At 71.9% G+C, this 52,126-nt stretch carries 48 protein-coding genes; 17 read left to right on the top strand and 31 right to left on the bottom strand.

Features of this window, described 5'->3' with window-relative positions:
- Positions 1–223: 223 nt before the first annotated feature.
- From mqnE to ACFYO5_RS16850, 5 genes are all read right to left on the bottom strand, one after another.
- Positions 224–1,387 carry an aminofutalosine synthase MqnE gene (gene mqnE, locus ACFYO5_RS16870; RefSeq protein WP_356560440.1) on the bottom strand — a complete coding sequence of 388 codons (1,164 nt, stop codon included), beginning with the start codon at positions 1,385–1,387 and terminating at the stop codon, positions 224–226.
- A 104-nt stretch (positions 1,388–1,491) separates the two neighbouring features.
- Positions 1,492–1,947 carry an Lrp/AsnC family transcriptional regulator gene (locus ACFYO5_RS16865; RefSeq protein ID WP_356560441.1) on the bottom strand — a complete coding sequence of 152 codons (456 nt, stop codon included), beginning with the start codon at positions 1,945–1,947 and terminating at the stop codon, positions 1,492–1,494.
- A gap of 96 nt (positions 1,948–2,043) precedes the next feature.
- Complete coding sequence (locus ACFYO5_RS16860) at positions 2,044–2,700, bottom strand: UbiX family flavin prenyltransferase (protein ID WP_356560486.1); 657 nt, start codon at positions 2,698–2,700, stop codon at positions 2,044–2,046.
- Positions 2,701–2,766: 66 nt separating this feature from the next.
- The gene (mqnP, locus tag ACFYO5_RS16855; protein ID WP_388709357.1) at positions 2,767–3,672 is read right to left on the bottom strand and encodes a menaquinone biosynthesis prenyltransferase MqnP; all 906 of its coding nucleotides are present in this window, start codon (positions 3,670–3,672) and stop codon (positions 2,767–2,769) included.
- Positions 3,669–5,120: a menaquinone biosynthesis decarboxylase gene (locus tag ACFYO5_RS16850; RefSeq protein WP_388709355.1), complete on the bottom strand. Its 1,452-nt coding sequence runs from the start codon at positions 5,118–5,120 to the stop codon at positions 3,669–3,671. The genes mqnP and ACFYO5_RS16850 overlap by 4 nt, the downstream gene beginning before the upstream one ends.
- A gap of 87 nt (positions 5,121–5,207) precedes the next feature.
- On the opposite strand from ACFYO5_RS16850, the gene ACFYO5_RS16845 reads away from it, so the two are divergent.
- Positions 5,208–5,531: a PLD nuclease N-terminal domain-containing protein gene (locus tag ACFYO5_RS16845; protein ID WP_356560444.1), complete on the top strand. Its 324-nt coding sequence runs from the start codon at positions 5,208–5,210 to the stop codon at positions 5,529–5,531.
- A 604-nt stretch (positions 5,532–6,135) separates the two neighbouring features.
- Here the strand turns inward: ACFYO5_RS16845 and ACFYO5_RS16840 are convergent.
- Positions 6,136–6,924, bottom strand: coding sequence for a CDP-alcohol phosphatidyltransferase family protein (locus ACFYO5_RS16840; protein ID WP_388709352.1), 789 nt, complete (start codon positions 6,922–6,924; stop codon positions 6,136–6,138).
- Positions 6,925–7,083: 159 nt separating this feature from the next.
- Between ACFYO5_RS16840 and ACFYO5_RS16835 the strand changes: the two genes are divergently transcribed.
- Positions 7,084–7,533: a nucleoside deaminase gene (locus tag ACFYO5_RS16835; protein ID WP_388710370.1), complete on the top strand. Its 450-nt coding sequence runs from the start codon at positions 7,084–7,086 to the stop codon at positions 7,531–7,533.
- A gap of 136 nt (positions 7,534–7,669) precedes the next feature.
- On the opposite strand, the gene ccsB is transcribed toward ACFYO5_RS16835, so the two are convergent.
- The 7 genes from ccsB to hemL all read right to left on the bottom strand — a co-directional run bounded on the left by ccsB (position 7,670) and on the right by hemL (position 15,627).
- Positions 7,670–8,782, bottom strand: coding sequence for a c-type cytochrome biogenesis protein CcsB (gene ccsB, locus ACFYO5_RS16830; protein ID WP_388710368.1), 1,113 nt, complete (start codon positions 8,780–8,782; stop codon positions 7,670–7,672).
- Between the two features lie 32 nt (positions 8,783–8,814).
- Positions 8,815–10,530 carry a cytochrome c biogenesis protein ResB gene (locus ACFYO5_RS16825; RefSeq protein WP_388709350.1) on the bottom strand — a complete coding sequence of 572 codons (1,716 nt, stop codon included), beginning with the start codon at positions 10,528–10,530 and terminating at the stop codon, positions 8,815–8,817.
- A gap of 3 nt (positions 10,531–10,533) precedes the next feature.
- Positions 10,534–11,304 (bottom strand): cytochrome c biogenesis CcdA family protein, encoded by a 771-nt coding sequence (locus ACFYO5_RS16820; protein ID WP_388709348.1) that lies wholly within the window; start codon positions 11,302–11,304, stop codon positions 10,534–10,536.
- Between the two features lies 1 nt (position 11,305).
- Positions 11,306–11,896 carry a TlpA disulfide reductase family protein gene (locus tag ACFYO5_RS16815; protein WP_356560448.1) on the bottom strand — a complete coding sequence of 197 codons (591 nt, stop codon included), beginning with the start codon at positions 11,894–11,896 and terminating at the stop codon, positions 11,306–11,308.
- A gap of 66 nt (positions 11,897–11,962) precedes the next feature.
- Positions 11,963–13,267 (bottom strand): hypothetical protein, encoded by a 1,305-nt coding sequence (locus tag ACFYO5_RS16810; protein ID WP_388709346.1) that lies wholly within the window; start codon positions 13,265–13,267, stop codon positions 11,963–11,965.
- A gap of 321 nt (positions 13,268–13,588) precedes the next feature.
- On the bottom strand, positions 13,589–14,230 hold the full coding sequence (locus ACFYO5_RS16805) for a histidine phosphatase family protein (protein ID WP_388710366.1): 642 nt from the start codon (positions 14,228–14,230) through the stop codon (positions 13,589–13,591).
- Between the two features lie 80 nt (positions 14,231–14,310).
- On the bottom strand, positions 14,311–15,627 hold the full coding sequence (gene hemL / locus ACFYO5_RS16800; RefSeq protein ID WP_388709344.1) for a glutamate-1-semialdehyde 2,1-aminomutase: 1,317 nt from the start codon (positions 15,625–15,627) through the stop codon (positions 14,311–14,313).
- Positions 15,628–15,951: 324 nt separating this feature from the next.
- Here hemL and ACFYO5_RS16795 point away from each other — a divergent pair, with 324 nt between their 5' ends.
- Positions 15,952–16,596 (top strand): hypothetical protein, encoded by a 645-nt coding sequence (locus ACFYO5_RS16795; RefSeq protein WP_356560451.1) that lies wholly within the window; start codon positions 15,952–15,954, stop codon positions 16,594–16,596.
- 59 nt (positions 16,597–16,655) lie between these two features.
- On the opposite strand, the gene ACFYO5_RS16790 is transcribed toward ACFYO5_RS16795, so the two are convergent.
- A complete protein-coding gene (locus tag ACFYO5_RS16790) occupies positions 16,656–17,762 on the bottom strand; it encodes a hypothetical protein (RefSeq protein ID WP_388709342.1) in 1,107 nt (368 codons plus the stop codon).
- A gap of 196 nt (positions 17,763–17,958) precedes the next feature.
- Here ACFYO5_RS16790 and ACFYO5_RS16785 point away from each other — a divergent pair, with 196 nt between their 5' ends.
- The gene (locus tag ACFYO5_RS16785) at positions 17,959–18,678 is read left to right on the top strand and encodes a leucine-rich repeat domain-containing protein (RefSeq protein WP_388709340.1); all 720 of its coding nucleotides are present in this window, start codon (positions 17,959–17,961) and stop codon (positions 18,676–18,678) included.
- 320 nt (positions 18,679–18,998) lie between these two features.
- Entirely contained in the window at positions 18,999–19,460 is a 462-nt protein-coding gene (locus ACFYO5_RS16780) for a hypothetical protein (protein ID WP_388709338.1), read from the top strand.
- 130 nt (positions 19,461–19,590) lie between these two features.
- Here the strand turns inward: ACFYO5_RS16780 and ACFYO5_RS16775 are convergent, their stop codons facing one another.
- From ACFYO5_RS16775 to ACFYO5_RS16745, 7 genes are all read right to left on the bottom strand, one after another.
- Positions 19,591–21,009 carry a HAMP domain-containing sensor histidine kinase gene (locus ACFYO5_RS16775; RefSeq protein ID WP_356560455.1) on the bottom strand — a complete coding sequence of 473 codons (1,419 nt, stop codon included), beginning with the start codon at positions 21,007–21,009 and terminating at the stop codon, positions 19,591–19,593.
- 9 nt (positions 21,010–21,018) lie between these two features.
- Positions 21,019–21,768, bottom strand: coding sequence for a response regulator transcription factor (locus tag ACFYO5_RS16770; protein WP_356560456.1), 750 nt, complete (start codon positions 21,766–21,768; stop codon positions 21,019–21,021).
- An 85-nt stretch (positions 21,769–21,853) separates the two neighbouring features.
- Positions 21,854–22,447, bottom strand: a complete 594-nt coding sequence (locus ACFYO5_RS16765) for a CE1759 family FMN reductase (protein WP_388709336.1) — start codon at positions 22,445–22,447, stop codon at positions 21,854–21,856.
- Positions 22,444–23,589 (bottom strand): LLM class flavin-dependent oxidoreductase, encoded by a 1,146-nt coding sequence (locus ACFYO5_RS16760; protein WP_356560458.1) that lies wholly within the window; start codon positions 23,587–23,589, stop codon positions 22,444–22,446. The genes ACFYO5_RS16765 and ACFYO5_RS16760 overlap by 4 nt, the downstream gene beginning before the upstream one ends.
- 276 nt (positions 23,590–23,865) lie before the next feature.
- On the bottom strand, positions 23,866–24,624 hold the full coding sequence (locus ACFYO5_RS16755; protein ID WP_388709334.1) for a TIGR03943 family putative permease subunit: 759 nt from the start codon (positions 24,622–24,624) through the stop codon (positions 23,866–23,868).
- The gene (locus ACFYO5_RS16750) at positions 24,621–25,700 is read right to left on the bottom strand and encodes a permease (RefSeq protein ID WP_388709332.1); all 1,080 of its coding nucleotides are present in this window, start codon (positions 25,698–25,700) and stop codon (positions 24,621–24,623) included. The genes ACFYO5_RS16755 and ACFYO5_RS16750 overlap by 4 nt, the downstream gene beginning before the upstream one ends.
- 2 nt (positions 25,701–25,702) lie before the next feature.
- Complete coding sequence (locus ACFYO5_RS16745) at positions 25,703–26,176, bottom strand: MarR family winged helix-turn-helix transcriptional regulator (protein ID WP_356570121.1); 474 nt, start codon at positions 26,174–26,176, stop codon at positions 25,703–25,705.
- Between the two features lie 123 nt (positions 26,177–26,299).
- Between ACFYO5_RS16745 and ACFYO5_RS16740 the strand changes: the two genes are divergently transcribed.
- On the top strand, positions 26,300–26,635 hold the full coding sequence (locus ACFYO5_RS16740) for a YnfA family protein (RefSeq protein ID WP_388709330.1): 336 nt from the start codon (positions 26,300–26,302) through the stop codon (positions 26,633–26,635).
- A gap of 109 nt (positions 26,636–26,744) precedes the next feature.
- The gene (locus tag ACFYO5_RS16735) at positions 26,745–27,521 is read left to right on the top strand and encodes an SDR family NAD(P)-dependent oxidoreductase (RefSeq protein ID WP_356570119.1); all 777 of its coding nucleotides are present in this window, start codon (positions 26,745–26,747) and stop codon (positions 27,519–27,521) included.
- A 171-nt stretch (positions 27,522–27,692) separates the two neighbouring features.
- Here the strand turns inward: ACFYO5_RS16735 and ACFYO5_RS16730 are convergent, their stop codons facing one another.
- Positions 27,693–28,886 carry an RtcB family protein gene (locus ACFYO5_RS16730; protein ID WP_388709328.1) on the bottom strand — a complete coding sequence of 398 codons (1,194 nt, stop codon included), beginning with the start codon at positions 28,884–28,886 and terminating at the stop codon, positions 27,693–27,695.
- Between the two features lie 203 nt (positions 28,887–29,089).
- Here ACFYO5_RS16730 and ACFYO5_RS16725 point away from each other — a divergent pair, with 203 nt between their 5' ends.
- From ACFYO5_RS16725 to ACFYO5_RS16715, 3 genes are all read left to right on the top strand, one after another.
- Positions 29,090–29,911, top strand: coding sequence for a DUF3558 domain-containing protein (locus ACFYO5_RS16725; protein ID WP_388709326.1), 822 nt, complete (start codon positions 29,090–29,092; stop codon positions 29,909–29,911).
- Positions 29,912–30,030: 119 nt separating this feature from the next.
- Positions 30,031–30,972 carry a DUF3558 domain-containing protein gene (locus ACFYO5_RS16720; protein ID WP_388709324.1) on the top strand — a complete coding sequence of 314 codons (942 nt, stop codon included), beginning with the start codon at positions 30,031–30,033 and terminating at the stop codon, positions 30,970–30,972.
- Between the two features lie 76 nt (positions 30,973–31,048).
- Positions 31,049–32,386 (top strand): DUF2637 domain-containing protein, encoded by a 1,338-nt coding sequence (locus tag ACFYO5_RS16715; protein WP_388709322.1) that lies wholly within the window; start codon positions 31,049–31,051, stop codon positions 32,384–32,386.
- Positions 32,387–32,471: 85 nt separating this feature from the next.
- Here the strand turns inward: ACFYO5_RS16715 and lysS are convergent, their stop codons facing one another.
- A complete protein-coding gene (gene lysS, locus ACFYO5_RS16710) occupies positions 32,472–34,256 on the bottom strand; it encodes a lysine--tRNA ligase (RefSeq protein ID WP_388709320.1) in 1,785 nt (594 codons plus the stop codon).
- 141 nt (positions 34,257–34,397) lie between these two features.
- On the opposite strand from lysS, the gene argS reads away from it, so the two are divergent.
- A complete protein-coding gene (gene argS, locus ACFYO5_RS16705) occupies positions 34,398–36,167 on the top strand; it encodes an arginine--tRNA ligase (protein WP_388709318.1) in 1,770 nt (589 codons plus the stop codon).
- Positions 36,168–36,479: 312 nt separating this feature from the next.
- Positions 36,480–37,265, top strand: a complete 786-nt coding sequence (locus ACFYO5_RS16700; protein WP_388709316.1) for a DUF4253 domain-containing protein — start codon at positions 36,480–36,482, stop codon at positions 37,263–37,265.
- A 13-nt stretch (positions 37,266–37,278) separates the two neighbouring features.
- Here the strand turns inward: ACFYO5_RS16700 and ACFYO5_RS16695 are convergent, their stop codons facing one another.
- Entirely contained in the window at positions 37,279–38,499 is a 1,221-nt protein-coding gene (locus ACFYO5_RS16695; protein WP_388709314.1) for a PLP-dependent aminotransferase family protein, read from the bottom strand.
- Positions 38,500–38,743: 244 nt separating this feature from the next.
- The gene (locus ACFYO5_RS16690) at positions 38,744–40,108 is read right to left on the bottom strand and encodes a helix-turn-helix domain-containing protein (RefSeq protein WP_388709312.1); all 1,365 of its coding nucleotides are present in this window, start codon (positions 40,106–40,108) and stop codon (positions 38,744–38,746) included.
- Between the two features lie 213 nt (positions 40,109–40,321).
- Between ACFYO5_RS16690 and ACFYO5_RS16685 the strand changes: the two genes are divergently transcribed.
- Complete coding sequence (locus ACFYO5_RS16685) at positions 40,322–41,038, top strand: DUF4232 domain-containing protein (protein WP_388709310.1); 717 nt, start codon at positions 40,322–40,324, stop codon at positions 41,036–41,038.
- Positions 41,039–41,047: 9 nt separating this feature from the next.
- Here the strand turns inward: ACFYO5_RS16685 and hemB are convergent, their stop codons facing one another.
- Positions 41,048–42,040 carry a porphobilinogen synthase gene (gene hemB, locus ACFYO5_RS16680; RefSeq protein ID WP_388709308.1) on the bottom strand — a complete coding sequence of 331 codons (993 nt, stop codon included), beginning with the start codon at positions 42,038–42,040 and terminating at the stop codon, positions 41,048–41,050.
- Between the two features lie 141 nt (positions 42,041–42,181).
- On the opposite strand from hemB, the gene ACFYO5_RS16675 reads away from it, so the two are divergent.
- Positions 42,182–42,388, top strand: coding sequence for a hypothetical protein (locus tag ACFYO5_RS16675; RefSeq protein WP_388709306.1), 207 nt, complete (start codon positions 42,182–42,184; stop codon positions 42,386–42,388).
- A gap of 135 nt (positions 42,389–42,523) precedes the next feature.
- Here ACFYO5_RS16675 and ACFYO5_RS16670 read toward each other — a convergent pair whose 3' ends face one another.
- The 5 genes from ACFYO5_RS16670 to ACFYO5_RS16650 form a co-directional block, all read right to left on the bottom strand.
- A complete protein-coding gene (locus tag ACFYO5_RS16670) occupies positions 42,524–44,227 on the bottom strand; it encodes a uroporphyrinogen-III synthase (protein WP_388709304.1) in 1,704 nt (567 codons plus the stop codon).
- Positions 44,224–45,222, bottom strand: coding sequence for a hydroxymethylbilane synthase (gene hemC, locus ACFYO5_RS16665; protein WP_356570073.1), 999 nt, complete (start codon positions 45,220–45,222; stop codon positions 44,224–44,226). The genes ACFYO5_RS16670 and hemC overlap by 4 nt, the downstream gene beginning before the upstream one ends.
- Before the next feature lie 5 nt (positions 45,223–45,227).
- Complete coding sequence (locus tag ACFYO5_RS16660) at positions 45,228–46,928, bottom strand: glutamyl-tRNA reductase (protein ID WP_356570072.1); 1,701 nt, start codon at positions 46,926–46,928, stop codon at positions 45,228–45,230.
- Positions 46,925–47,692, bottom strand: coding sequence for a redox-sensing transcriptional repressor Rex (locus ACFYO5_RS16655; protein ID WP_356570071.1), 768 nt, complete (start codon positions 47,690–47,692; stop codon positions 46,925–46,927). The genes ACFYO5_RS16660 and ACFYO5_RS16655 overlap by 4 nt, the downstream gene beginning before the upstream one ends.
- Before the next feature lie 288 nt (positions 47,693–47,980).
- Positions 47,981–48,259: a glutaredoxin family protein gene (locus ACFYO5_RS16650; RefSeq protein ID WP_356570070.1), complete on the bottom strand. Its 279-nt coding sequence runs from the start codon at positions 48,257–48,259 to the stop codon at positions 47,981–47,983.
- Between the two features lie 142 nt (positions 48,260–48,401).
- Between ACFYO5_RS16650 and ACFYO5_RS16645 the strand changes: the two genes are divergently transcribed.
- From ACFYO5_RS16645 to ACFYO5_RS16635, 3 genes are all read left to right on the top strand, one after another.
- Positions 48,402–49,304 carry an HAD family hydrolase gene (locus tag ACFYO5_RS16645; protein WP_388709300.1) on the top strand — a complete coding sequence of 301 codons (903 nt, stop codon included), beginning with the start codon at positions 48,402–48,404 and terminating at the stop codon, positions 49,302–49,304.
- A gap of 385 nt (positions 49,305–49,689) precedes the next feature.
- Positions 49,690–50,523, top strand: coding sequence for an ECF subfamily RNA polymerase sigma factor, BldN family (locus ACFYO5_RS16640; protein ID WP_356570068.1), 834 nt, complete (start codon positions 49,690–49,692; stop codon positions 50,521–50,523).
- A 256-nt stretch (positions 50,524–50,779) separates the two neighbouring features.
- The gene (locus ACFYO5_RS16635) at positions 50,780–52,006 is read left to right on the top strand and encodes a DUF5667 domain-containing protein (RefSeq protein ID WP_388709298.1); all 1,227 of its coding nucleotides are present in this window, start codon (positions 50,780–50,782) and stop codon (positions 52,004–52,006) included.
- Positions 52,007–52,126 lie beyond the last annotated feature (120 nt).

Below are 52,126 nucleotides of genomic sequence, written 5' to 3'. Positions count from 1 at the left end.
GTGCAGTCCCCGTGCTTGCCGGCAGGGGCCCCATCCGGGGAGGGGTGACGTCGGGTGCGGGCCGGTGGGGGCTGGGCGCGCAGTTCCCCGCGCCCCTTGGGTGGGAGCAGTCCCCGTGCTTGCCGGCAGGGCCCCCGGCCCCTTAGGTGGGAGCAGGTGCCCGTGCTTGCCGGCTGGGCCCCCACCCGGGGAGGTGTGGGTCGGTTTCCGGGCGGTGGGTGGGTCAGAGGCGCATGGGCTGGGGGGAGTCGCGGCGGGTGGGGTCCGGGGCGTCGTACTCGCGGATGATCTCGTAGCGGGTGTTGCGCTCCACCGGGCGGAAGCCCGCGTCCCGGATGAGGTCGAGGAGGTCCTCACGGGTCAGCTTGTTCGGGGTGCCGTAGTTGTCGGCATCGTGGGTGATCTTGTACTCGACGACCGAGCCGTCCATGTCGTCCGCGCCGTGCTGGAGGGCCAGTTGGGCGGTCTGGACGCCGTGCATGACCCAGAAGACCTTGACGTGCGGGACGTTGTCGAAGAGGAGGCGGGAGACCGCGAAGGTCTTGAGGGCCTCCGCGCCGGTCGCCATCTGGGTGCGGGCCTGGAGGCGGTTGCGGACCTTGCCGTCCTTCATGTCCACGAAGTCGTGCTGGTAGCGGAGCGGGATGAAGACCTGGAAGCCGCCGGTCTCGTCCTGGAGTTCACGCAGCCGCAGCACGTGGTCCACGCGGTGGCGGGGCTCCTCGATGTGGCCGTACAGCATGGTGCTCGGGGTCTTCAGCCCCTTCTCGTGGGCCAGGCGGTGGATCCGGGACCAGTCCTCCCAGTGGGTCCGGTGGTCCACGATGTGCTGGCGGACCTCCCAGTCGAAGATCTCCGCGCCGCCGCCGGTCAGCGACTCCAGGCCCGCGTCGATCAGCTCGTCCAGGATCTCCGACGCCGACAGACCCGAGATCGTCTCGAAGTGGTGGATCTCCGTCGCCGTGAAGGCCTTCAGGGAGACGTTCGGCAGGGCGGCCTTCAGCTCGCGCAGGGAGCGCGGGTAGTAGCGCCACGGCAGGTTCGGGTGCAGGCCGTTGACGATGTGCAGCTCGGTGAGGTTCTCGCCCTCCATCGCCTTGGCGAGCTTCACGGCCTCCTCGATGCGCATCGTGTACGCGTCCTTCTCCCCCGGCTTGCGCTGGAAGGAGCAGTACGCGCAGGAGGCGGTGCACACGTTGGTCATGTTGAGGTGGCGGTTGACGTTGAAGTGGACGACGTCGCCGTTCTTCCGCGTCCGCACCTCGTGGGCGAGTCCGCCCAGCCAGGCCAGGTCGTCCGACTCGTACAGCGCGATGCCGTCCTCACGGGTCAGCCGCTCACCGGCCCCGACCTTCTGCTCCAGCTCGCGCTTGAGCCCGACGTCCATTCCCCTACCTCTTCCCGTTCGCCCTGAGACAGACTTCGCCAACCGTACGCCCCCGCCCTTCGGACGGGAGACGCCCCCGAACGGCGCTGACCGCGCCTCCCCCGTCAGACCTCCTCCGGAAGCTCCCCGACCCGGTTCTCCCACTTCGTGGAGAGCACGATGGTCGTACGGGTGCGGGACACGCCCTTCGTCCCGGACAGCCGCCGGATGATCCTCTCCAGGCCGTCGACGTCGTTCGCCCGGACCTTGAGCATGAACGAGTCGTCGCCGGCGATGAACCAGCAGTCCTCGATCTCGCTGAGGTCCTTCATCCGCGCGGCCACGTCCTCGTGGTCGGCGGCGTCGGAGAGGGAGATGCCGATGAGGGCGGTGACCCCCAGGCCGAGCGAGGCGGCGTTCACCGTGGCCCGGTAGCCCGTGATGACGCCGGCCGCCTCCAGCCGGTTGATGCGGTCGGTGACGCTGGGTCCCGACAGGCCGACGAGACGCCCGAGCTCCGCGTACGAGGCCCGGCCGTTCTCCCTCAGGGCCTGGATGAGCTGCCTGTCCACCGCGTCCATGCGATCGAGCCTTCCGATGAAGAGGTCTGAGAGTGTGAGGGGTCCGAGAGTGACTGAGATCCTGAAGGTGATGCCGGTGCCGCCGTCCGGCGCCGCTCAGGCGGGACGGGCGCCGCCCCCCAGTTCGCCCTTCCACCGCCGGTACAGGCCGTGCGTCACACCCGCCGCGTCGAGGACGCGGCCGGCGACGAAGTCGACCAGGTCCTGGATGTGGGTGGCACCCGCGTAGAAGGCCGGTGAGGCGGGTACGACGCTCGCGCCCGCGTCGTCCAGGGCGACGAGGTGCCGCAGGGTCTGCCCGTTCAGCGGGGTCTCCCGGACGGCGACGACGAGCGTGCGGCGTTCCTTGAGCGTCACGCTCGCCGCCCGCTGGAGGAGATCCTTGGACAGCCCGAGCGCGACGCCCGCGACACAGGCCGTCGAAGCGGGCACGATCAGCATCCCCTTCGCCGGATACGACCCCGACGACGGCCCCGCCGCCAGGTCACCGGCGGGCCAGTACCGCACGGCGTCCGTGTCCACGTCGACGTCGAAGGTGTCCGGCTTTCCGTCGGCGCCCCGCGCGAGCCAGTCCCGCAGGTCGTCCCGCCAGTGGGCGTCCCGGAAGGAGATGCCCGTCTCGTCGAGCAGCGTGAGCCGCGAGGCCCGGCTGACGACCAGGTCCACGCTCTCGCCCCCGGCGAGCAGCGCGCGCAGCACGGCGGCGGCATAGGGCGTACCGGACGCCCCGGACACCCCCACGATCCAAGGCACGCGCTGCGTTTCTCCTGCGTTCACACCTTGAGCGTACCGGCGAACGGGAAGGTGCTTCGGACCGGACTACACCGTGAGGCCGCGCAGCAGCAGGTCGACGAGCGCGCACCCGAAGAGACTGATGCCGATGAAGCCGTTCGTGGAGAAGAACGCCCTGTTCAGGCGGGACAGGTCGTGCGGCCGGACGATGGTGTGCTCGTAGCCGAACGCGGCCGCGACGATCAGCAGACCCAGCCAGAAGAAGGCACCCGCGTCGGTGGCGAGGGCGTACCAGACGAACAGGGCCGTGGTGACGGCGTGGCAGGCGCGGGCGGCCCGGATCGCGGCCGGGACGCCGAAGCGGGCCGGGACCGACATGACGCCGGTCTCGCGGTCGGCGTCGACGTCCTGGCAGGCGTAGATCAGGTCGAAGCCGCCGATCCAGATGCCGACGGCCAGGCCCAGGATCACCGCGTCCCAGGACCACTCGCCGGTGATGGCGAGCCAGCCGCCGATCGGGCCCATGGCCTGGGCGAGTCCGAGGATGGCCTGCGGGAAGTTGGTGAAGCGTTTCCCGTAGGGGTAGACCACCATCGGGACCACGGCGACCGGGGCCAGGGCGAGGCAGAGCGGGTTGAGCAGGGCCGCCGCGCCGAGGAAGACCGCCAGGGCGATCAGCGCGCCGGTCCAGGCGTGCTTCACCGACATCGCGCCGGTGACGAGTTCGCGGTGGGCGGTGCGCGGGTTGCGCGCGTCGATCTCCCGGTCGATGATCCGGTTGACCGCCATGGCGAAGGTGCGCAGACCCACCATGCAGACGGTGACCAGCAGCAGCCGGCCCCAGTGGATGTTCCCGTCCAGCTCGAACATCGCGGTCAGTGCGGCGATGTAGGCGAACGGCAGGGCGAAGACCGAGTGCTCGATCATCACCAGCCGGAGGAAGGCCTTCGTGCGTCCCGGCTGCTGCGGGAGCGCTGCGGATGCCGAACTCACAGTCCGTACTCCTTCCACCGGCGGTCGACCGTCGCCGCCGTCTCCGGGTCCGGGAGGACCATCTCCGGCCACCCGCCGTCGCGCGTGTAACCCTCCTCGGGCCACTTCCTCGTCGCGTCGATGCCCGCCTTGCCGCCCCAGAACTGCTGGTAGGAGGCGTGGTCGAGGTGGTCGACGGGCCCCTCGACGATCGACAGGTCACGGGCGTAGTCGGTGTTGCCGAGCGCCCGCCAGGCGACCTCGTGCAGGTCGTGTACGTCGCAGTCGGAGTCGACGACCACGATCAGCTTGGTCAGGGACATCATGTGGGCGCCCCAGACCGCGTGCATGACCTTCTGCGCGTGCTTGGGGTACTTCTTGTCGATCGAGACGATCGCGCAGTTGTGGAACCCCCCGGCCTCGGGAAGGTGGTAGTCCACGATGTCCGGGACGATGATCTTGAGGAGCGGGAGGAAGAACCGCTCCGTCGCACGGCCCAGCGGTCCGTCCTCGGTCGGCGGTCGGCCCACCACGATCGACTGGAGCAGCGGACGCTTCCGCATCGTCACGCAGTCGATGGTCAGCGCCGGGAACGGCTCCTGCGGCGTGTAGAAACCGGTGTGGTCGCCGAACGGGCCCTCCGGGAGCATCTCGCCCGGCTCCAGCCAGCCCTCCAGGACGACCTCGGCCTGCGCCGGGACCTGGAGCGGGACCGACTTGCAGTCGACCATCTCGATCCGCTTGCCCGCGAGGAACCCGGCGAACAGGTACTCGTCGATGTCGCCGGGCAGCGGCGCGGTGGAGGCGTACGTGACGGCCGGCGGGCAGCCGAAGGCGATCGCGACCGGCAGCCTCTCGCCCCGGCGCGCCGCGACCTGGTAGTGGTTGCGGCTGTCCTTGTGGATCTGCCAGTGCATGCCGATGGTGCGCCTGTCGTGACGCTGGAGGCGGTAGAGACCGAGGTTGCGGACCCCGTTCTCCGGGTCCCTGGTGTGGGTCAGACCCAGGTTGAAGAACGACCCGCCGTCCTGCGGCCAGGTGAACAGCGCCGGCAGCCGGTCCAGGTCCACGTCGTCACAGTGCAGGACGACCTCCTGCACGGGACCGTCCTTCACCTTCTTCGGCGGGACGTGCGCCATCGCGCCCAGCTTGCCGAACGCCTCGCGGACCCCCACGAAACCGTGCGGCAGCTCCGGCTTCAGCAGCCCGCCGATCCGCTCGGAGATCTCCGCGTACGACTTGAGTCCGAGCGCCTTCAGCAGGCGGCGGTCGGTGCCGAACACGTTCATCGCGAGGGGCATCGCCGAGCCCTTCACGTTCTCGAAGAGGAGCGCGGGGCCGCCGGACTTCTGGACCCGGTCGACGATCTCCCCGACCTCCAGGTACGGGTCGACCTCGGCCTTGATGCGCTTGAGGTCGCCCTCACGCTCCAGGGCCCTGAGCAGGGAGCGAAGATCGTCGTAAGCCATGCGGTCAAGTATCCCCGAGGGGCTACCCTGGCCCCGTACCTGGGGCCGTACTCGTGGCCCCGCCGCCCTCTGCGCTGGAGAGACCCCATGCTGCGGGTACTGATGTTCCTGGTGCCGCTGGCGCTCAGCGTCTACGCGTTCATCGACTGCATCAGCACGAAGGACGACGAGATCCGCCACATGCCCAAGCCGCTGTGGGCGATCCTCGTCCTGCTGTTCCCGCTCGTCGGTTCGATCTCCTGGCTCGTCGCCGGCAAGAAGCGCAGCCCCGCCGCCGAAGGCTGGGCGGGCGTCCGCGAGAACCGCGCGCAGCAGCGGCGGTGGATCGCCCCGGACGACAACCCCGAGTTCCTGAAGTCGCTCGACGAGGACGAGAAGAACGACGAGCAGGGCAAGGGCGACGAGAGGTAGGAGCACCGGCCCGGGAAGCGGGGCGCCGGCCCGGCAAGCGAGGTGCTCGCCCGGGAAGCGGGGCGCCGGCCCGGGAAGCGAGGTGCTCGCCCGGGAAGCGGGGCGCCGGTCCTCTCCGCCGCCGTCCTCCCGGTCCGGGCCCCGCGACGTGCCCGACCCGCCGCCCGTTTCCCGCCCGGCTCCGGCCGGACCGGGACCGTCCCCTCCCCGACCCACCCGACCGGTTCCCGGCGACCGGTCGGAGCCCCGCGCCCCGCGCCCGATGCCGACGGCCCGGCCCCTCGCGCCGTCGATCCGCAGATCCGCGACCACCGGGAAACGGGACACCGGGACACCGGGAGAGCGAACGGGGCCTGCGGTCCCCGGCCGGGCGCACCGGCTCCGGCTGCCGCGCCCTTAGGGGCGTATGCCGGCGGGCCCCGCCGACGCACCGGGCGCGCTCGCCCTCGTGTCCGCCCTCGCGCCCGCCCTCGGGGAACGGCCCGCGGGTGAGGGCGGTGGGCGGCCACGCGAGGGGCGCGGCGCCATACCGGTACGCGGCTCCGTCGTCGCGCGGGGGCACGACCGCAGCCCGCCGCCCCGGACAACGGCGTCCGCGTCCGCGCTACCGCAGTCGCGAGGACGCCAGGATCGACAGCAGGTGCGCCGGCACCATCACCCACGTGATGACGGCGATCGCGCCCAGCGCCCAACGCGTCGGCCCCACCCCGCCGCTCACCGCGTCCGCGACCGCCACGACCAGCAGGACCAGCGAGGCCTCGATGCCGTTGGTGACCCGGTGGATCTTGAAGGCCGCCGCGAGCCGCCGTACCGAGGCGACCCCCCGCGACCGGGGCCGGGTCGCCTCGTCGTCGGCCACGGGCAGCCCGCGCCGCGCGCGGGCGACGTCCACCAGGTCGGTGGACGCCTTCAGCAGTACGACCCCGAGCGCGGTCGCGAGGCCGAGCGAGACCCAGCCGTTGAAGCCCGCCCAGCCGCCCACGACGCCGGACTCGGCGGCCCGGAAACCGAAGCCGATCATCAGCGCCGCGTCGGCCAGGTAGGCGCCGAGCCGGTCGACGTAGATGCCGGTCGCGCTGTTCTGCCCCTTCCAGCGGGCGACTTCGCCGTCGACGCAGTCGAAGAGGAGGAACAGCTGCATGAGGAGCGCGGCGAGGACGGCGCCGGTCAGCCCGGGGACGAGCAGCGCGGCACCGGACAGCACCCCGCACACCACCATCGTCCAGGTGAGCTGGTCGGGGGTGACCGGCGTCCGCACGAGCTGCCGGGTGAACCGCAGCGACACGCTCCGCATGTAGAGGCGGCCGGCCCAGTGCTCCCCGTTGCGGCTCGCCAGCTTGGCCTGCGGCTGACAGACCTCCCGCAGCTCCTCCAGAACCGGCGCAGCGCCCATGACCGTTCCTCTCACCCACCCGCGGACCCACAATGACCGGGCCAGGTTACAGAGTTGACGGAACGTCGGGCTCCGCGCGGCCGGGAGGGTACCTTGCGACCAGGTGACCCCCACGGACCAGGAGCCCTCGTGCGTCAGCCGATCCCCGAGCCGATCCCCGTGGACGCGGCGACCGCGCGGGCCTGGCTCGCCACCGCGGTGGCGGAGGCCCGTGCCGGGCTCGCCGAGGGCGGCATTCCGATCGGCGCCGCGCTGTACGGCGCCGACGGGACCCTTCTCGGCCGCGGGCGCAACCGGCGCGTCCAGGACGACGACCCCTCGACGCACGCGGAGACGGCGGCGTTCCGGGCGGCGGGGCGGCAGCGGACGTATCGCGGGACGACGATGGTGACGACGCTCTCGCCGTGCTGGTACTGCTCCGGGCTGGTCCGCCAGTTCGGCATCTCCCGTGTCGTGATCGGCGAGGCGGTCACCTTTCACGGTGGCCACGACTGGCTCGCCGGACACGGCGTGCGGATCGTGCTCCTGGACGACCCCGGGTGCGTCGCGATGATGCGCGACTTCGTCGAGAAGAACCCGGCGTTGTGGAACGAGGACATCGGCGAGTGAGTGACCCCCGCCGCGCTCCCGGTGCGCTGCGGCGAACGCGTTCGAGGGCACCGGTCATGACACCGGCGTGACCCTCGCGCACCGCTTCCGGACGGTCACGGCGACCGGCGGGCCCGTCCCGCCGGTCGCGAGGGGCTCAGAACCCGGCCGACCGGAGCACACCCAGGCCGACGTCGGCGTAGGAGTGCTTGCCGGAGACGAAGATGTTGACGCCGTAGTAGTTGAACAGCCAGCAGCCGAAGGCGGCCAGCGCCAGGTAGGCGGCCTTGCGGCCCTTCCAGCCGGCGGTGGCGCGGGCGTGCAGGTAGCAGGCGTAGGCGACCCAGGTGATGAAGGACCAGGTCTCCTTGGGGTCCCAGCCCCAGTAGCGGCCCCAGGCGTCGCCCGCCCAGATCGCGCCCGCGATGATCGTGAACGTCCACAGCGGGAAGACGGCCGCGTTGACGCGGTAGGCGAACTTGTCGAGGGTCGCCGCGGCGGGCAGCCGGTCGAGGACCGAGTTGGCGAAGGAGCCGGGCCTGCCGCCACTCGCCAGCTTGTTCTCGTAGGAGTCCTTGAACAGGTACAGGATCGTGGAGACCGCGCCGACGTAGAACACCGCGCCGCAGAAGATCGCGGTGGAGACGTGGATGTACAGCCAGTACGAGTGCAGTGCGGGGACCAGCTGGTCGCTCGCCGTGTACAGGACGGTGACCGCGAGGCCCAGGTCGAGCAGGACCGAGGTGATCAGGAACAGTCCGAGCCAGCGCACGTTCTTCCTGAGCGCCAGCAGCGCGAGGTACACGCCGACGGCCACCGTGGAGAAGGTGATGTTGAACTCGTACATGTTGCCCCACGGCGCCCGCTGCACCGAGAGCGCGCGGCTGAGCACCCCGCCGAACTCGATGGCGAAGGCGAGGACCGTGAGGGAGATGGCGATACGGCCGAAGAGGTCACCCTGTTCGTCCCCGCCGTGCGCCCCCGGACCGTCGGGCACGTCGCGGGCGCCGGCGGCGGCGCGTACGACGACCTTCGGCCGCTCCAGGACGGCGGTGCCGCCGGCCCTCTGCACGGTGACCGGCGGGGCCGCCTTCTTGGCCGCGGCCTGGGCGGTGAGCGCGGCGGCGGTCCGGCCGATCCTGCTGCGGCCGCCGAAGGTCCATTCGGCGATGTACGCGAAGAAGGCCAGGGTGTAGACGGCCATCGCGGAGTAGATCAGCGTGTTGCTGACGTTCGCGAGGTTCTCATTGGTCGCGGCGGCGAGATTCACCGCGCCGGCGAGTTCGGTTGCGGCGGCGAGAGTCACTTCTCAGCCCCTTCGGCAGGTACGGCTCGGAAGTCGGGATCGGGGTCGGGTTCGGCGGGGTCGGCGGCCCCGGCGGTGCTGTCGTAGAGGATCTCGGCGAGGTCGCCCAGCTCCTCGGGCACCTTCGCGGACTCGCTGCGGCCGAGGCCGGCCATCTCCACGACCGTCACCCCGTCGGCGCCCCGCACCGCCCGCACCCACACACGGCGGCGCTGGATGAACAGGGAGGCGGCCAGACCGAAGATCGCGGTGAACGCGCCGGCCAGCGCCCAGCCGCTGCCGGGCTGCTGGGTGACCTGGAAGTTCGCCCATTCCCTGGTGCCGTCATAGGTGATCGAGCCGGCGCCGTCGGGGAGCGTCAGGGTCTCGCCGGGCTTCAGGTTGTCCCGGAGCTGAAGGTCCTTGGAGTCCTTGAACGCCTTCATGTTCCGCTTGTCGAGCTGGTACACGCTCTGCGGGATGCCCGAGTCGACACCGAGGTCGCCGTGGTACGGCTCCAGGTTCAGCACCGGGTTCAGCAGGGCGGGGAAGGCGGAGGAGACCTCGTTGCCCTCGACGTAGCTGGGCAGGAAGAAGGCCTGGAAGGCGAGCTGCTCCTTGACGCCCTTGGCGTCGCGGTAGCCGTCGTACACCTTGATCACCCCGGAGGAGGTGACGTTGGAGTCGAGCGGCAGCAGCGGTACGGCGTCGTGGTAGACGACCTTGCCCTTGCCGTCCCTGACGGTGACGAGGGGGGCGTAGCCGTGGGCGGTGAGGTAGACCTTGGAGTCGCCGATCTCCAGCGGGTGGTTCACCTTGACCGTGGTCTTCCGCGCCTTTCCGTAGGCGCCCTCGGAGTAGGTGATGGCGGCCTCGTAGGTGCGCGGAGTGCCCTTGTTGGGGCCGGTGACCTCGTAGGTGCCGGTGAAGTCCTTCAGGGTGAAGCTGAACGGCGCCAGGTCGTCGGCGTCGAAGAGGGTGCCCGACTTGAAGTCGTCGTACTGGGTGAGGGTGTTGGAGAATCCGCCGCCCTCCAGCACCAGCTTGTTGCCCTCCATCTTGAACAGCTGACCCCAGGCGAAGGCCGTCAGCATCACGATCAGGGCGATGTGGAAGGCCAGGTTGCCGACCTCGCGCAGATAGCCCTTCTCGGCGGCGACCGCGTCACCGACGGGGTGCGCGCGGAAGCGACGCCTCTTCAGCAGGGCGAGCGCGGCCTCACGCACCCGCTCCGGCTCGGCCGTCGTCCGCCAGGTCGTGTACGCGGGCAGCCGGGTCAGCCGCTTGGGCGCGCCCGGCGGGCGACCTCGCAGCTGGCCCACGAACTGCCAGGTGCGGGGCACGATGCAGCCGATGAGGGAGACGAACAGCAGCAGGTAGATCGCCGAGAACCACACCGAGCTGTAGACGTGGAAGAGACCGAGCCGGTCGTAGACCGGCGCGAGCGTGGGGTGGTTCTTCTCGAACTCGGCGACCTTCGTGACGTCGGTGCCGGTCTGCGGGATCAGCGAACCGGGGATCGCGCCGAGCGCCAGCAGCAGGAGCAGCAGCAGGGCGACCCGCATCGAGGTCAGCTGCCGCCAGAACCAGCGGACCCAGCCGATGACGCCCAGGACCGGAACGCCCCCGAGCGACTCCGTGGGCGCGGTGGACAGCTGGGAGCCGGCGACGCCGAGGTCCTGGTCCTCCGGGGCGGCGGCTTGCGTGGGTTCGCCGGCGGTGGTCTTGCTCATCGATCAGATCCCCACAGTGAAGCCGTTGGACCAGGACTGAAGATCCTGCACCAGGTGGTCCCAGGCGCCGGTCAGCAGCAGCAGACCGGTCACGATCATCATCGAGCCGCCGATCCGCATCACCCAGACATAGTGCCGCTTGACCCAGGCGAAGGCGCCGAGCGCCTTGCGGAAGGCGACCGCGGCGAGCACGAAGGGGAGACCGAGGCCGAGGCAGTAGGCCACGGTGAGCAGGGCGCCGCGGCCCGCGCTGCCCTGCTGGGAGGAGAGGGTCAGCACGGACGCCAGCGTCGGGCCGATGCAGGGCGTCCAGCCGATGCCGAACAGCGCGCCGAGCACCGGGGCGCCGACGAGCCCGGCCACCGGCCGCCGGTGGAAGCGGAACTCGCGCTGGGTCAGCCAGGGCATCAGCCCCATGAAGAAGACGCCCATGAGGATCATGAGCACGCCCAGCACCTGGGACAGGACGCCCTTGTTGGCCTGGAGCGTGTCGCCGAAGTAGCCGAACAGGGCCCCGCTGGAGACGAACACGGCCGTGAAGCCGGCCACGAAGAGGGAGGCGCCGGCGACCATCCGGCCACGCCGGGCCTCGGCCAGGTCGGTGCCGGCCACGCCGGTGACGTACGACAGGTAGCCGGGGACGAGCGGCAGGACGCACGGGGAGAAGAAGGAGACGAGTCCGCCGAGCAGCGCGACGGGCAGCGCGACGAGCAGGGCGCCGTTGAGGACCGTGCCGTTGTAGCCGTCCGCGGCGAGCATCGTGACGGTGCTCACGTCACTTCTCCGCGAGGATCGGGTCGATCATCGCGCGCAGCTTCTCCTCGCTGAGCGCGGCCAGCGAGCGGGCCGCGATCTTCCCGTCCCGGTCGAGGACGAGCGTGGAGGGAATCGCCTGCGGGTTGAGGGTGCCCTTCTTGAAGCGGAGCATCAGCCGGCCGGTCGGGTCGTACAGGCTGGGGTAGGTGACGCCCTGCTCCTCCTCGAAGGCGCGGGCGTTGGAGGTGCTGGTGTCGCGGGTGTTGATCCCGACGAACTGCACGCCCCGGCCCTTCAGGTCGGTGGAGACCTTCTGGAAGTTGGGCGCCTCGGCACGGCAGGGCGCGCACCAGGAGCCCCACACGTTCACGACGACGATCTTGCCCTGGTACGAGGCGACGTCGAGCCGCTTGCCGTCGACGGTCTCGCCGGACAGGTCGGGAGCGGCGGTGCGCTCGCCCTTCTCGACGGTCGAGATGCCGTTCTCGCCCATCACGAAGTTGGTGTCACCGCCCCCGCCGGAGGTGCCTCCGGAGGTGCACGCGGACAACAGCAACGCCGTGGCGGCGGCGACGGCGACAGACAGAGGGGTGCGGCTGACGGCACTCATGTGAAAAGTTTCGCATGCCCGTTCCGGGGATCTTGCGCGCCCCCCTCGCGGGGAGAAATCCGCATTTCAGGTGGCGGATCCGGAACCCGTCGGGGTGCCCGCGCCGGCTGTCGGCGCCGCCGCGAGGAACTGCTTCCAGCCGCCGGCCGGCTCCTGCCCGACGTCCAGCGTGCGCAGCTTGGCGAGCACCTCCGGCTTCTGCACGTCGATCCAGTCGACGAACTGCCGGAAGGAGACCAGGCGTACGTCCGCGCCCTTCTCCTTCTCCCGCGCGATGTGCTTGAACGCCTCTTCCACGGCGTCCATGTAGATGCCGCCGTTCCACTGCTCGAAGTGGTTGCCGACGAAGAAGGGTGCCCGGTTCGTCTCGAATGCCCGCTTGAATCCCTGTATGTACGCCTGGGCCGACTGCCGTCGCCAGCCCGGGTAGTTGTGGCTGGGGGCCTTGGTCGAGTTGATCGACTGGTTGGCGAGCATGTTGTAGTCCATCGACAGGACCTCGAAGCCGCGTCCGGGGAACGGTATCTGCTGCAACGGCAGGTCCCATATGCCCTGCTTCCTGTCGGGCCAGACCTGGCGGCCGCCGGGCGAGGAGGCGTCGTAGCGCCAGCCGAGCGAGCGGGCGGTGGGCAGCAGGTTGTCCTGGCCGAGGAGGCAGGGCGTACGGCCGCCGACGAGTTCCTTGTCGTAGTCGAAGGGGAGCGTGGGCAGGTCGGTCCACCCGGTGTTCGTGCGCCACTCCTTCACGAACGACTTCGCCTGGTCGATCTCGTCGCGCCACTGGCGGGTGGTCCAGTTGCCGACGGACCCGGAGCCGGCACAGAAGTGCCCGTTGAAGTGGGTGCCGATCTCGTGCCCCTCCAGCCAGGCGCGGCGCACGTTGGCCAGGGTCGCCTTGACGTGGTCGTCGGTGAGGTAACCGATGTCGGAGGCCCCGCGGGGGTTGTTGGGCGGGTCGTACAGCCGCTTCTTCGATTCGGGCAGGAGGTAGACCCCGGAGAGGAAGAAGGTCATGGCCGCGCCGTGCTCCTTGGCGAGGTCCAGGAAACGCGGGAAGAGACCGTTTCCGACCTCGCCCGCCCCGTCCCAGGAGAAGACGACGAACTGCGGCGGCTCCTGCCCCGGCTCCAGCGGCTCGGGCTTGTCCGGCTGGTGCGGCTGCTTCCCGGTGAAGGAGGTGGAGCCGTCACCGATCGGCCGGACGGTGGCCGTCGGCTTCGGGGAGGCCGAACCGCCCTTGCCCGCCCCGCCGGAACCGCCGCCGGGGCTCGGGTCGTCCGACCCCGTGAAGGTGCCGCAGCCCGCGAGTCCGGCGGCGGCCGCGGCTCCCGCGCCCAGTCCGAGTGCTCCCCTGCGGGTGAGAGTGCGCATGGCATCCCCGTTCGTCGCGTGCTCTGGTGGTCACCCAGCAAGAGTCCGCATCGAACAGGGAGGTTCCGCTCATTTGTGCGTATTCAGTAACAGTGGGGAGGAACGGGGTCCGTGGGCCGGAGCGGCGTGGGCCCGCGGGCCCGCGCCCCGGAGGGAAGCGGGCCCGCGCCGCAGAGCGGCGTGGGCCCGCGCCCAGCGGGGTCCGCGCCCACGCGCCGGAGCGACGAGGGCTCAGGCCTCGCGGGGACGCGGGCTCAGTCCCCGGAGCGATGGAGGCTCGACCGGGAGGGACGCGGGCCCGCCCTCCGCCGGAACCCGGGCTCAGGCCCCGAAGGCCTTGCCCTTCACCGGCTTGGCACCGGCCAGCAGGTGCGGCGGCACCAGGTCGCGGGCGGGCTCGGAGTATCCGACGGACACGATCGTGTCGCCCTGGTACGTGAACGACGTCAGCGAGGCGAGCGTGCACTGCCGCTTGCGCGGATCGTGCCAGAGCCGCCGCCGCTCGACGTAGGACCGGACGATCCAGATCGGCAGCTGGTGGCTGACGAGCACGGCCTCGTGCCCGCGGGCCCTGTCCTTCGCCGCGTCCAGCGCGCCCATCATGCGCACCACCTGGTCGACGTACGGCTCGCCCCAGGACGGCTTGAACGGGTTGTGGACGTGCCGCCAGTTCTCGACCCGGCGCAACGCCCCGTCGCCGACGCCGAAGGTCTTGCCCTGGAAGACGTTGCCGGCCTCGATGAGCCGCGCGTCCGTGCCGACGTCGAGCCCGTGCGCCTTGGCGATCGGGGTGGCCGTCTCCTGCGCCCGCTCCAGCGGGGAGGCGCAGACGTACGTCACATCGCGGGAGGCGAGGTGCTCGGCGACCCGGTCGGCCATCCGCCGGCCCAGGTCGGAGAGGTGGTAGCCGGCGAGACGGCCGTAGAGGATGCCGTCCGGGTTGTGAACCTCGCCGTGCCGCATCAGGTGGACGACGGTGAGGTCCTTGCCGGTGCCGTCGGTGCCGTCGGTGCTGTGGGTGCTGTGGGTGCTGTTTCCGGTGCTCACGCGCGGGCCTCCGCAGCCGCTCGGGCCGCCGCCGGAAGGGCGTCGGCGATGCGCTGGACGGCCCGTTCGTCGTGGGCCGTGGACACGAACCAGGACTCGTAGGACGAGGGCGGCAGGTAGACGCCGTTCGCCAGCAACGAGTGGAAGAAGGCGGTGTAGCGGAACGACTCCTGCGCCTTGGCGTCCTCGTAGTCCCGCACGGGCCGGTCCGTGAAGAAGACGGAGAACATGTTGGAGGCGCTCTGGAGCGTGTGCGCGACGCCCTCCTTGGCGAGGGCCTCCGACACCAGCGCCTGGATCTGCTCGGACACGGCGTTGATCTTCGCGTACGCCGCGTCGTCGAGGAGCCGGAGCTGGGCGAGACCGGCGGCGGTGGCGACCGGGTTCCCGGAGAGCGTGCCGGCCTGGTAGACGGGCCCGGCGGGCGCGAGGTGCGCCATCACGTCGGCACGGCCGCCGAAGGCCGCGGCCGGGAAGCCGCCGCCCATGACCTTGCCGAAGGTCATCAGGTCGGGCTTGACCCCGTCGATCCCGAACCATCCGGCCCGGCTGGTCCTGAACCCGGTCATGACCTCGTCGGAGATGTAGAGGGCGCCGTTGTTCTGGCAGGCGTCCTTGAGCCCCTGGTTGAAGCCGGGGAGCGGCGGCACGACGCCCATGTTGCCCGGCGACGCCTCGGTGATGACACAGGCGATCTCGCCGGGATGCCGGTGGAAGGCCTCCTGCACGGCCTCCAGGTCGTTGTACGGCAGGACGATGGTGTCGCCGGCCTGGGCGCCCGTGACACCGGGCGTGTCGGGCAGGGCGAAGGTGGCGACGCCGGAGCCGGCGGCGGCGAGCAGCGAGTCGACGTGGCCGTGGTAGCAGCCGGCGAACTTGATCACCTTGGTCCGCCGGGTGAATCCGCGGGCGAGCCGGATGGCGGACATCGTGGCCTCGGTCCCGCTGGAGACCAGCCGCACCTGCTCGACCGGCTCCACCCGGGCGACGATCTCCTCGGCGAGCGTGACCTCGCCCTCGCCGGGCGTCCCGAAGGACGTACCGCGCGAGACCGCGTCCTGGACGGCGGCGATCACCTCCGGGTGCGAGTGCCCGAGGATCATGGGGCCCCAGGAACAGACGAGGTCGACGTACTCCCGGCCGTCCGCGTCGGTCAGGTACGGGCCGGTGCCGGACACCATGAACCGGGGCGTGCCGCCGACGGCGCGGAAGGCGCGCACCGGGGAGTTCACGCCACCCGGCGTGACGACGGCCGCACGGTCGAACAGTGCCTGTGAGGCAGGCGCTTCGTATGAATAGGGCAGTTCGCTCATGACCTGCGACTTCTCCGACTTCTCGGACTCCGGTTGCCAGTGACCTCCTCAGGGTAGGCCAGGGGCGCCCGGGGGCAGCGGGGCCTGTGCGCGCCCGCACGGACCGGGCGGGCCGGTCCGCGAACGTTTGTCATCTGCGAAACTGAGACGGACTGAGCCTGATAGACGTAGCTCACACCGACGGCGAGTCGAGGGGCTGCGAAGATCCTGCGGACAGGTGTTTCACCGCACGTTTCGGCGTGCGGCCGTGGGGGAGGTCACTGACACGATGATCGGGTTGCGCGGCGGGGCCTGCGCGTCCTAGAAAAGCAGTCGGGTGGAGATATGCATCGCGGTGGCGGACTGGGCGAGGGGACTGATGACCGGGGTCCTCGACGTGCCCGGCGGGGAAGGCACCGACGCGACGCGGAGGCAGCCGACGAAGCACGTCAGACACAGGGCGTCCCCGGCGTACCTGATGTACCGAGTGAGTCCGAGCGGCTCGACCGTACGGTCGACCGGCTCCGGGCCGGGAGCGGGAATGGTGGTCGGGTGGGGGTGACGTACAAGTACTTCGGCGCACCGGACGGCGCGACCGCGGCCCGGGTCCCGATCTCGATGCGCCCCGAGGAACTCGGCGGCGACGAACTCGGCATGAACGGCATGTTCACCAAGATCAAGCCCGAGACGATGGCCGCGATGGTCCTCACCGGCATCGAGGGCGTCCCCCTGCACAAGGTGCCCCCGCTGGAACTGGTCGTCCTCCACCCCGACTACGCCGTCGTGAAACTCCCCATGACGGTCGTCGACCCCCTCCGCGACATCGGCGAGGAGGCGGTGGGCGCGGCAGCCTTCATCTGGTCCACGGTCCCGGACCGAGGCGGCCCACGGGACGCGTTCAACGTGTACCAGCTCCTGCACGAGTGGCAGGACTTCTCCCACCGGCTGCACGAGGCGGGGCATCAGCCTTATTGCCTGGTGTGGCCCTGAGCTGGGATTTCCGTCATATCGGTCAGGGTCGGTCAGTGTGACCGAGGCCGGGGCGTCCGCTAGAAAAGGCCGGCGCGCATGTACTGCGTGAGGTTCTCGGGGATCTCGCGCAACCACGGACTGCGGACGGCCGGCAGCCGGACGAGGGTGTGCTGAAACGCGCCCCGATCGGCCCGGAACAAGTACCGGGGACGCGGGGCGGGCGGGTCGTCGCGGAGGACGCCGTCGGGCATGCCGCCCGACGCGGGAACTGGCAGGTGCGGTCTGGGAAAGGCCAGCCCCAGCCACACCCCGAACGGCACAGGCACCGGGTAGGCCGTAGTGGCAGGGCCGGTCGGGGTCCAGGTCTCTCCGGTCTGCGGATGGGTCGGCACAAGGAGGATGTCAGCGTCCGCCTCCGGCGTGGGCTGTCCTGGTCCGGCCAGGACGGCGTGCCGTGCCGGCGGACCCGAGGGCAGCAGGGCGTCGAGGGCGCGTTGGAACACTTCCGCACTCAGACCGTCCGGGACGGTCACCGGCCGGCCCCCCGAGGCCGCCAGCAGGTGAGCGAGTGCCCGGCCGACCGCGGCCTCCCACTGCGGGCTCCACGACCAGAAGTGGTTCAGCCCGACCCGCGACCCCCAGGTGGCGACCGGCTCGTACGGAGGCGTGTACTTCCCTTCCTCCAACAGCTCTGCCCAGGAGAGCGGTACGGGGTCGGCACCGTCGACGGGGAGGCGGCGCACGGCGTCGGGGGCGAGCCATACCGCCTGCCAGAGTGAGCAGTCGTCGATCCGGCTCGCCACGGGCAGGCCACACCCCTCGCATGCCATGTTGGGACCGTCTGCTCCGTCGAGGCCGCAGCAGTAGCCTCCGGCCCGCTCCGGAATCAGCAGGGTGCCGCGGGCGTCGCCAGGCGCGATGACGATGGAGCCGGGGACGCCGTCGGCGAGGGCGTGGATCGGCGCGTAGATGCCGCGGGCCACCGCCTCCTCCGGATGGATCTCCTCCCATCTCCGCCACGGCGGCCCCCAGGGCTCCGGATCCACGGCGAACGAGCCCGACTCCATCAGCACCGGGAGCTGGATCCCGTTCCCGTACTTCTGATGAGCGTGGGCCGGCAGGGCGACCCGGGACAGCGGGCTGGTCAGCTCAGCGCCACACCCCACACACACGAAAACGAACAAATGCCCTCCGCCGGGAACAGAGGGCATCGTCGCAGCTTCGCGTCAGACCGGCCAACGTGTATTGCATCCACCGCGGGCTGAAGCACAGTCACGACGTTGAGCACCACCGTTCGTCCTCGGCGACTCCGATCCCGCCGACGGGCCGGACCCTTCACCCTGGACGGGCACGCCGACCCCCTCACCGAAAGACGCCCACATGCCCCACGTTCTCAACCTCTGGCGTCGACAGCTGGACGCCGTACCGGAGTCGGTGTGGGAGCGCGTCGACCTCGACGTGTTGATCCTCGCGGACACCGGACTCACCGACCTGCCGGCCGAGATCGGGCGGCTCACCCGGCTCAGCACCCTCGACTTCGGCCACAACCGGCTCACCTCGCTGCCCGACGCCCTCGGCGACCTCACCGGGCTCGACGGGTACCTCTATCTCCACGACAACCAACTGCCCTCACTGCCCGCGGCCTTGGGGAACCTCACCCGGCTGCGTTACCTCAACGTCGGCGAGAACGCTCTCACCGCACTGCCGCAAACCCTCGGCCGGATGACCGGACTCGTCGAACTCCGCGCTCAGCACAACCGGTTGACCACCCTCCCCGACTCGCTCGGCGGCCTGCACCGGCTGCGCGAACTATGGCTGCGTGGCAACGCGGTCACCGGACTCCCCGCCTCCGCAGCGGAGTTGCACGACCTGCGCCATCTGGACCTGCGCGAGAACGACCTCACCGCCCTCCCGGAGCCGCTCGCCGCCCTCCCCCGGCTGCGCCACCTCGACGTACGGAGCAACCGGCTCACCCGCCTCCCCGACTGGCTGGCCCGCCTGCCCGCGCTGGAGAAGATCGACCTGCGCTGGAATCCCTGTGAGCCCTCGCGCGAGCTGTCGGCCGAGCTGGAGCGGCGTGGGTGCGTGGTCCTCACCTGAGGGGTCGGTCGGGACGCCGTCCGGGCCGTCGGGGGGGGCGGGTTCTCGTCAGCGGTGCGGAGCCGTGTCCGGAAACGTCCTGGTGAGACGTCGCGTGTCTTGGGCACGATGATCCCGTTCGGCGGCACCGCACGCGCACGACGCACGACGCACCACCGGGCCCACGGACACGGGGTGGCACCACCCGGCATGCCGGCATCACCCCGCACTCCGGCATTGCGGCACCACCCGGCACCCCGGCCCGCCCGGCACCACACGGGCACCATCCGCACCACATGGACACCACCCGGAACAACCCCACTGACGAAAAGGGTTCACCGATGTCCCTGCGCACGCGTACCCGAGCGATCACGACGACCGCGGCACTCGCCACCGCCACCGCCGCCCTCACGCTGTCCGGGGCCGCCCCGGCCTCCGCGAGCACCGCGGCCGGAACGACCGCCGCCGGTACGACCGCCGCCGCCACCGTCCCCTGGTCGGCCTCCCACGGCACCGCCTCGGCGGCCGGCGAGCGGTGGCTCGCGAACGGCAAGCTCGTCCTCGACGGCACCCTCACCAACACCGGCACCGGGTGCTACTCGGTCTGGACCCGCTTCGCGCACGACTTCGTCGTCCTGCCGTACACCAAGCACGCCGAGATCTGCGGCGCGGGCTCCGTGAACTTCACCGCCGACAAGAGCTACTCGTACACCGTCACCGGCACCCTCAGAGTGTGCCGGGGCACGACCGACACCACCGACTGCGGCCAAGCCGTGAGCATCACCTACTGGCCCATCGGGTAGCCCGGGGAGGCAGCCGGGCCGCCCGCCTCCCCGCTACCGACCGTCCGCAGCGCCGTGAGCACCACCGTCCGTGAGCACCACCGCCCGCGCGACCTCCGCGGCGTCGCGCACCGACGGGAGCCCACGGCCCTCACTCCGCCCCGCCCACCGTGAACCCGATCACCGCGCCGCCGCCCGCCCGCCGGGAGGCGAACGCCGCTCCCCCGTGCGCCAGCGCGACCTCCCGCACGATCGAGAGGCCGAGCCCGGAGCCGGGCAGGGAGCGGGCGTCCGCGGCGCGGTAGAAGCGGTCGAAGACGCGGGTGAGGTCGGTCTCCGTGATGCCGGGACCGCGGTCGAGGACCTCGACGCGGACGGTGCCGGGGCGGGCCGGGCCGGTCACCTTGATCTCGATGGGCTCCCCGCCCTGCCGGTCGAACTTGGCCGCGTTCTCGACCAGGTTGGACAGCGCCCGCTGGAGCATGCCGGGCCGTCCGTCGGTGGTGGTGTCGCCGCTCGCGCGGACCACGATCCGCCGGCCGGTACGGCGCCGCGCGACCCCCGCCACGTCCTCGGCCAGGTCGGCGAGGTCGATCCGCTGCGGCGGCTCGGTGTCCGACTGCCCGGCGGCGAGATCCACCAGCTCGTTGACCAGGTCGGTCAGCTCACGGGCCTCCTGGCCGAGATCGGCGACGAGTTCCTCCCGTGTGTCGGGCGGCAGCTCGTCGATGCGGCGCAGCAGCGAGATGTTGGTCCGCAGCGAGGTCAGCGGCGTACGCAGCTCGTGCCCGGCGTCCTGGACGAGCCGCCGCTGGTCCTCCTCGGACTGGGCGAGGCGCCCGAGCATGCGGTCGAAGGCGCGGCCCAGGCGTCCCACCTCGTCGTAGCCGGTGACGGGAACCTGGACGCCGAGGCGGCGGGTGCGGGCGACGTCCTCCGCGGCGGTGGTGAGGATGACCAGGGGGTGGGTGATGCGCCGGGCGAGCCACCAGCCGAACAGTCCGGCCGCCGTCACGACCGCGGCCATCAGGATCAGCGTGCGCTGCTGGAGCGCCCGCAGCAGGTCCTCGGTGTCGCTGAACTCCTGCGCGATCTGCACCGCGCCCCGGCCGCCGCCCAGCGCGACGGTGGCGACCCGGTAGACGTCGCTGCCGACGTCGACGTCCTCGTGCTCGACGATCGTGCCCGCGTCCGCCGCCGCGGCGATCTCCCGGTCGGCGTCCTTGACGGGCAGCCCGGGGTTGCCGGGGTCGAAGACCGTCCCGTCCGCCCCCAGCACCTGCACATCGGTGCGGGCCGGGCGCACGATGTCGTGGCCGGGCGCGGCGGAGGAGAAGTCGGCGGGGTCCATCGCCCGATCGCGCACCTCGTCGCGCAGGTCCTGCACGACCTCGTCGAAGACGGACTCCTGGTCCACCCGCACCAGCCGGGCGGCGGCGTTGTACGACAGGACGCCGACGAGGACGGTGACGGCCGCCGTCACCGCCGCGAAGGACACCGCGAACGTGGTGCGCAGCGAGCCGAGCTTCGGGCGCCGCCGGGACACCCACCGCCGTAGGCGGGCGGACACGGGTGCGCCTCAGTCTTCCCGCAGAACGTAGCCGACGCCCCGCACGGTGTGGATCAGCTGCGGGGCGCCGGGGCCGTCGAGCTTGCGGCGGAGGTAGCCGACGTAGACGGCGAGGTTCTTGGAGCCGGGGCCGAAGTCGTAGCCCCAGATGCGGTCGTAGATCGTGGCGTGGTCGAGGACGATGCCGGCGTTGCGCACCAGCAGTTCCAGCAGCTCGAACTCGGTGCGGGTCAGTTCCAGCTCGCGCTCCCCGCGCCAGGCCCGCCGCGCCTGCGGGTCCATGCGCAGCCCGGCCGCCTCCAGGTGGCGGGCGCCGGCCGCCGCCCTCGGCGGGTCGCCCCTGGGGGCGTCCGCCGCCGCGGCGTCCCTCCGCGCGTCGGCCGGTGTGCCGGGGCCGGTGCGGCGCAGCAGCGCGCGGAGCCGGGCGAACACCTCCTCGACGTCGAAGGGTTTGACCACGTAGTCGTCGGCGCCCGCGTCGAGGCCCGCGATCCGGTCGGCGGTCTCCACGAGCGCCGTCAGCATCAGGATCGGTGTGCGGTCGCCCTCGGCGCGCAGCACCCGGCAGACCTGGAGGCCGTCGATGCCGGGCATCATCACGTCGAGGACGAGGACGTCCGGCGGGGACTTGTGGGCGTGCGCCAGTGCCTCGACGCCGTCGGCGACCGCGGTGACCTGGTAGCCCTCCAGGGTCAGCGCACGTTCCAGGGCGTGACGGATGGCGCGGTCGTCTTCGGCGAGCAGCAGCTTCTGGGGCACGCGCCCAGTCTCCCAGCCGTCACGGTCCCCCGCCGTGACGAGCGGCTCACCGGGCGCCCTTCTTACGTGCCTCTCACCCGCTGTCTCAGCCGGCCGGCCGCAGCGCCGCGAGCTGCTCGGCGAACGGCACCACCGCGAACGCGTCCTTCACGGCCGGCCGCGCCGCCGCCAGGCCGCTCATCAGCGCGGCCAGTTCCGCGGCGGCCCGCTCGATCCGCTCGGGCAGGCCCTGCGCGCCCCAGTCCTCGGAGGCGGCGTACACGCCCGTCGGGACGACGACGGCCCGCAGGTGGGCGAAGAGGGGCCGCAGCGCGTGCTCCAGCACCAGCGAGTGCCGGGCCGTGCCGCCGGTGGCCGCGATCAGTACGGGCTTCCCGGCCAGCGCGTCCTTGTCGAGGACGTCGAAGAACGACTTGAACAGTCCGCTGTACGACGCCGAGAACACCGGCGTGACCACGATGAGCCCGTCCGCTTCCGTGACCGCGTCCTGCGCCGCGGCCAGCTCACGGCCCGGGAAGCCGTTGGTGAGGTTGTGGGCGATCTCCACGGCGAGGTCGCGCAGTTCCACGACCCGCACCTCCGCCGGGGCGCGCTCGGCGGTGGCCGCCGCCAGCCGGTCGGCCAGCAGGCGGGTGGACGACGGGACGCTCAGTCCCGCCGAGACGACGACGAGCTTCATGCGACGGTCTCCTTGTCCTGAGCGGTGGCCTCGTCCACGGCGTCGTTCGCGGCGACGTCGTTCGCGGCGGCCGTCCTGCGGGCCAGCAGGGACTGGTGGGTCGGGGCGTCCGGCACGTCGGCCGGGCGGCCCTTGGCGAACTCCTCGCGCAGCACCGGCACGACCTCCTCGCCGAGCATGTCGAGCTGCTCCAGCACGGTCTTCAGCGGCAGTCCGGCGTGGTCCAACAGGAACAGCTGGCGCTGGTAGTCGCCGGCGTACTCGCGGAAGGACAGCGTCTTCTCGATGACCTGCTGCGGGGAGCCGACGGTCAGCGGGGTCTGGTCGGTGAAGTCCTCCAGGGACGGCCCGTGCCCGTAGACCGGCGCGTTGTCGAAGTACGGCCGGAACTCGCGCACCGCGTCCTGCGAGTTCCTCCGCATGAACACCTGGCCGCCGAGGCCGACGATCGCCTGCTCGGGCGTGCCGTGCCCGTAGTGGGCGTAGCGGGCCCGGTACAGCTCGACCATCCGCCTGGTGTGGTCGGCCGGCCAGAAGATGTTGTTGTGGAAGAAGCCGTCGCCGTAGAACGCGGCCTGCTCGGCGATCTCCGGGGAGCGGATCGAGCCGTGCCAGACGAACGGTGGTACGTCGTCCAGGGGGCGGGGCGTCGAGGTGAAGCCCTGGAGCGGGGTGCGGAACGTGCCCTCCCAGTCCACGACGTCCTCGCGCCACAGCCGGTGCACCAGGTTGTAGTTCTCGACGGCGAGGTTGATGCCCTCGCGGATGTCCTTGCCGAACCAGGGGTAGACCGGGCCGGTGTTGCCGCGGCCCATCATCAGGTCCACCCGGCCGTCGGCCAGGTGCTGGAGCATCGCGAAGTCCTCGGCGATCTTCACCGGGTCGTTCGTGGTGATCAGCGTGGTCGAGGTGGACAGGATGAGCTTCTCGGTCCGGGCGGCGACGTAGCCGAGCATCGTGGTCGGGGACGACGGTACGAACGGCGGGTTGTGGTGCTCACCCGTGGCGAACACGTCGAGGCCGACCTCCTCGGCCTTCAGGGCGATGGCGACCATGGCCTTGATCCGCTCGCGCTCGGTCGGCGTACGCCCCGTGGTGGGGTCCGGCGTCACATCGCCGACCGTGAAGATACCGAACTGCATGGTCGCTCAACCTCCAAGTTGTTGACCGTTCAACCATACAGTCCCAACAGTGCCCCGACTCCCCCTATTCCGCCGCCCGCCAGCGCCCCGGCCCAGCCGTACGCCGCGCACAAGGTCCCCCACCCCACCCCACCCAGGGGCGCGAGGAACCGCGCACCCCACCGAAACCCACCCGCACAACCAAACGCACCCCCACCGAACCCACCCAGGGGCGCGAGGAACCGCGCACCCAGCCGAAACCCACCCGCACCCGAAACCAAGCCGCCCCCGACCCCCCTAAGAGCCCAGCGGCAGCGACAACGCATCGGTGTACCCGTTCACCGGCCGCTCGATCCGCTCCACGCCACGGCCGTCCAGCGCGACCGCCGCCGAGGACGTACCCAGCGTCCCCTGCGCGTGCCAGGTCCCCGTCACCGTGACCCAGGTGTCGGCCTTCGGCGCCGCGACGCCGTACACCCGTACCTTCACGGACTGCGCGTCCGCCGCACAGCACGACAGCATGATCCGCGTCAGATACCAGCCCCCGCCCCCGCCGGCGGGCGTGACGAACCCGGTCATCCGCACCGTGCGCCCCTGGATGGCCCGCGCCTCGTCCTGCTGCACCCGCTGCGTGAAGTCGGTCAGCGTGATCGGCAGCGGCGAGGTCGCGGGCAGGGGGTCGAAGCCGCCCTCGTCAACGACCGCGACCGCCTTGGGCGGCTCCCGCGAGGCGGTGTACGAACCGAGCGCGGGCGGGGCGTAGAACAGCAGGCTCAGCGCGGGCAGGAACAGCAGCCAGGCGACCCGCGGCACACCCGAGTGACCGTGATCGTGACCGTCACCGTCCTCCTCCGGCCCCTCCGCCGGCCCCTCCGCCGGCCGCCGGGCCGACCACGCCTCCGCCGCCCCCAGCAGGACCAGCAGCACGCCCGACGCGATCAGCAGCGGCCGCATGCCCTCCTTCACGTACCGCAGGTACGCCTCCGTGAACAGCGAGACCCGCAGCAGCCCGACACCGCTCAGCACCAGCAGCCCCGCCTGCGCGAACCGCCTCACAGCAGCACCCCTCCCACGATCACGCTGCACACGACCGCGACCACGGCCGTGGCGCTGGAGAACCGGACCGCGAAGGCCCGCCCGAAGGTGCCCGCCTGGAGAGCGATCAGCTTGAGGTCGACCATCGGGCCGACCACCATGAACGTCAGCCGCGCCGTCGGCGAGAACCCGCTGAGCGAGGCCGCCACGAACGCGTCCGCCTCCGAACACACCGCGAGGACGATCGCCAGCACCGCCAGGAACAGCACCGACAGCCAGGGCGAGTCGGAGAAGGTGTCCACCACCGAGCGCGGCACGGCCACGTTGAAGGTCGCCGCCGCCATCGCGCCCACCACCAGGAAACCGCCCGCGTGCAGGAAGTCGTGCTGGAAGCCGTGCCGGAACTCCGTCCAGCGGCTCTGCCCCGGCCGGTGCCCGGTGTGCCGTACCGCCGGCTTCAGCCACTCCTCGCGGCCGCGCCACAGCCACAGCCAGCCCATGACCGCCGCCGTGACCAGGGAGGCCACCAGCCGGGCCAGCACCATCTCGGGGCTGCCGGGGAACGCGATCGCCGTGGCGGTCAGCACGACCGGGTTCACGGCGGGCGCCGACAGCAGGAAGGCGAACGCCGCGGCCGGATCGACGCCCCGCCCGATCAGGCTGTTCGCCACCGGCACCGACGCGCACTCACAACCCGGCAGCACCACCCCCGCCGCCCCCGCCACCGGCACCGCGAACGCGGCCCGCTTCGGCAGCAGCCGCTTGAAGACACTCGCCGGCACGAACGCGTTGATCGCCCCCGACAGCGCCGTACCCAGCAGCAGGAAGGGCAGCGCCTGCACGGTCACCGCGAGACAGACCGTCCGCCACGCCTGCACGGCCGGCTCGTCCAACGACCGCCCGACCAGCACCAGCACCGCACCCGGCAGCACCGCGGCGCCGACCAGGAGCAACGGCCAGTTCCGCGGCAGCGCCCGCCCGGAACCCGCCTCCGGCACCTCCCCGGCCGACGTGCGCGCGCCGCCCTCACCGTGCGGGTCCCCGCCGTGCGTCCGCTCCTCGGGCGCGGTGATGTGCGCGTCCTCGACCGCCCGCATGCCTAGACCAGCCCTCCCCGCAGCCGTACGACCTGCTCCCCGCTGAACTCCACCGTCCGCCTCATGTGCCGCACGATCACCGCCAGCTCCGCATCGTCCAGATCCTCGAAAAGAGGGCTCCAGTCGCCGCCCAGCCGCTCCCAGGTCCGCCCGAACTCGGCGATCCGCTCCGGCACCGTCGCCACCAGCACCCGCCGCCGGTCGACCGCGTCCCGCTCCCGCACGACGTACCCCGCCTTCTCCAGCCGGTCCACCAGCCGCGTCGCCGACCCCGTGGTCAGCCCCGTCAGCTCGGCGACCCGGCCCGCCGTCACCGGCTCCCGCTCCAGCGACAGCAGGTTCAGACATTGCAGGTCGGTGGGGTGCAGCCCCAGGCGGTCGGCGACGGCCTGATTGAACAGCGCGAACGCCGCGACGTACCGCCGGGAGACGACGGACAGCTCACCGAGCAACCGCGACCGCACGTTCCCGGACATCGCCCGCACACCCCTTCGTAGCGCCGTCCGCAGATCGTACGACGTGCCCGGACCCGGCCGGCCGGCAGCGACCACCGCCCCGGGTCCCCGGGGACGGCAGGCGCCCCGTGCGAAGCTGCCACCATGCTCGTGCTGCGTTCCGCCGCCCTCTTCGCCGTCGCCGCGCTCTTCGAGATCGGCGGCGCCTGGCTCGTCTGGCAAGGCGTCCGGGAACACCGCGGATGGCTGTGGATCGGCGCCGGCGTCATGGCCCTCGGCGCCTACGGATTCGTCGCCACCCTCCAGCCCGACGCGAACTTCGGCCGCATCCTCGCCGCGTACGGCGGTGTCTTCGTCGCCGGTTCACTGGCCTGGGGCATGGCCGCCGACGGCTTCCGCCCCGACCGCTGGGACCTCGCCGGCGCCCTCATCTGCCTCGTCGGGATGGCCGTGATCATGTGGGCACCGCGCGGACGGTGAGCGCCCGGGCCCGCCTATCCTGGCCGGACGGGCTTTCGCCCCACCGCACTTCCGCTTGTCCGCCCCGCCCGCTTGTCCGCCCCGCCCGAGGAACCGAGGAGCAGCCCCCATGGCCACCGCCGCCCCGTCCGCCGCCTCCCGCATCGCCGTCGTCACGGGTGCGAGCAGCGGCATCGGCGCCGCCACCGCCCGGCAGCTCGCCGCGGCCGGCTACCGCGTCGTCCTCACCGCCCGCCGCAAGGACCGCATCGAGGCGCTCGCCGAGGAGATCACCGCGACGGGCGGCTCCGCGACGGCGTACCAGCTGGACGTCACCGACCGCGCGGCCGTCGACGAGTTCGCGACGGCGTTCCGCGCCATCGGTGTCCTGGTCAACAACGCGGGCGGAGCACTGGGCGCCGACCCGGTCGCCACCGGCGACCCCGCCGACTGGCGCACCATGTACGAGACGAACGTCATCGGCACCCTCAACCTCACCCAGGCCCTGCTCCCCAAGCTGATCGCGAGCGGCGACGGCACGGTCGTGGTCGTCTCCTCCACCGCGGGCCACGGCACCTACGAGGGCGGCGGAGGCTACGTCGCCGCCAAGCACGGCGCCCACGTCCTCGCCGAGACGCTCCGCCTGGAGATCGTCGGACAGCCCGTCCGCGTCATCGAGATCGCCCCCGGCATGGTCAGGACGGAGGAGTTCGCCCTGACCCGCTTCGGCGGCGACGAGGACCGGGCCGCGAAGGTCTACGAGGGTGTGGCCGAGCCCCTCACCGCCGACGACGTCGCCGAGACGATCACCTGGGCCGTCACCCGCCCCAGCCACGTCAACGTCGACCTGCTGGTCCTGCGCCCGCGCGCCCAGGCCTCCAACACCAAGGTCCACCGCGAGTCGTGACGACCGACGACGGCGGGGCCGCCCACCCGGTGAGCCCCGAACGGCCGGCGGAACCGCGCCGCCTCGCCCAGGAGACCGGGGACGGGCCGGTCCGACGCATGCGGAGGGGTCCGAGCCGTCCGCCCGGACCCCTCACCCCGTCAACCCGGCCACCCGGCCGTCCGGCGGGGCTCAGCCCTTCACGCAGATGAACTGCTTGAGCTTCGCCACCACCTCGACAAGGTCCCGCTGCTGATCCATGACCTGCTCGATCGGCTTGTAGGCACCGGGAATCTCGTCCACGACGCCGGCGTCCTTGCGGCACTCCACGCCCCGCGTCTGCTCTTCCAGGTCCTTCGTCGTGAAGCGGCGCTTGGCCGCGCTCCGGCTCATCCGCCGGCCCGCCCCGTGGGAGGCGGAGTTGAAGGCCTTCTCGTTTCCGAGCCCCTTCACGATGTAGGAGCTCGTACCCATCGAACCGGGAATGATCCCGTACTCACCGGAGCCCGCCCGGATCGCGCCCTTCCGCGTGACCAGCAGGTCCATCCCCTCGTACCGTTCCTCAGCCACGTAGTTGTGGTGGCACGAGATCTCCTGCTCGAAGGTCGGCTTCGCCTTCTTGAACTCCTTGCGGACCACGTCCTTCAGGAGCGCCATCATGATCCGGCGGTTGTGCTTCGCGTACTCCTGCGCCCAGAACAGGTCGTTGCGGTAGGCCGCCATCTGCGGGGTGTCCGCGACGAAGACGGCGAGATCGCGGTCGATCAGGCCCTGGTTGTGCGGCAGCTTCTGCGCCACACCGATGTGGAACTCGGCGAGTTCCTTGCCGATGTTCCGGGAACCGGAGTGCAGCGTGAGCCACACCGAACCCTCGGTATCGAGCAACAGTTCGATGTAATGGTTGCCGCCGCCGAGCGTCCCCATCTGCTTCGCAGCCCGCTCCTCACGGAACCTGACCGCATCGGCGATCCCGTCGAACCGCCCCCAGAAGTCGTCCCACCCGGCAGTGGCCAAGCCATGGACCTGCCCGGGCCGAACCGCGGAGTCATGCATCCCCCGCCCCACCGGAATCGCCTGCTCGATCTTCGACCGGAGCCGGGACAGGTCCCCCGGCAGGTCGTTCGCCGTGAGGGACGTCTTGACCGCGGACATCCCGCAGCCGATGTCGACCCCGACCGCCGCCGGGCACACCGCGCCCTGCATGGCGATGACCGAACCGACCGTCGCCCCCTTGCCGTAGTGGACGTCCGGCATGACGGCCAGGCCCTTGATCCACGGCAGGGTGGCGACGTTGCGCAGCTGCTGGAGCGCGCCGTCCTCGACCGTCGCGGGGTCGGCCCACATGCGGATCGGGACCTTCGCGCCCGGCATCTCCACGTACGACATTTCGTCCTCATTCCCCCGGAACACAACAGAAGTCACAGATCGCAAAACCGGTGCCAAGGTCGGCAATGGGGACGGCGGACCGGCATCCACGGTGTTGCGTGCGATACACATTGTCTGCTGGGGCCGCCCCCGTCCGGCAAGCGATTAACCAGCGGGGACACTGGACCTGCCACCCACGATGTGACCGTCGAGAGGAGCCGACCGTGCAGCGGAAGGCGTACGTACCCGGCGTCGCCGCACTCCTCGCGGCCCTGCTGGCCGGCTGCACGAGCAGTTCGGACGACGGCGGCCCGACGGACAACTCCAATCCGGGTGACGCCGGCACGGTGACCGCCGCCGCCCAGCCGGGCCGTTACGACGCCCTCCCGGAGGCCTGCGGAGCGGTCGGTGACAGCACCCTCGACCTGCTCCTGCCCGGCATCCGCCAGATCGCCGACGAGGCCCTGCGCGAGACCGCCTACGAAGGCCAGGCGACGCTGACGTTCGACACCGACCGCAAGGCCGGCTGCCGTTGGAAGGTGGACTCCACGGACGCCATCGACCATCTCTACGTCGACTTCGAGCGCGTGGTGTCGTACTCCAACGCGGTCAGCGACGACAGCCAGGCGGAGACGCTGTTCGCCGGGAAGGTGACGGCGGCCGGCCTGCCCGCGCCCACGCCGTCCGGCACTCCGACGGCGACGCCCTCCTCGTCCGCCTCCGCTGCTGCCGCCCCGTCCCCGTCCTCCTCCGCATCGGCATCGGCGTCCGCCTCCGCTTCCGCCTCCGCCTCCGCCTCCGCCGACCTCCAGCCCCGGCTCCTGGACGATCTGGGTGACGAGGCCTTCATCGACGACGTGCTCGCCGGCTCCGGTTCGACGGCCGAACAGCGCACGGTGACTGTGGTGTTCCGCACGTCCAACGTCATCGTGACCATCGAGTACGAGGAGCAGGCGACGTCCCTCGGCGTCGTCCCGGACAGCAAGGAAATGCAGGACAGCGCCCGGAAACTGGCCGCGCAGCTCGCCGATTCCCTGGCCGGCTGAGGCCACTTCGGGCCGGCGGGTCCCGCATGCCCGATGCCCGGGAAGCGGAAACGCACCGCTTCCTCACCGCGTACCGTGGCCCCTCGGACCCCGATCCGACCGCAGGAACCACGAGCGTCATGAGTGAAGGAACCATGCAGCGACGAGCCCAGCGAGACGACCAGCGTGCCCAGCGAGACCGGCGAGCGACGCGTGCCGGAGGCGTGAACCGCCTCCTGGCGGCGGCAGCCGTGGTCCCCGTGATGCTGATCGCCGCGGGTTGCTCCTCGGACTCCGGCTCCGGCTCCGGTGACGACTCCGCCGCGCGGAAGGACGGCGGCGCGTCCGCCGGCACCTCCCGCAGTGCCGAGCCGACCGTGCAGGCCGCGGCGTACAAGACGCTGCCCGAGGCGTGCGGCGTGCTGTCGGGAAAGACGCTGACGTCCCTGGTGCCGAAGGCCCCCGCCAAGGGCAAGGAGGGCACGTCGGGCGATGTCGCGGCGCGGGCCTCGTGCTCCTGGTCCAGCCTGGACAACAACGGTGTGAAGGGCTCCCAGTTCCGCTGGCTGAACGTCTCCCTGGTCCGCTTCGAGACGGACGCCGCGAGCAGCGGTGAGCAGCAGGCGCAGGAGTACTACACCAAGCAGGTGCAGGGCGCCACGGCGACGACGGGCGCGAAGAACGCCACGTCGCAGCCGCTCGCCGGGACGGGCGACCAGGCGACCACCGTGCGCTACGACCTGAAGAAGTCCGAGGGCGCCTTCAAGCAGCAGACGGTCGTCTCACGGGTGGAGAACGTCGTCGTCACCGTGGACTACAACGGTGCGGGTCTGGCCGGCGAGAAGACGCCGGACGCGGCCGCGCTGGTGAAGTTGGCGGAGCTGGCGGCCAAGGAGGCGGTGGCGGCCGTCGAGGCGGCCAACGGCGAGGGCGGGAGCGGCGGTTCCTCGTCGCCCGCCCCGTCGAAGACGCCGTCGACGCCGTCGAAGACCGCGTCGGCGTCCCCGTCCGCTTCGCCGTCCGCTTCGGCCTCACCGTCGGCCTCCGCTTCGGTCTCGGCGGCGGCCGCCAAGAAGCGCTGACGTACCGGCAACACGTGGACCGCACACATGTGCCACCCTGTTGCGCGCAACAACACGCAAGGGGAGGGGAGTACGGGTGGCCGCGCCAATACAGCTGACCCGGATGCACCGCATTCTGATCGGTGTGGTCGTGACCGGTGCCGTGGTCATCGCCGCGATCGGCTTCGCCGGTTCCTACGCGGCCGTCCGTGAGCTGGCCCTACAGAAGGGCTTCGGGAACTTCGCGTACGTGTTCCCGATCGGCATCGACGCGGGCATCTGCGTCCTGCTGGCCCTGGACCTGCTGCTGACGTGGATCCGCATCCCCTTCCCGCTGCTCCGGCAGACGGCGTGGCTGCTGACGGCGTCGACGATCGCGTTCAACGGCGCCGCCGCCTGGCCGGACCCGCTGGGCGTCGGCATGCACGCGGTGATCCCGATCCTGTTCGTGGTGTCCGTCGAGGCGGCCCGCCACGCGATCGGCCGGATCGCGGACATCACGGCCGACAAGCACATGGAGGGCGTCCGGCTCACCCGCTGGCTGCTCTCGCCGGTGCCGACGTTCCTCCTCTGGCGCCGGATGAAGCTGTGGGAGCTGCGCTCCTACGAGCAGGTCATCAAGCTGGAGCAGGAACGTCTCGTCTACCAGGCCCGCCTGCGTTCCCGCTTCGGCCGGGCCTGGCGCCGCAAGGCCCCGGTGGAATCCCTGATGCCCCTGCGCCTGGCCCGCTACGGCGTCCCCCTGGCCGAGACGGCCCCCGCGGGCCTGGCGGCGGCAGGCATAGAGCCGGCCGTGCTGCCGCCCGCCCCGAGGCACGAGCTGCCGACTTCGCAGGAACCGGCGACGCCGCGGGAACCGCGGCCGGCCTCGCTGGCCGCGGGCGATCGTGCGGCCGGGGCGGCACCCCTCCAGCGGGAGGCGGAACCTTCCGGCGAGCAGCGCCCCGGCCGACCCGCGGACGCGGACGCGGAGCACCCGGCGGGCGAACCGGAGCCCGAACAGAGCCCGTGGTTCCGGCCGCCGCCCCAGGAGATCGCCTACCAGGGCGGCTACGACCCCACCTACGACCCGCAGGAACAGTACGAGCAGTGGTACCAGGAGCAGCTCCAGGCGGAGCAGTACCAGCAGCAGTACCAGCAGGAACCGCCGGCCCAGGAGCCCTCGCCGGAGGAGACGGGCAGCTTCCCCATCCCGGTGGCTCCCGGCCGCACCCGTGAACTGGGTGAGGGCGGCGGCCCCCGCGAGCCGGACGAGGAGGCGTACTACCAGGTCTTCCGTCAGTCGATCGACGGCAGCTACCCGACGCCCCGCGTGCTGGGCGACAACATCCAGGCGACGTACGGCACGACGCTGAGCCCGAGTGCGCTGAAGGCCCTCGCGGAACGCTTCCAGATGCGCCACGGCGCGGAACTGGAAGAGGACCACATCGCGTAACCGCGTCGCGCGACGGACAGGACACGAGGAGGGGGCGCCCGGTGATCACCGGGCGCCCCCTCCTCCGTGCACGCGTGGGGAAGGGCTACTCCCCGAGCAGGGCCCGGACCCTGTCCTGTCCCACCGCGAGCAGCAGCGTGGGCAGTCGCGGCCCCGTGTCGCGCCCGACGAGCAGGTGGTACAGCAGCGCGAAGAAGGTCCGCTGGGCGGTCTTGATCTCCGGCGGCAGCTCCTTGGGCGTCGCGTCCGCGGAGAATCCGGCCTGCACCTTGGGCACGCCGTACACGAGGTGGGTGAGGCCGTCGAGCGACCAGTGGTCGGCGAGGCCGTCGAGCAGGAGCCGCAGCGAGTGCTGGGAGGTCTCGTCGAGGGACTTCAGCAGTTCGGCGTCCGGCTCGTCGCGCACGATGGTCCGCTGGTCGGCGGGGACGTGCGTGTTGATCCAGGCCTCGGCCTTGTCGAAGCGGGGCCGTGCCTCGTCGAGGGAGCCGATCGGGTTGTCGGGGTCCAGTTCGCCGAGGATGCGCAGTGCCTGGTCCTGGTGTCCGGCGGTGATGTCGGCGACGGAGGCGAGGGTGCGGTACGGCAGCGGCCGGGGGGTGCGGGGCAGTTCGCCGCCGGCGGTGCGGACCGCTCGGGAGTGGGCGGCCACGTCGGCCGGGAGTGCGGAGCCTCCCCCAGAGCCGGCGTCCCCGGCGACCTTGGCGTCGAGCTTGTCCCACTCGTCGTAGAGGCGCTGGATCTCCTGGTCGAAGGAGATCTTGAAGGACTGGTTGGGGCGGCGGCGGGCGTAGAGCCAGCGCAGGAGCTGCGGTTCCATGATCTTCAGGGCGTCGGCCGGGGTCGGGACGCCGCCCTTGGAGGAGGACATCTTGGCCATGCCGCTGATGCCGACGAAGGCGTACATGGGGCCGATCGGCTGCTTGCCGCCGAAGATGCCGACGATCTGGCCGCCGACCTGGAAGGACGAGCCGGGCGAGGAGTGGTCGACGCCGCTGGGCTCGAAGACGACGCCCTCGTACGCCCATCGCATGGGCCAGTCGACCTTCCAGACCAGCTTGCCGCGGTTGAACTCGTTGAGCCGCACGGTCTCGGAGAAGCCGCAGGAGTCGCAGACGTAACCCAGCTCGGTGCTGTCGTCGTCGTAGGCGGTGACGGTGGTGAAGTCCTTCTCGCAGTTGCCGCAGTACGGCTTGTACGGGAAGTACCCGGCGGAGCCGGAGCTGCCGTCGTCCTCGGCGGCGGCGCCGGAGCCCTCCGCGGCCTCCAGCTCGGCCTCGTCGAGGGGCTTCTGCTGCTGCTTCCTGGCCGGGGCCTTCTTGGTGCGGTACTGGTCGAGGATCGCGTCGATGTCACCGCGGTGCCGCATGGCGTGCAGGATCTGCTCGCGGTACACGCCGGAGGTGTACTGCTCGGTCTGGCTGATGCCGTCGAACTCGACGCCCAGCTCCGCCAGCGCCTCGATCATGGCCGACTTGAAGTGCTCGGCCCAGTTCGGGTGCGGGGAGCCCTTCGGCGCGGGGACGGAGGTCAGCGGCTTGCCGATGTGGTCGGCCCAGGACTCGTCGACCCCGGGGACGCCGGCCGGCACCTTGCGGTAGCGGTCGTAGTCGTCCCAGGAGATCAGGTGGCGGACCCGGTACCCGCGCCGGCGGATCTCGTCGGCGACGAGGTGCGGCGTCATGACCTCGCGGAGGTTCCCGAGGTGGATGGGGCCGGAGGGGGAGAGTCCGGACGCGACGACGACCGGTGGAGCGGCAGCGAGCGATGTCGCTTTGCCCCCGGCCCGACGCTCCGACTCCTCGATGACCTCATCCGCGAAACGGGAGACCCAGTCGGTGGTCTCGGTGCTCTGAGCCACGATCGGCACGTCCTCTGGTGTGAAGGCTTGAAGGTGTGAAGTCCGTCCATTGTCCCAGGCCGGACCGCATCCGCGAAAACCGCTTTTCACCGCGTGGGATACTCGGTTCCCGCAGTACTTCCGGAACCCGAGCAGAACGGCAGCCACTCCATGGCCTCGGTCACGTCCCTCAGTCACTCCGTCGAACAGCGCCTCGCGTCCGCCCTCTCGGCTGCTCTGCCGGAGGCCGTCGGCGCGGACCCGCTGCTGCGACGCAGCGACCGGGCGGACTACCAGGCCAACGGGATCCTGGCGCTGGCGAAGAAGGCGAAGGCCAACCCGCGCGAGCTGGCGACACAGGTCGTCTCCGAGGTCGTCACCGGTGATCTGATCAAGGACATCGAGGTGTCCGGGCCCGGCTTCCTGAACGTGACGATCACCGACAGGGCGATCATCGACAACCTCGGCGCGCGGTACGCGGACGCCGACCGTCTCGGCGTTCCCCTCGCGGAAGCGCCGGGCACCACGGTGGTCGACTACGCCCAGCCGAACGTGGCGAAGGAGATGCACGTCGGCCATCTGCGGTCGGCGGTCATCGGCGCGGCGGTGGTGCAGATCCTGGAGTTCACCGGCGAGACCGTGGTGCGCCGGCACCACATCGGCGACTGGGGCACCCAGTTCGGCATGCTCATCCAGTACCTGGACGAGCACCCGCACGAGCTGGACCACAAGGACTCCCGGGTGAGCGGCGAGGAGGCGATGTCGAACCTCGACCGCCTCTACAAGTCCGCGCGCAGGCTGTTCGACGCGGACGAGGAGTTCAAGACCAGGGCCCGGCGCCGGGTGGTGGACCTCCAGGCCGGGGACCCCCACACCCTCGCCGTCTGGCAGAGGTTCGTCGACGAGTCGAAGATCTACTTCTTCTCCGTCTTCGAGAAGCTGGACATGGAGATCCGGGACGAGGACATCGTCGGCGAGTCGGGATACAACGACATGCTGGCCGAGACCTGCCGCCTCCTGGAGGAGTCGGGTGTGGCGGTCCGCTCGGAGGGCGCGCTGTGCGTCTTCTTCGACGACGTCAAGGGCCCGGACGGCAATCCGGTCCCGCTCATCGTGCAGAAGTCGGACGGCGGCTACGGCTACGCGGCGACCGACCTCTCCGCGATCCGGGACCGCGTCCTCCAGCTCAAGGCGGACACGCTCGTCTACGTCGTCGACGCCCGGCAGTCGCTGCACTTCAAGATGGTCTTCGAGACCGCGCGCAGGGCCGGCTGGCTGAACGGCTCCGCCACCGCGCACCAGTTGGCCTTCGGCACGGTCCTCGGCAAGGACGGCAAGCCGTTCAAGACCCGTGAGGGCGAGACGGTCAAGCTGGTCGACCTCCTCGACGAGGCGGTGGACCGTGCGACGGCCGTCGTCCGGGAGAAGGCGGAGAAGGTCGGCCTGAGCGAGCGGGAGATCGAGGAGAACGGCCGGTACGTCGGCATCGGCGCCGTCAAGTACGCGGACCTGTCGACCTCCGCCGTGCGGGACTACAAGTTCGACCTGGACCAGATGGTGTCGCTCAACGGCGACACGTCGGTCTACCTCCAGTACGCGTACGCCCGTGTCCAGTCGATCCTGCGCAAGGCGGGCGAGGCCCGCCCGGCCGCGCACCCCGAGCTGGAACTGGCCCCGGCGGAGCGGGCGCTGGGCCTGCACCTCGACCAGTTCGGCGAGACGGTCCAGGAGGTCGCGGCGGCCTACGAGCCCCACAAGCTCGCCGCGTACCTGTACCAGCTGGCCTCGCACCTGACGACGTTCTACGACCAGTGCCACGTGCTGTCCGCGGACAACGCGCCGGAGGTCGTCGAGAACCGTCTCTTCCTGGTGGACCTGACGGGCCGCACCCTCCACAAGGGCATGGCCCTGCTGGGCATCCGGACGCCGGACAGGCTCTGAGGGCGGGCCGGCGCCGGCCGGCCACAGCGACGATCGACGTACCGCGGCCCGTCCTCCACCAGGAGGACGGGCCGCGGCCGTGCCGGGGTCCGTCGGCCGGCGAACCCCTTGGACGCCGCCCGGATCCCCGTCCCGGCGCGGCCGTCGATCCCGCCCGCGCAGAGGTGACGGGCCGTCAGCCGCCGCCGGGGGGTGGTCCGGGACCGACGGCCACGGCGCCCGCCGGGCGCGCCGCCCCCGGCGCCGTGCCCTGACCGTCGCCGGTCCGGCCACCCCGCCCCGATGTCACTGCCTGCCCCTACAGTCACCGGTATGGCGACTCTTCCCAACCCGCTGCCCAAGCTGGCGTCCGATCCCAGCGGGCGTTCCCTCGGACTCCGGCTCCCGCCGGGCAGGCTGATCGACATGACGGACCAAGGCGTCTGGCACGAGCCGCTGTTGTGGCATGCCGAGCGGACCGCGGCGCCGGGCAACTGGGCGGCGCTGGGCGGGCCGGCGGGGCGGGCCGGACTGATCCCGGTCCTCGTCGACCTGGGCGGTTCGCAGGGCGGGCCCGAGCGATGGGACCTGGCGCCCGCCCGCATGTCGTATCCGGGGGACCACGACGCGGAAGAGGTGCTGGAGGACTTCTGGGAGGAGTGGGCGGCGGAGGACGAGGAGTGGCCCGGTCCGGCCGACGCCCCGACGCTCAACGCCGATCCGGACGCGCGGGCCGCGCAGATCGCCGACGCCCTCGCGGGTGAGGGGCCCTCGTGGTTCGAGGCGCCGCACCTGGCCCTGGTACCGGCCCGGCGCAGCGCGGACGTACCGGCCGCCATCGGCTGGTCGGGCCCGGTCAACCATGAGAACGACACGGCCCGGCTGTCCGCGGTCCTGCGTTCCTGGGAGGACCGCTTCGGCATACGGGTCGTCGGCATCGGCTTCGACGTCCTGGCCGTGTCCGTGGCGGCCCCGCCCACCACCGTGGCGGCGGCGGAGGCGGTGGCCGCCGAGCACTTCGCGTTCTGCCCGGACAACATCCTCCAGGGCTCCGGCACCCTGGAGGCGTACGCCAGCGGGCTGATCGGCGAGCACGTCTGGTCCTTCTGGTGGGACTGAGGCGTGGCCGGTCTCAGTCGCCGGCCCCGACCCCGCCGCCGAGCCCCCTGCCCAGCCTGCGCAGCCCCTCCGCGATCTCCTGCGGCGTCTGCGTCACGAAGCAGAGCCGGAGGGTGGAGCGGTCCGGGGCACCCGCGTAGAAGGGGGCGCCGGGCACGTAGGCCACGTCCTCCCGCACCACCCGCGGGAGCAGGGCGGCGGTGTCGTACGTCTCCGGCAGCCGGGCCCAGAGGAACATGCCGCCCTCGGGGCGGTCCCACACCGTGCCCTCCGGGAGGGCGTCCGGCAGGCCCGCCAGCATGGCGTCCCGTCGCTCGCGGTAGACGGCGGCGACCCGTGCCACATGGGCGTCGAGGTCGGAGACGGCCAAGTACCGTGCCGCGGCGAGCTGGTTGACGGTCGGGGTGTGCAGGTCGGCCGCCTGCTTGGCGACCACGCAGGCCCGGCGCAGTTCCGCCGGCGCGCGCAGCCAGCCCAGTCGCAGGCCGGGGGCCATGACCTTGGAGAAGGAACCGAGCAGGACGGTCCGGTCGCGGGCGTCGGGGTGGGCGGCGATCCAGGGGACGCGCTCGCCGTCGTAACGGAGTTCGCCGTAGGGATCGTCCTCGACGATCCACAGGCCGTGCCGGGCGGCGACGGAGGCGAGGGCGGCGCGGCGCTCGGCGGGCAGGGTGCGGCCGGTGGGGTTCTGGAAGGTGGGAACGGTGTAGAGCAGCTTGGGCCGTTCGCGGACGACCAGCTCGGCGAGGGCCTCGGGATCCGGTCCGTCCGCGTCGCCGGGCACGGCGACGATCCTGGCCCCGGCGAGGCCGAGGACCTGAAGGGCGGCCAGATAGCAGGGCTCCTCGACGAGGACGGTGTCACCGGGGTCGACGAGCGCGGTGGCGAGCAGAGACAGGCCCTGCTGGGAGCCGGTGGTGACGAGCAGGTCGTCGGCGTCCGTCGGCAGCCCGCGCACGGACATGCGGCGCGCCAGCCGCTCCCGCAGGACGGGCTCCCCCTCGGTGGTGGCGTACTGGAGCGCCCGCCCCGGCGTCTCCTCCAGCACGTGCCGGAAAGCGGCGGCGACACCTTCCCGGTCGAACAGCTCGGGGGCGGGAAGCCCACCCGCGAAGTTGATCACCTCGGGCCGCGCGGTGACGGCGAGGATGTCCCGTACGGCCGACCCCCCGACGGCACGCACCCGCCCGGCGAGCGGCGGCACGGAAGCGATCGGTGCGGCGGCAACGGTCATGGAACGGCTCCTTCAACCACGGGCACGGCAATCCCCCACGCCCTCGTCCTCACGCACCCGCAGCCTAGAGAGACAGCTGCTGTCTACACACGGTTTTCCAGGATGCGGACGCGGGGGCCCGGACGCGGGGTCGCGGGCCGGGGGCGCGGGCCGGGGGCGCGGGCCGGGGGCCCGGACGCGGGGTCGCGGGCCGGGGTCGCGGACGCGGGGTCGCGGGGTTCCGGCCGCCGTCTTCGGGCGTCGCCTACGGCGTGGGCGAGGACCCCGCCCGTTGCCAGGCCGATCCGCCGAGCGGGAACTCGTACGCGGGGCGTCCGTTGTTGCCGCTCGTGCGGAAGGGCCTGCCCCCGTCGTCGACGATCAGCGTGCCGTGCCGGGAGCCGCTGGACCAGGACAGCTCCAGCGTCCAGCTCACGTCGTACGCGGAGGCGTCGGCATCGATGTAGTAGATCTCGGGGTCGGACTCGCTGACCTTGAAGGGGAAGTCGTCATGTCCGGCCTCCGGCACGACCGCCGGCCGCGCGGCGTCGAGGGCGACGGTGAAGTAGTGGGTCGGCACGCCGCCCCCGCAGCCGACGCCCGGATAGCCCATGGCGTAGTCGTTCCAGGCGGGCGGGGTCCGCTTGCGGACCGTGCGGACCTTCAGCCCGTCGAGGACCACCGTCTCCTCGCCGGTCCCCTGCACGGTCACCTGGAGGAACTCGTTCCCCGAGGACACGGCCCCGTGCGCGGCCACCCACGCGGGCGCGTCCTGCTCGACAGGCGGCGGCGCGACCCGTCCCGGCTCACGGTCGATCAGGTAGTGCTGGCCGCAGGGGTCCAGCCAGGCGTTCGGGCGGACCTCCACCGTGAGCGGAGGAGCCCCGCCGCTGTCCTCGACGGCCGCGCCGGGCCGCCCGTCGCCGGAGGCCGAGGGGGACGGCGTACCCGAAGGAGAAGAAGAAGCGGACGCGGACGCGGACGGCGGGGCGGAGGGGGACCCGGTCCCTGACGGCGACGCGCTCACCGCCCCCTTCCCCTGCACGGACGAGACGGCCCCGGCCCTTCGCGCGCCCCCGGCGTCCTCGGAGCCATCGCCGGACAGCCGCACCCCGAGAACGGCGGCCCCGACCACGGCGGCGACGGCGACCCCGGCCGACACGGCCCGCCGACGCCGGCCGGCCGACGGCCGCGGTGCGCCGTCCCGCACGAGGTCGGTGACGCCGGCAGCCGGCCCCGGCCCGTGGTCGCCCGTCCCACCCTCCACCGGCGCCGGACCGGGTTCCTCCCGCCCGCCCGCCGCCGGAACCGCGTCCGGCTCGACCGCCGGCCCGCTCTCCTTCTTCCCCCGCGCCGCGTCCGGCTCGACCGCCGGCCCGCTCTCCTTCTTCCCCCGCGCCGCGTCCGCCAGGATCCAGCGCCGGTGCAGTTCGACCAGCTCCGCCGGCGAGGCCCTGCACAGCCGGGCGAGCCGTTCCACGGGCGCGTAGTCCGTGGGGACGGCGTCCCCGTTGCAGTAGCGGTGCAGCGTCGACGTACTCATGTGGAGCCGTTTCGCGAGCGTGCCGTAGCTCAGCCCGGACCGGTCCTTCAGTTCTCGCAGCAGTTCCGCGAACTCGGCCGCAGCCACCGTTCGTCCACCCCTCGTGTCCCATCCCGGCATTCCAGGGATGGCGTGTTTGCCCAGCTCAACGCGGTGCGGGCGTTCCAGCGTCCCGGATCGTCCACAGGTCGTGGCAGCCGGGACGAATCCCCCCACAAGCTGTGGCCATCCAAGCACGCCGCTCCCGGCCCCCGGTCGAGCGGCGTACGCCAACCGGCCGTCCCGAAAGAGGACTTCACCATGCGCATCCGCCGCACCCGCCGCACCGCCCACCTGTTCGCCCCGGCGATCGCCGCACTGGCCGCCCTCTCGCTGACCGCCTGCGAGGACGGAACGGGCACCCACGACGAGGGCGCGTCGGCCCCCGCGTCGTCGTCGGTCACCGCTCAGCCGCAGCGGACCGGGACCCCGGCGCCGGGCTCGCCCACGAAGCCGGCCGGCGGAACCGGCGCGTCCAGCCCGTCCACCCCCTCCGCCCCCCGGACTAGTGACGGAGGCGGCAAGGGCGACGACGCCACCGCCCCCGAGAACCGCGTCCTCTGCAACGGCTCGAACACGAAGGTCACCGCCCAGCCGGTCCCCCGCCCGCTCAACCACATGCTGCTCACGGTCACGAACACCGGCAGCAAGACGTGCGACCTGACCTACCACCCGGTGCTCCGCTTCGACGAGATGCAGTGGGCGCCGACGGCGGCGAAGGAGACCCGGCCGCAGGCGGTGACCACACTCGCGCCCGGCGAGTCCGGATACGCGGGCGTCCTGCTGTCGGCGGCCGACGGCAGCGGCGACGGCGGCACGACCGCCGAGAAGCTGACGGTCGCCTTCCAGGGCCGCACCCCGGACAGCGACGGCGGCGCCTCCGCGACGCCGCCGCTCCCGGCCGCGGGCGTCTACTACGACAGCTCGCTGACGGTGACGTACTGGCAGCAGAGCATGGACGACGCGCTCTCCTGGTAGGTCACCGGTTCACCGCAGAGTCCGGGCCACCTCGGTGGCCCAGTAGGTGAGGATGTTCCGCGCCCCGGCGCGCTTGATGCCGGTGAGCGCCTCCAGGATCGCCCGGTCGCGGTCGATCCAGCCCTTCTCGGCGGCGGCCTCGATCATCGAGTACTCGCCGGAGATCTGGTAGGCGGCGACGGGCACGTCCACCGCGTCGGCGACCCGCGCGAGGATGTCGAGGTAGGGCCCGGCCGGCTTGACCATCACCATGTCGGCGCCCTCCTCCAGGTCGAGGGCCAGCTCGCGCAGCGACTCACGGGCGTTGGCCGGGTCCTGCTGGTACGTCTTCCGGTCCCCCTGCAACGACGACCCGACGGCCTCCCGGAAGGGCCCGTAGAAGGCGGAGGAGTACTTCGCGGTGTAGGCGAGGATCGAGACGTCCTCCCGCCCGATCTGGTCGAGCGCGTCGCGGACGACGCCGATCTGCCCGTCCATCATCCCGCTGGGCCCGACCACATGGGCGCCCGCGTCGGCCTGCGCCTGGGCCATCTCGGCGTACCGCTCGAGGGTGGCGTCGTTGTCGACGCGCCCCTGCGCGTCGAGCACCCCGCAGTGTCCGTGATCGGTGAACTCGTCGAGGCAGAGGTCGGACATCACGATCAACTCGTCGCCGACCTCGGCCCGTACGTCCCGCAGCGCGACCTGGAGAATGCCGTCCGGGTCGGTTCCCACGGTCCCGAGGCCGTCCTTCTTCGCCTCCTCCGGCACGCCGAAGAGCATGATCCCGGAGACCCCGGCCTCCACGGCCTCCACGGCGGCCTTCTTCAGACTGTCCCGCGTGTGCTGCACGACCCCGGGCATCGCCCGGACCGGCACCGGCTCGCTCACGCCCTCCCGCACGAACGCGGGGAGGATGAAGTCGGCCGGATGCAGCCGGGTCTCGGCGACCATCCGCCGCATGACGGGGGTGGTCCGCAGCCGCCGCGGACGCGAACCGGGAAAGGATCCGTACGTCGTCATGCGTCCACGCTACGCCCGCCGGACCCACCCCTTTGCCGACGCCCCGTCGGCCGCGCGCCCGCCCCGTGTGCGCCGCGGACGCCCGGCGCGCATCCTGGAAGGAGGACCGCGACGGCCGCTCCTGCGCGCGAGGAGGCCGCGATGCCCGCCACCCACCACCCTCCCGATCTCTTCGCCCTCTCCGACGTGCGCGGCCCGGTGCTGCGCCCCGGCGACGACGGCTACGACGCCGAGGTCGCCGCCTTCAACCTGGCCGCCCGGCACGCCCCGGACGTCGTCGTGGGCGCCACCGGCACCGCCGACGTCGTGAACCTGCTCCGCCACGGCCACACGGTGCCCCTGGGATAGGGGGCCGCACCGGCGCGGCCGCTGCGGAGCCGCGGATACCGCTCGGGAGTACGGCGAACCGCGGTGGCCCCGGACCCGCTCGACGGGTCCGGGGCCACCGGTCACGACCATGTCCGCGGTCAGTCCGGGACCACCTCAGGTGGCCCGACGCCGCCGCGCCCCCGGCCGCCGCTCGCTGGGCCGGGTGACCGGACTCCCGGCCTCCGCCGCCGCGCCGCGCCGCCGCAGCCCGAACTCCGCCAGCGCCTCCGCCAGCTTGTGCACGGAAGGCTCCGGAGCCATCACGTCCACCCGGAGCCCGTGCTCCTCGGCCGTCTTGGCCGTGGCGGGCCCGATGCAGGCGATGACCGTGACGTTGTGCGGCTTCCCGGCGATCCCCACGAGGTTGCGCACCGTGGACGACGACGTGAACAGCACGGCGTCGAACCCGCCGCCCTTGATCGCCTCCCGCGTCTCGGCCGGCGGCGGCGAGGCCCGCACGGTCCGGTAGGCGGTGACGTCGTCGACCTCCCAGCCCAGCTCGATGAGCCCGGCGACGAGCGTCTCGGTGGCGATGTCGGCCCGCGGCAGGAAGATGCGGTCGATCGGGTCGAAGACGGGGTCGTAGGGAGGCCAGTCCTCCAGCAGCCCGGCGGCGGACTGCTCCCCGCTCGGCACCAGGTCGGGCTTCACGCCGAAGGCGATCAGCGCCTTGGCGGTCTGCTCCCCGACCGCGGCCACCTTGATCCCGGCGAAGGCGCGGGCGTCGAGCCCGTACTCCTCGAACTTCTCCCGCACGGCCTTGACCGCGTTCACCGAGGTGAAGGCGATCCACTCGTACCGCCCGGTCACCAGCCCCTTGACGGCCCGCTCCATCTGCTGGGGCGTCCGCGGCGGCTCGACCGCGATGGTCGGCACCTCGTGCGGCACGGCGCCGTAGGACCGCAGCTGGTCGGAGAGCGAGGCCGCCTGCTCCTTGGTGCGCGGTACGAGCACCTTCCAGCCGAACAGCGGCTTGGACTCGAACCAGGCGAGCTGGTCGCGCTGGGCGGGGGCGGAACGCTCACCGACCACGGCTATGACCGGCCGGCCGCCCTCGGGCGAGGGCAGCACCTTGGCCTGCTTCAACGTCTGCGCGATGGTGCCGAGCGTGGCGCTCCAGGTCCGCTGCCGGGTCGTCGTACCGGCGACGGTGACGGTCATCGGGGTGTCGGGCTTGCGCCCGGCCGCGACGAGTTCTCCGGCGGCCGCGGCCACGGAGTCCAGCGTCGTCGACACGACGACGGTCCCGTCGGACACGCCGACCTCGGTCCAGCACCGGTCGGAGGCCGTCCGTGCGTCGACGAAGCGGACGTCCGCGCCCTGCGCGTCGCGCAGCGGCACACCGGCGTACGCGGGCACGCCGACGGCGGCCGCGATACCGGGGACGACCTCGAAGGGAACACCGGCCGCCGCGCAGGCGAGCATTTCCTCGGCCGCGTACGTATCGAGTCCCGGGTCCCCGGACACCGCACGCACGACCCGCCTGCCGCCCCGCGCGGCCTCCATGACAAGATGTGCGGCATCCCGCACAGCGGGGCTCTGAGCGGTTGTTGACGTGCCGTCAACGGTCGCCGGGCGCGGTGCGCCCGTGCCCGGAAGAGGGTCCGAGAACGGACCGGCTTCCGTGTGCACGACGTGGACACCGGGCCTGGCGTGCGTCCGGACGACGTCGAGCACATCCTGCTCGGCGACGAGGACGTCCGCGTGTCCCAGCGCCTCCACGGCGCGCAGAGTCAGCAGTCCCGGATCCCCGGGTCCGGCACCCAGGAAGGTGACGTGCCCTTGTTCCGGACCGGCGGGAAGAGTGGTGGGGCTCACTGTGCTCGCTCCCCCATCAGACCGGCCGCGCCCTGGGCGAGCATCTCGGCGGCGAGTTCGCGGCCGAGCGCCATTGCCCGGTCGTACGTCTCGGGCACGGGACCGGTGGTGGACAGCTGCACCAGGTGGGAACCGTCGGTCGTGCCGACGACACCCCGCAGGCGCATCTCGTTGACAATCTGCCCGTCGGCCTGGGGGTCGCCCCAGGATCGAGCGAAGCCGAGGACCGGCGGAAGGTCGGCCAGCGCGCCCACGGGGGCGCTGCATCCGGCCTCCAGGGCGGCGAGCAGTGACCGTTCGGCGGTCACGGCGACCCGGGTGAACGGGTCGTCGAGTTCCCCGAGTGCGGCGATCAGGTCCGCGTCGGACGCGGCGCACTCGATCGCCAGTGCTCCCTGGCCGGGAGCGGGCAGAACCGTGTCGACCGACAGGAAGTCGGTCACCTCGTCGCCGCGGCCCATGCGGTTCAGTCCGGCCGCGGCCAGGACGACCGCGTCCAGTTCGCCGTCGCGCACGTACCCGATCCGGGTGTCGACGTTCCCCCGGATCGGCACGGTCTCGATGTCCAGTCCGTGGCCGCGCGCGTACGCGTTCAGCTGCGCGGTGCGGCGCGGCGAACCCGTGCCGATGCGCGCTCCGCGCGGCAGGTCGGCGAACTTCAGCGCGTCCCGGGCGACGAGGACGTCACGCGGGTCCTCCCGTTCCGGTACGGCGGCCAGGACCAGGTCCTCGGGCTGCCCGGTCGGGAGGTCCTTCAGCGAGTGAACCGCGAAATCGACCTCCCCCCGCAGCAGCGCGTCCCGCAGCGCGGTGACGAACACGCCCGTGCCGCCGATCTGGGCGAGGTGCTCACGGGAGGTGTCGCCGTACGTGGTGATCTCGACGAGTTCGACGGGCCGCCCGGTCACCTGGCTCACGGCGTCCGCCACCTGCCTCGACTGGGCCATGGCGAGCTTGCTGCGCCTGGTCCCCAGCCTCAGTGCCTTCGTAGTCATGCCGCTCATGCCGGCCCTCGGTTCTCTGCGTTCTTCTCGGTGCTGTCCTCGGCGCGGGAGACGGAGGCCACCGTCTCCTGGTCGAGGTCGAACAGGGTCCGCAGCGCGTCCGCGTATCCGGCGCCGCCGGGCTCGGCGGCGAGTTGCTTGACCCGTACGGTCGGCGCGTGCAGCAGTTTGTCGACGACGCGCCGCACGGTCTGGGTGATCTCCGCGCGGTGCTTGTCGTCCAGGCCGGGCAGCCGGCCGTCGAGCCGGGCGATCTCCCCGGCGACGACGTCGGCGGCCATGGCGCGCAGGGCGACCACCGTCGGGGTGATGTGCGCGGCGCGCTGCGCGGCGCCGAAGGCGGCGACCTCGTCGGAGACGATCCGCCGCACCTGGTCGACGTCGGCGGCCATCGGCGCGTCCGCGGAGGCCTCGGCGAGCGACTCGATGTCCACCAGCCGTACCCCGGCGAGCCGGTGCGCGGCCGCGTCGACGTCCCGCGGCATCGCCAGGTCCAGCAGGAACAGTACCGGCTCGGGCCGTGCGGGCACGGGGGCGGGTTCGGGAACGCGGCGCTCGGGGATGCGGCCGACGGTGGCGGCGGTCGCGGCGAGCGCGGTGATCAGCTCGGCTTCGGCCTCGGGGCGGCGCGCGGCCTCCCGGCGGTCGGCGGTGGGGCCGGCGGCCCAGGCCGCGTGCTGCTCGAGCGTGGCCGCGTCCATGCCGGCCACGGCGGCCTCCCCCATCACGGAGAAGCCCGGCCGCACGGCGGACAGGTCCAGCGGACACGCCTCGTCGGTACCGACGGAGGTCGGCGGCAGCGGTCGTACGTCCGCCGGTTCCGGCCGGTCCTCGGTGCGGGCGGCGGGTGTTCCGGTACGGCCCTCGACGGCGGCCGCGACCGCTGCCGCCGTGAGGACGAGTCCGGTCGCGCCGGTACAGGAGACGGCGACGTCGGTACGGGTCAGTTCCGCCGCCACCGACTCCATCGGCACGGCGCGGGAGACGATGTCCGGGTCGCCGTTCTCGGCGAGGATCTGCGCGAGGCGCTCGGCGCGGTCGAACGTGCGGTTGGCGACGACGATCTCGGCGACGCCGGCGCGCGCGAGCGTGGCCGCGGCCAGGGACGACATGGAGCCGGCGCCGATGACGAGGGCGCGCTTGCCCCGCGCCCACGCGGTGACGTCCCCGCCCGCGGCCAGCTGCTCCAGGCCGAAGGTGACCAGGGACTGTCCGGCGCGGTCGATGCCGGTCTCGGAGTGGGCGCGCTTGCCGACCCGCAGCGCCTGCTGGAACAGGTCGTTCAGCAGCCGTCCGGCGGTGTGCATTTCCTGGGCGCGGGCCAGGGAGTCCTTGATCTGGCCGAGGATCTGCCCCTCGCCGACGACCATCGAGTCCAGTCCGCAGGCCACCGAGAACAGGTGGTGGACGGCGCGGTCCTCGTAGTGCACGTAGAGGTAGGGGGTGAGTTCCTCCAGGCCGACGCCGCTGTGCTGGGCGAGCAGCGTGGACAGCTCGGCGACACCGGCGTGGAACTTGTCCACGTCGGCGTACAGCTCGATGCGGTTGCAGGTGGCGAGGACCCCGGCCTCGGTGGCCGGCTCGGCCGCGACCGTGTCCTGCACCAGCTTGAGCTGGGCGTCCGCGGAGAGCGAGGCCCGCTCCAGGACGCTCACGGGAGCGCTGCGGTGGCTCAGCCCGACGACGAGGAGACTCATGCCGGCATCACGGCGGGGACGTCCCCGTCGGGCCCCTGGTCGGTGGGGTCCACGCGGCGTACGGCGGGAGCGGGGACCGCGCCGTCCCGCGCCGCGGCCTCCTCACCGGCCTTGCGCTGCTCGTGGAAGGCGAGGATCTGCAGTTCGATGGAGAGATCGACCTTGCGTACGTCGACGCCGTCCGGCACGGACAGCACGGTCGGCGCGAAGTTCAGGATGGAGCTGACTCCGGCGGCGACGAGGCGCTCGCAGACCTGCTGGGCGACGCCCGGCGGGGTGGTGATGACCCCGATGGAGACGCCGTTGTCGGAGATGATCTTCTCGAGGTCGTCGCTGTGCTGGACCGGGATCCCGGCGACCTGGCGGCCGGTCATCTCGGGGTCGGCGTCGATGAGCGCCGCGACCCGGAAGCCACGGGAGGCGAACCCGCCGTAGTTGGCCAGCGCCGCGCCGAGGTTGCCGATACCGACGATCACAACCGGCCAGTCCTGGGTCAGGCCCAGTTCGCGGGAGATCTGGTAGACGAGATACTCGACGTCGTAGCCGACACCCCGGGTCCCGTAAGAACCCAGGTAAGAGAAGTCCTTGCGCAGCTTCGCGGAGTTCACGCCCGCCGCGGCCGCGAGTTCCTCGGAGGAGACCGTGGGAACCGAGCGTTCCGACAGTGCGGTCAGCGCGCGGAGGTACAGCGGAAGCCGGGCGACGGTGGCCTCGGGAATTCCTCGGCTACGGGTCGCCGGTCGGTGAGTTCGGCCAGTTGCCACGGTGCTCCTGCGGGTAGAGCGGGGCTGTAGGCGGTCACACGTCCCCGGACCGCCCCGTCGAAAGCAGGCTATGTCTTTGTGAACGCGTGCACAAAGATGGTGTCCGATTTGCCCGGCCAACGTGACCGGGGTCACGCGCCCCCGGCGCGTTCGCGGGGAACCGGCGCACGCGCGCCCGCGTTCCTTGGTTGTCGGGGGCAAAACCGCACACTCTCCTCACGAATCCCGCCCCCGAGATCTGGTCACCATCGATCCTAAGCGACTTTTCGCCACACTTGGACTGCCCGGTCAGTTGCCTGTGAGTTCCGCGCGCAGCCGTTCCTCGTTCACACGCCAGAAAGTGTGCTGCTCCCCGTCCACCAGGACGACCGGGATCTGCTCCCAGTACCGCTCGTGCAGCCGCGGGTCCTCGGTGATGTCCCGCCTCTCCCACGGCACGCCGAGATCACCGCACACCTTCTCGATCACCTCCTGCGCGTCGTCGCACAGATGACATCCGGGCTTGCCGATCAACGTCACGAGCCGGTCCTGCGGGGCGGGGCCCTTACGGCGGAAGAGGGGACTCATGTCAGCCATTCTCCCGCGCCCCCGCACGAATGCTCCCGGTCGTCCTCCTCCCCTCTTCCTCGACCACACGGCCGCGAAGAGTTCACACGCTTCGAACCTCCTGGCGGAGGGAACCGCGGAACGGACTGGCTATGCTCACGCCATGGCCGCTCTCGGATGGCTCACCCCCCGTAGGCGCTCCGCCACGGCGCGGAGCGTGTTGGCAGGCGAGGCCTCGGCGGAGGCCGCCCGCAAGGACGTCTCCGAACAGGAACCGCAGTTCCCCGTGCACGGGGACGACCTGGCCGCCGCGTTCTTCGACCTCGACAACACGGTGATGCAGGGCGCCGCCCTCTTCCACTTCGGCCGGGGCCTGTACAAGCGGAAGTTCTTCGAGACCCGCGAGCTGGCCCGGTTCGCCTGGCAGCAGGCGTGGTTCCGGCTGGCCGGCGTCGAGGACCCGGAGCACATGCAGGAGGCCCGCGACTCGGCGCTGTCGATCGTCAAGGGCCACCGCGTCGCCGAGTTGCAGTCGATCGGCGAGGAGATCTACGACGAGTACATGGCCGAGCGGATCTGGCCCGGCACCCGCGCCCTCGCCCAGGCCCACCTCGACGCGGGCCAGCGGGTGTGGCTGGTCACCGCGGCACCCGTGGAGATCGCCCAGGTGATCGCCCGCCGCCTCGGCCTCACCGGCGCCCTCGGCACGGTGGCCGAGTCGATCGACGGCATCTACACGGGCAAGCTGGTCGGCGAGCCCCTGCACGGCCCCGCGAAGGCGGAGGCGGTCCGCGCCCTGGCCGCGGCGGAGGGGCTGGACCTCTCCCGCTGCGCCGCCTACAGCGACTCCCACAACGACATCCCGATGCTCTCCCTCGTCGGCCACCCCTACGCGATCAACCCCGACGCCAAGCTCCGCAAGCACGCCCGCCGGCTCGACTGGCGGCTGCGCGACTACCGCACGGGCCGCAAGGCGGCGAAGGTCGGCATCCCGGCCGCCGCGGGAGTGGGCGCGGTGGCGGGCGGCACCGCGGCGGCCATCGCGCTGCACCGCCGCCGCCGATAGCGGACGCCGCCACCGTTCGACGCCGGGACCGTCCAACCCCGGTCACCGCGCTCACCCGGACGGGCAACCGCGGCGAAACGCGGCCAATCCCAGCGCCGCACCCCCGCACCCGCCTGGCCAGTCCCGTTGTCTGCGCACCGCCACAACACGCCCTCACCCGACCGGCAATGCGAACCCTTTCGGTCAACAAGCGATCACCCTGAGCAACTTGATTGGGCGTCAATAGGCTACGGAAGCGACGTAACCGGTGAATTGAGCAACTGGGTGTAGCAGGGCCTGTACGAAGCGTTATTCTCCTCAGACGCAATCCGGTACCCCTTCCGTCGCTACGACGGGTGAACGGTCCCGCACTGCACGTGATGGAAGCTCTGCCTCTGGGAGTCCCGTGTACCCACACGTCGGGGTTGACACCTCGGGCCTGGCTACGCTGCGCGCAACGGTCGCTACGGTCCAGGACCTGTTGCGCGGCTTCGTCCCCACCGCGTACGCCGTCCCCGCCTTCGCCACCGCCGCGCCCGTCGGCCCCTGCTACGCACTGGCCGACGGCCTCGAGCAGGTGCCGGCACGCGGCTCCGTCGTCGAGGGGCGGCGGTCGGGTGACGGCCGGGCTGTCGGCAGACGAGGACGTGCGACCGGCACGCCCACCGTCCGCCGGCCGGCCGCCGACAGCGACAGCGCCCGCATGATGGACCTCGTCGAGCGGGCCCAGGCCGGCGAGGCCGACGCGTTCGGGCGGCTCTACGACCAGTACAGCGACACGGTGTATCGGTACATCTACTACCGAGTGGGCAGCAAGGCGACCGCCGAGGACCTGACCAGCGAGACCTTTCTGCGAGCCCTGCGGCGGATCGGCACCTTCACCTGGCAGGGCCGCGACTTCGGCGCCTGGCTCGTCACCATCGCCCGCAACCTCGTCGCCGACCACTTCAAGTCCAGCCGCTTCCGGCTGGAGGTCACCACCGGCGAGATGCTCGACGCCAACGAGGTCGCGCGCTCCCCGGAGGACTCCGTCCTGGAGTCCCTCTCCAACGCCGCCCTGCTGGACGCCGTACGACGGCTCAACCCGCAGCAGCAGGAGTGCGTGACCCTGCGCTTCCTCCAGGGCCTCTCCGTCGCCGAGACCGCGCGGGTCATGGGCAAGAACGAAGGCGCCATCAAGACCCTCCAGTACCGGGCCGTCCGCACCCTCGCCCGGCTCCTCCCGGACGACGCCCGCTGACCCCGCCGTGACCCCGCCCCGCCACCGCCTACCGTCGGCGACGTCAACTCACGGTCAGTGAAAGTCCGTTGACTTCCCCATCCGATCATCCGCAGTCCGTAACCCAAGTGCCGCGCCAGTCGTTGTGCGGGATACAGGCTCCCTGCGGTCACGTCCTGGCCGGCCTCGATCACTCGTTCGCGTGGAAGCGATCGAGGACGTGCAACCCTCAGGACCCCCGGGGAGTCGACCGTCATGACGAGAGGAGGTGCCGCCAGTGATCGCGAACGTATCGGCGCACCGGCGGGCGAACGCCTTCGCCCAGGCCCTGGAGGAGCAGTCCGACCGGGGCACGGCGGCCGAGCAGACCGAAGGATCACCGCCGGCCCCGGCAGCCGCGGGCAAGACCGAGCAGGGCCCTCTCCTGGCCCTCGCGACGAGTCTCGCCGAGCTGCCCAAACCGGAGTTCGACCCCGAGGTCAAGGTCGTCCAGCGGGCGCAGTTGGTCGCCGCGATGGAGGCCATGCTTCAGGCGGGCGCCATGGGCGAGGCGGCGGACCCTTCGGTGCCCGAGCAGCGCACTCCGCGGACGCGGGGTGCGCATCGGGCGACACCGCTGGGCAAGTTCCGTCCACGCACACGGCTCGCCAAGGGACTCACCGCGGGCGGTCTGAGCGTCGGAGTGGCCGCCGGCGCCTTCGGCGGGGTCGCGGCCGCGAGTTCCGACGCCCTCCCCGGTGACTCGCTCTACGGCCTGAAGCGCGGCATAGAGGATTTCAAGCTGAACTACCTCGCCGAGAGCGACAGCGAGCGCGGCCAGGCCTACCTCGACCAGGCCTCCACCCGGCTCAGCGAAGCGCGCCGGCTCATGGAGCGCGCCCGCGGCGGGGTCCATCTCGACCACGAGTCCGTCGGCGAGATCCGCCGTGTCCTGTCCGGCATGCGGTACGACGCCTCCGAGGGTCACCGCCTGCTCCACCAGGCGTACGAGCGCGATCCGGACTCCCTCGGCCCCATGCAGGCCCTGTCCGCCTTCTCGCGCTCCCACCGAGAGGTCTGGGGCGCCCTGCGCGAACGGCTCCCGGTACAGCTCGGGGACGTCAGCCAACAGGTGTCGTCGGTGTTCGACGCCATAGACGAAGAAGTCGCCCCGCTGCGCTCCCTGCTGCCCCAGCCCCCGGCCCAGGGCGGCGGTCGGGGCAGCGGACAGGGTTCCGGTCCCACGTCCCCCGGCGCCTCGGGCACCGGCCGCTCGACCACGCCCAGCGCGGGCGGCGGCTCCCCGGCCACCGGCAGCCCCCACACCGGCGGCCCCAGCAAGTCGGCCGACACCGACGAGGACGGCCTCCTCGGTGGCAACACCGGCGGCCTGCTCGACCCGCCGCAGAACACCGGCACCTCGTCCCCGCCCACCGCGCCGACGACCGAGCCGGACGTCACCCTCCCGCCCCTCCTCCCCGGCCTCCTGCCGGGCCTGGGGATCGACAGCGAGGACGCGGACTAGAGGCCCCGCACGGACCCGTACGGCGGTGGGGGGGGCCGCCCCGGGGGGGCCCCCCCCCCCCCCGGCCGGGCAGTGCCCCGCCGGCCCCGCAGAGGGCCCGGCCCAAACGCCCGCGACCCG

This window comes from Streptomyces sp. NPDC006259 (genome assembly GCF_042870975.1).
In the GTDB taxonomy this organism is placed as follows: Bacteria; Actinomycetota; Actinomycetes; order Streptomycetales; family Streptomycetaceae; genus Streptomyces.
Note: the sequence above shows the minus strand (reverse complement) of the source record. Positions and strands in the feature narration are given on the sequence as shown.

Excerpts from the sequence above, each read along its gene's own strand:
- ACFYO5_RS16645 (WP_388709300.1), top strand. The coding sequence starts at position 48,402 with ATGGCCGCTCTCGGATGGCTCACCCCCCGTAGGCGCTCCGCCACGGCG.
- ACFYO5_RS16685 (WP_388709310.1), top strand. The coding sequence starts at position 40,322 with ATGCGCATCCGCCGCACCCGCCGCACCGCCCACCTGTTCGCCCCGGCG.
- hemC (WP_356570073.1), bottom strand. The coding sequence starts at position 45,222 with ATGACTACGAAGGCACTGAGGCTGGGGACCAGGCGCAGCAAGCTCGCC.
- hemB (WP_388709308.1), bottom strand. The coding sequence starts at position 42,040 with ATGACGACGTACGGATCCTTTCCCGGTTCGCGTCCGCGGCGGCTGCGG.
- ACFYO5_RS16700 (WP_388709316.1), top strand. The coding sequence starts at position 36,480 with ATGGCGACTCTTCCCAACCCGCTGCCCAAGCTGGCGTCCGATCCCAGC.
- ACFYO5_RS16845 (WP_356560444.1), top strand. The coding sequence starts at position 5,208 with ATGCTGCGGGTACTGATGTTCCTGGTGCCGCTGGCGCTCAGCGTCTAC.
- ACFYO5_RS16815 (WP_356560448.1), bottom strand. The coding sequence starts at position 11,896 with ATGAGTGCCGTCAGCCGCACCCCTCTGTCTGTCGCCGTCGCCGCCGCC.
- ACFYO5_RS16765 (WP_388709336.1), bottom strand. The coding sequence starts at position 22,447 with ATGAAGCTCGTCGTCGTCTCGGCGGGACTGAGCGTCCCGTCGTCCACC.
- hemL (WP_388709344.1), bottom strand. The coding sequence starts at position 15,627 with ATGAGCGAACTGCCCTATTCATACGAAGCGCCTGCCTCACAGGCACTG.
- ACFYO5_RS16840 (WP_388709352.1), bottom strand. The coding sequence starts at position 6,924 with ATGGGCGCTGCGCCGGTTCTGGAGGAGCTGCGGGAGGTCTGTCAGCCG.
- ACFYO5_RS16735 (WP_356570119.1), top strand. The coding sequence starts at position 26,745 with ATGGCCACCGCCGCCCCGTCCGCCGCCTCCCGCATCGCCGTCGTCACG.
- ACFYO5_RS16675 (WP_388709306.1), top strand. The coding sequence starts at position 42,182 with ATGCCCGCCACCCACCACCCTCCCGATCTCTTCGCCCTCTCCGACGTG.
- ACFYO5_RS16850 (WP_388709355.1), bottom strand. The coding sequence starts at position 5,120 with ATGGCTTACGACGATCTTCGCTCCCTGCTCAGGGCCCTGGAGCGTGAG.
- ACFYO5_RS16795 (WP_356560451.1), top strand. The coding sequence starts at position 15,952 with ATGCATCGCGGTGGCGGACTGGGCGAGGGGACTGATGACCGGGGTCCT.
- ACFYO5_RS16760 (WP_356560458.1), bottom strand. The coding sequence starts at position 23,589 with ATGCAGTTCGGTATCTTCACGGTCGGCGATGTGACGCCGGACCCCACC.
- ACFYO5_RS16660 (WP_356570072.1), bottom strand. The coding sequence starts at position 46,928 with ATGAGTCTCCTCGTCGTCGGGCTGAGCCACCGCAGCGCTCCCGTGAGC.
- ACFYO5_RS16780 (WP_388709338.1), top strand. The coding sequence starts at position 18,999 with ATGTCCCTGCGCACGCGTACCCGAGCGATCACGACGACCGCGGCACTC.
- ACFYO5_RS16825 (WP_388709350.1), bottom strand. The coding sequence starts at position 10,530 with ATGAGCAAGACCACCGCCGGCGAACCCACGCAAGCCGCCGCCCCGGAG.
- ACFYO5_RS16865 (WP_356560441.1), bottom strand. The coding sequence starts at position 1,947 with ATGGACGCGGTGGACAGGCAGCTCATCCAGGCCCTGAGGGAGAACGGC.
- ACFYO5_RS16720 (WP_388709324.1), top strand. The coding sequence starts at position 30,031 with ATGAGTGAAGGAACCATGCAGCGACGAGCCCAGCGAGACGACCAGCGT.
- ACFYO5_RS16785 (WP_388709340.1), top strand. The coding sequence starts at position 17,959 with ATGCCCCACGTTCTCAACCTCTGGCGTCGACAGCTGGACGCCGTACCG.
- ACFYO5_RS16650 (WP_356570070.1), bottom strand. The coding sequence starts at position 48,259 with ATGAGTCCCCTCTTCCGCCGTAAGGGCCCCGCCCCGCAGGACCGGCTC.
- ACFYO5_RS16740 (WP_388709330.1), top strand. The coding sequence starts at position 26,300 with ATGCTCGTGCTGCGTTCCGCCGCCCTCTTCGCCGTCGCCGCGCTCTTC.
- ACFYO5_RS16810 (WP_388709346.1), bottom strand. The coding sequence starts at position 13,267 with ATGCGCACTCTCACCCGCAGGGGAGCACTCGGACTGGGCGCGGGAGCC.
- ACFYO5_RS16730 (WP_388709328.1), bottom strand. The coding sequence starts at position 28,886 with ATGTCGTACGTGGAGATGCCGGGCGCGAAGGTCCCGATCCGCATGTGG.
- ACFYO5_RS16745 (WP_356570121.1), bottom strand. The coding sequence starts at position 26,176 with ATGTCCGGGAACGTGCGGTCGCGGTTGCTCGGTGAGCTGTCCGTCGTC.
- ACFYO5_RS16695 (WP_388709314.1), bottom strand. The coding sequence starts at position 38,499 with ATGACCGTTGCCGCCGCACCGATCGCTTCCGTGCCGCCGCTCGCCGGG.
- argS (WP_388709318.1), top strand. The coding sequence starts at position 34,398 with ATGGCCTCGGTCACGTCCCTCAGTCACTCCGTCGAACAGCGCCTCGCG.
- mqnE (WP_356560440.1), bottom strand. The coding sequence starts at position 1,387 with ATGGACGTCGGGCTCAAGCGCGAGCTGGAGCAGAAGGTCGGGGCCGGT.
- ACFYO5_RS16805 (WP_388710366.1), bottom strand. The coding sequence starts at position 14,230 with ATGCGGCACGGCGAGGTTCACAACCCGGACGGCATCCTCTACGGCCGT.
- ACFYO5_RS16750 (WP_388709332.1), bottom strand. The coding sequence starts at position 25,700 with ATGCGGGCGGTCGAGGACGCGCACATCACCGCGCCCGAGGAGCGGACG.